Here is a 57,671-nt window from a genome sequence, read left to right as displayed (position 1 = left end):
AGTGCCGCTGTGCATTGTCGATGAAGCGCTGCACCGACATCGCCATCGCACGCGGCGAGTTGCCGCCCACGTGCGGCGTGAGCACGATGTTGTCCAGGCCGATCAGTTCGGCGGGCGCATCGGGTTCGCTTTCGTAGACGTCCAGCCCCGCGCCGGCGATCACGCCTTCGCGCAGCGCCGCGGCCAATGCCTGGGTATCGACCACGCTGCCGCGCGCCATGTTCACCACGTATCCCTTGCTGCCCAACGCACGCAACATCTGCGCATCGACCATGTGCCGCGTGGCCGCGCCGCCCGGCGTCATCACCACCAGGTAATCGGCCCATTCGGCCAGCGCCAGCGCGCTGTCGAAGTACGCATGCGGCGAGTCTTCCAGCTTGCGGCGGTTGTGATAGCCCACTTCCAGATCGAAACCCCGCGCACGCTGCGCGATCTTGCGGCCGATGGTGCCCAGGCCCAGGATGCCCAGGCGCTGATGCGAGAAGTTCGGCAGCGGCGGCAGGCCATCGCGCCATCCGCCCGCGCGCGTGTGCGCGTCGAGACTGCGCAGGCTGCGCACGGCGGCCAGCAGCAAGGCGAAGGCGTGGTCCGCCACGCAATCGTCATTGGTGCCCGCGCCATTGGCCACCGCGATGCCCTGGCTGCGCGCCGCGTCGACATCGAGGTTCTCGTAGCCCGCCCCCAACGCGCAGGCCAGCTCCAGGTTGGCCAGGCGCGCCATCTCGTCGCCGGTCAGGCCGACCGTGCCGTTGGTCAGCACCACCCGGATGTCGCCGGCGCCGGCATGGCCGATGGCCGCGGCACGCCCGGCGGCGGTGGGTTCGTAGCGAACGTCGTAATGCTCGCGCAGTTGATCGAGGTAGACATCGGCAAGCGCATTCAGGACCAGCAGTACGGGTTTCATCGGGTGCGGCGTGAGAGTGGACGGGGACGCACGTATGCTAACGCCACCCCCCGGGGCCGCGCATAACGGCGTTCCATGCCATGGACGGTCACCGTCGTCCGTGCGCACCGAAAAAAGCCGGATCGCCTTGCGGCGGATCCGGCCAACCTACTGCATGCGATCGTTATGTCCGGGCGCTTATCCCAGTTGGACCTCGACACGGCGCGGCTGCGCGGCTTGCGAGCGCGGGATACGCAGCGTCAGCACGCCGTCCTTCAGCGTGGCCTCGATGGCGGCGGTATCCAGTTCGGCACTCAGGTTGAATGCGCGCCGATAGCGCGGCTGCTCGACCTCGGTATGGAACGCCTGCACGTCGGCCGGCACGTCGATGCGCGCCTCCGCTTCGATGACCAGGCGCTCGGCCTGCACGTGGATCTGCAACTGCTCTTTCGAGACGCCGGGCAGATCGGCGATCAGGGTGATGCCCTTGGCATCCTCGATGATGTCCACGGGCGGCACGAAGGTGGTGACACGCGCTTCGGTACGGTTGCCGCCGCGCACGGCGACGGGGCTTTCGGTAGTCATGATGTGCTCCTTGCGGATTGGCGGTTATTGCACCGGAATGGCGCGGGGTTGGGCAGACGCTTTGCGGCCCACGGTGATGCGCAGGCAGCCATCCACGTAACGGGCCTGCACGCGCTCGGCATCGGCGTCGCGCGGCAATTCGACGGCACGGCGGAAGCTGCCGGACAGGCGTTCGCGCGCATAGACCTTGGCGCCTTCGGGCAGGTCCGCCAGCGCGCTCTTGCGCTCGCCCGAGATGGTCAGCAGGCCGCGGTCGACGGTGACGTCCAGCGTGGCGGGATCGAGTCCCGGCGCGAAGGCCACGATCTCGACGGACTCGCCGGTGGAGCCCACGTTCAGTGCGGGAAAACCGCGGCCGCCAGCGCGTGCATGCGTGGGCGAACCGGCGCCGCGCAAGGCGTCATCCATCTGGTCCCACAGGCGGTCGAAAGCCCGGAAGACCTCCGGACGAAACAGTTGCTGCATAGTCATGATCGATTTCTCCATGCGTGACGAAGCCGGCGGTCTCGCGTGTGCAAGATCGCCGCCGGCCTGTGCCGGCAATATCGGATGAGGTTGGTCGGCGGCGGGGCGCCGCCCATGCACCTAAGTTGGAGATGCGCTGGAGGATTTCAAGAGGGTGGTTTTCACCACGCCGCGCGATGCCCCGCGCCTGCCGACGGCGGGCCATGCACCGCACGCGGGTGAAAGCGCCTTACTGCTGCGGCGGCGAAACCCGGATCAGCAGTTTGCCGAAGTTGCCGCCCTTGAGCATGCTCATGAACGCGCGCGGCGCATTCTCCAGGCCATCGACGATGTCCTGCGCATAACGGATGCTGCCGTCGCGCACGATGGGCGGCAGCTCTTCCAGGAACGCGGTGCGGTGCTGCTCCAGGTCGTAGTTGATGAAGCCGCGCAGGGTCAGCCGCTTGGACAGCACCGCGCGCATCAAGGCGGGCACGGACAGGTCGCCGGGATTGGCCGTGGTGCCGTTGTAGTCGGCGATCACGCCGCATACCGGCACGCGCGCGAAGGTGTTCAGCAGCGGAAACACCGCTTGCCACACCGCGCCGCCCACGTTCTCGAAATACACGTCCACACCTTGCGGGCAAGCCTGTGCAAGTGCCTGCGCCATGTCGGGCGCACGATGGTCGATCACGGCATCGAAGCCCAGTTCGTCGCGCACATAGGCGCATTTCTCGGCGCCGCCCGCGATGCCCACCGCACGCGCGCCGGCGCGTTGCGCCAACTGGCCCACCAGCGAGCCCACCGGACCGCTGGCCGCGGCCACCACCACGGTCTCGCCAGGTTGCGGCTGGCCGATCTCGCGCAGGCCCGCGAAAGCGGTGAAGCCCGGCATGCCCAGCACGCCCAGACGCGTCTCGATGGGGGCCAGTGCAGGATCGACGCGATGCACGCCGTTGCCGTCCGACAGCGCATGCGTGGTCCAGCCGCAATGCGCCAGCACGTAGTCGCCGGGCTTGAAGCCTTCGAGCCTGGACTCGACGACCTGCGCGATGACTTCCCCCACCATGGTGCCGCCCAACGGCACGCTGGGCGCATACGAGCGCGTGGCGTTCATGCGGCCGCGCATGTAGGGATCGAGGGACAGATAGACGGTACGCAGCAGCATCTGTCCTGGCCCGGGCTCGGCCAGCTCGCAGGTTTCAAGGCGGAAATCGGTATCCTCCGGTTCCCCGGCGGGATGCGCGGCCAGCACGATGCGGTGCGCGGCGGTCTGCTTGGGCATGATGTCCTCGCGAAGAATAATGGCCGCGCGCGCGGACGCGCGATACGGCACGGACGAGAACCATTATGCGTGCGCGGCGGCGCCTGCCACAAGCAGGCCGCCAGCCGGGATCGCATCCCCTTACTTGACGTGGACCGCGTCGGCGTCCGTCAGCGGCGCCTGCAGATCGCGCTCGTTGATCTCCCACACGATCAGCTTGGGCGGCGTCTGCGTGTAGGCGGTGCTGGGGAAGTACGCCTGCGCGGCGCCGCCGAACAGCCCGCCATCGCGCGCGAAGTTGCCCACCGCGCCGCCCAATGCCTGAGACAGTTGCGGGATGAAGTTGGATGTGCGCGAATACGAGGTGCCCAGCACCGCGATGGTGGGCAGGCCCGCATCGCCGAACAGGTCGTCGGCCGACGAGGCCGACTGCGCCTGGGCGGTATAGACGTGCTCCTGCACGGTCTCGCCCTTGGGCTGCCAACGGACGGGCAGCCAGTCCAGGCCGGCCAGGCGCACCAGGTCGCCGGGGCGCGGCCCCTCGGGCTTGGCCTCGACCTTGTAGGCAGCAGGCTGCAGGGGCGTGCCCAATGCGCGGATACGGTCGGCCACGGCGCGCGCCGCCGCACCCGCGCCAGCCTCGTTCCAGTGGGTGTCGGTGCGCAGATAGGCATCGCCGGACACGTTCTTCATCACCGGCGCCAGATCCACCACCGGCACGCCCTGCGCGGTCAGGCGCGCGATCCAGTCGGCAGCCCGGTTCTCGAACTCGGCGGGCCGGTGCAGACCGCACAAGTGCTCGGATTCGATACGCGTCTTGTCCGGCACCACGGCCACCAGCAGACCGATGTTGCGCCTGGCCAGCGCCTGCCGGACCTGCACGACGGTATCGGCGCGGGCCTGCGCGTGACGCTGCGCATCGCGGTGCACCAGCAGTTCGTCGCGCAGGAACAGCCATCCTTCGCAGCCCTGGCGCACGCGCGGGCCCAGGTCGTGCAGCGTCACCCAGCCCAGCCCGCGTTGCAGGCGCGCGGCCTCGGCGGTCAGCGGCGCATCGGACATGTGGTTGGCGATATCGCGCATGACGGCGCCGTCCAGCACGCGGTCCAGCGACGGGTTGTCGCGCATCAGCTGCATGTTCTGCATCAGCACGCCCCAGCCATTGGAGACGAAGCCGGCGGCCAGGAACGCGATCAGCCCGACCGCGGCCAGCTTGCTGGTGCGCGTGGCGGGCGCGTAGGGCGGCTTGGTGTTGGTATTGGCGTTCATCGGGACCGGGCGCTCAGAACTGGAAGTAGAGGAAGGGCACCGCACCGCGCGCGGAGATCAGGCCGAACGACAACAGGAAGCCCGCCAGCGGCCACGCGGACCGCCACAACTGGCGCAGATGCGTATCGGGCCGGCCGGCCCACCAGGGGTGCATGGCCGGCAGGATCACGCAGACGATGCCCAACGCCGCGGCCAGGGCGTGCACGGGCCGCACGATCACGGCCAGCGCATCGGACAGGCCGATGCCGTTCAGGCCGAACTGGCCGCGGTACATGTTCATCGCCGATTCGAAACCCACGGCGCGGAACAGCGTCCAGGCCAGCATCACGAACAGCAGCGTCAGCACGTGAGACAGCCAGCGCGGCACGGCGGGCATGTGGCCTTCGTTCCAGGCACGCGCCGCGGCCAGCGCCAGTCCGTGCGCGATGCCCCACAGCAGGAAGTTCCAGCTGTCGCCGCCATGCCAGAGCCCGGCGATGGCCATGGTGAGCAGCAGGTTGCGATAGGTGGCCCAGCGGCCGCCCCGGTTGCCGCCCAGGGGAATGTAGAGATAGTCGCGGATCCAGGTGGACAGCGACAGGTGCCAGCGGCGCCAGAAGTCCTGGATGCTGCGGGCCAGATAGGGATTGTCGAAGTTCTCGGGAAAATGGAAGCCCAGCATCTGTCCCAGGCCGATGGCCATGGCGCTGTAGCCCGCGAAGTCGAAGAACAGCTGCAGCGTATACGCGCCGCATCCCAGCCACGCATCGGCCAGCGTGGGATCGGGCAAGGCGAAGGCCGCGTCCACCAGCGGCGACAGCGTATCGGCCACCAGCACCTTCATGCTGACGCCGATCATGAAGCGGCGCGCCCCCGAGGCGAAACCGGCCCAGTCGACCAGGCGCGATTCCAGTTCGCGCTTGACCCATTGGTACCGGATGATGGGACCGGCGATCAGGTGCACGAACATCGCCTGGTAAGCGCCGTAGCTGATGAAACTGCGGTCGGCCGGCACCGTGCGGCGCTGCACGTCGATCAGGTACGACACCGATTGCAGCACGATGAAGGACAGGCCGATCGGCAGCACCACGCGCTGCCATTCGATCGGCATCGCGCCCATCATCCGGCCCACGTGGCTGGCGCTTTCGACGACGATGTTGGCGTACTTGAACCAGCACAGCGTCGCGACGTTGATGCAGATGAACAGCACCAGCCGCCGCATGCGTCCACGGTCGGTCCGCGCGCCTTCGATGACCATCCCGCCGATCCAGCCCAGCGCCGTCAACGCGATGAACAGCAGCAGGTAGATGGGACTCCACCAGCCATAGAAGATCCAGCTGGACACCAGCAGGATGGCGTTGCGATGCCGTGGCGCGCCCAGCGCGTACACGAGCAGAAACGCCGGCAGGAACAGCGTCAGGAACTCCAGCGATGCAAAGACCATGCTTGATTATTCTTTTGTGTCAGTGAAGAGGGAGACGCAACCGCGCGATGGCGGGGGAGGGTATGGCAGGATTAGAATCAGCCGCATGCGCAGCCAGCCGAAGCCGAGATTCTTCCCGCGGATTCTTTCCGCAATATGCCGCTTGCTGGCAGTTGCGCTGCTTTGCGCGCCGGCGTGGCAGACGGCGGCGCAAACCGTGGCCATCACCTTCGACGATGGCTTCGACCCGCGCGGCGAGCCCCGCGCCGCGCAATGGAACCAGCACTTGCTGGACACGCTGGCCAGGCACCACATCCGCGCCATGTTCTTTCCTGCGGGTTTCATGGTCGACAGCCCCGAGGGCCTGGCCCTGGTGCGTGCCTGGGGCGCCGCCGGCCATGCCATCGGCAACCACACCTACACGCACAAGGGCTATGTCGACGGAACCTCGCCCGCGGCCTTCCTGCAGGACGTGCTGCAGGAGCAGGACCTGGTCGGCGCCATGCCGGGCTGGTGCCCCCGGCTGCGGCTGCCCTACCTGAACGAAGGCAGCACGCCCGAACGCAGCAACCAGCTGTATGCGCTGCTGGCCAGCCGGGGCTACGCGCTGGCCCCCGTCACCATCACCATCGACGACTGGAACTACAACGAACGCTTCATGGCGTCGGCCAACAAGAATCCGGCGCTGGACGTCGAAGCGTTCCGCAAACCCTATCTCGACCGGCTGTGGCAGGAAGTGCAGCGCCAGGAAGCGGAATGGAAGCAGCGGCTGGGACGCAGCCCGGTACACGTGCTGCTGCTGCATGCCAACGGCCTGAACACGATCGTGCTGCCGGACATCCTGGCGAAATTCGAAGCCAACGGCTGGTCGTTCGCCGACCCGGCCATCGCATTCACTGATCCGATCTACCAGCGCGGCTACACCGACGCCGCCGGCGCGCGGCACGCGCTGCCGGTGCCCGCCTGCCGCTGAGAAGGCGCCCGCAGGGTGCGCCGCGCCAGGCCGGGCCGTCATCTCAACGCGCCACCGAGTCGGTCGCGCCAAAGATGCGCGAACGTTGTCCCGCAGGCACCAGGAACACCGTGTAGCGCTGGCCGGCCTCGAGCGTGCCCAGGTTCAAGGCCTCGCCCACGGGCTGTCCCCCGCACGACAGTTGCAGCGCCAGCGCGACAGGATTGACCTGCCGGCGCTTGACCTGGCCGTGCGGCACGCCGTCCAGCAGGGTGATGTCGCGGCCCGCCACGCGCAGCGCGGCCGAGGCGCAACGCGCATCCAGGTTGTAGAACGCCACCGAGGCCTTCAGCGCATTGAAATCATCGGGCTGCTCGCGCACGATGGTGGTCGTGAACGCGCCCGCGGCATCCTCCACGCCCACCACGCTGGCGAATTCGCCCGGCTGCACGGTGACCGACACGTTCTGCTTCGTGCCGCCGTCGCGCACCAGCGCGCCCTCGATGGCGCGGCCAGCGCGAATCGGCAGAAAGTCGGAAGCCGGCTTGGCCGCGTCCAGTTTCAGGCGGGCATTCGAGCCGGAGGCGATGACCTCCACCGGCTTGCCGCCGCCATTGACGAAGCGCACGAAGGACGAATCCTCGGCCGGACCGGTCTCGTAGAGCGGAACCTCCGCGGCGCCCGCCGTCATGCAGGACAGCGCCCCCAACAGGCTCGACAGAATCAGCGATGTCTTCATTTCTTCAGCTTCATGATGGCGGGAGAGGTGGCCAGCGCGTCGACGATGGCCTTGCTCCAGGAGGCATAGCCCGTCTGCGTGAAATGCTGCCCGTCCAGCGTCTGCCACTGGCCGGGCTTGGAGAACTTCAGGGAATCGACGTAGGTGCACGGCGCCACGTTGGATGCCAGGAACTTGGACAGCTCCATCGTGCGCGGCGTGTTCTTCGAGAAAGGCCCGCCCTCGGTGCCCCAGGCCGGACCGACCCAGATGCAGGTGGTCTTGGTGGCGGCGATGGCCTTGGTCAGGCTGGTGACCTCCTGCCAGGCCCAGGTCTTGGGAAACGCGGGCTTGTCGTACGAGCCCATGGTGTCGCCCATGATGACGACCACGACGTCCGGCTTGCCTTTCTGGATGAGATCGGTGATGGGCGTGGTGCGCGCTTCCTTGCCCTGCAACACGGCAGGGCTGGTGCCGACCTGGTCGGCGCCGCAATCCACGGGCACGGACGTCAGCCAGCGCGATGGGCTGGCGCCGCACGCCCCCACGGAATGCACTTGCGCCCCCTGCGCCAGCAGCGCCTTGTGCAGCGGCTCGCGCAGATAGTTGGACAGGGTCATGTGGCTTTCGCCGATGACAAGCAGGGACAGTCCCGCCAGGGCGGACAGGGGCATTGCGTATCCTTCGTCTCGATGCCGCGCGAACGCGCGTGGTGGCTTACGGTTTCAGTTTCGTCACGCCGGGCAACTGGACGATCGCATCGGCAATGTCCTTGCCCCAGTACTTGTAGGCGGTGGTGGTCAGGTGCTGGCCGTCGGTGCTGCCCCATTCGCCAGGTTTGGACATCTTGGTCGAGTCGATGTACGCGCACGGCGAGACATTGGTCGCCAGGAAGGACGACACCTGCTGCACGCGCGAGAACGTCTTGTTGTACTTGCCGCCTTCGCTGCCCCAGGGCGGACCGACCCAGACGCAAGTGGTCTTGGTGCTGGCCAGCGCCTTGGTCAGCGCGGTGGTCTGCTGCCAGGCCCAGGTCTTGGGGAACACGTCCTTGCCATAGCCGCCGATGGTGTCGCCCATGACGATGACGACCAGGTCGGGCTTGTCGGCGGCCACCAATTGCGTGATGGGCGTGGTGCTGGCGCTTTGCTTGCGCACCAGCGGCGCCTTGTTGAGACGCTCGGCGCCGCCGCAATTGCCCTGCGTGGCGGCGACCCAGTCGCCGGGGTTCGAGCCGCACACGCTTACCGTGTGCACCTGCTTGGCGCCGTTGGCCAGCAGGTTGTCGTGCAACGTGTCGATCAGATAGCCGGGATAACCCAGATGGCTGTCGCCGACGACCAGGATGGTGAGGCCGGCAAGAGCGGATGCGAGCATGATGAAGGGTTCCTGAAAATTCGGAGTGTGGATTACCGGCTGTACGGCGAGCGGTACGGCACCACCGGCAGCTCCATGGACTGCTTCTGCGGATAGAACGAGTACCGCAGATACAAACCGCCGGCCACCTGCCGGTAGTCGCTGGCGTTATCCATCGACACGGTTGCGCCCAGGTGCAGATTCTTGGACAACTGGTATTCGCCCGTGGCGGCCAGGTTGTAGCCCACGCCCGTCTTGGACTGGCCGGGGTACACGGCGCCGTCGTTCAGGCCGGCGGCCCCGGCCGACAGGGCCGCCACGCGCTGGCGCTCGCTGCTGGTCGGGAAGTACTTGGCGTTGCTCTCGCGGAAATGCTGGACGCCGACGGAGCCTTGCACCTTGTAGCTGAAGCGGTCCGAACGCTGCGCCCACGTGACGGGCAGGCTGAGCGAATAGAACTCCTGCGGGCTGAAGTAGCCGCCATTGCCGTAGGTGGAGAAGCGCTGGTTGTTGTTGTAGAACGTGCCGCCCACGTTCACGCCGGCCGTCAGCAGGCTGTCCTTGCCGCGATGCAGATACACGTAGGAACCGCCGCCGATCTCGCTGCGCGTGTTCGACGCCACGTTGCGGCCGTTCAGGGACTGCCACGAGCCGTAGCCATACACGCCATGGGTGGGCCGATCGATGCCGATCTGGCCCTGCACGCCGGTGGCCGTCACGCCGCCCCACGTGTCGCCCGTACGGGCATCGCGCGCGCCGGCGAACGACGCCAGGCTGTCGGTGACCGCGCGGCGGGACGCGCCAACCGAATACCAGGTGCCGGCCTTGGGATCGATGGATCCCTTGAGCTCGACGCCCCCGACCACATTGCTCTTCAGGAACCCCAGCGGCGTCGTGCCGATGTCGGCCTTCAGGTTCCTGGTTTCGTAGCCGACCGACAAGCCAACGCCACTGTCCTTCTGCGAGCCCGGTCCGCCGGTGGCGCCCGACTGCTGCGCCAGCGCGGCCACTGGACCGCCGCCGAACTGGCTGCGGCTGACCATGTCGTCGCGGACCGAGCGGGCATTCAATTGCACGGGGGTGGCGCGCAGCGACAGCTTGCCTTCGCCCAGAGGCAGACGCGCCTCGACGGGCTGTTGCGTCATCGTGAGCTTGCTGGTGCCGGGCTGGCCGTTGTTGGACTGCGCGAAGGCGCCGGCAAGGATCTGTGGCGAGCGCTCCGCGCGCAGGTCCTGCAGTTCGTTCTGCATGGCGCGCAGATCGGAAGGCGACTCGGCCGACTGCGTGGACCGCGCGGGTGCGGTGGCCACGGTGCGCGGCACGGTGATGCTCTGCGACGCGCTTCCTGGCCTGCCCACCAGCAGATCCTGCGACCCCGGACCCGCGGTGCCCGCGGCCACGGCGCGCTTGGCCGATGGCCCAGACGGCTCACGGGTCGCGACGACCGGCTGCACGATCGCGGACGGCGTGTTGCGTTGCGGAGCCAGGGGCGCGGACGGCGCGACATCGCCGTACGGCTTCGACGAGGGAACCGCCAGCAATTCGACCGTCGGTTGCGACCGGCCCGACGCCGGGACCGGGTAGGCGTCCTGCATTCCCTCGTACGGCACCGAATACTGCGAACTGCGTCCGGCGAAAGGATTGTCATACGCGGCGGGCTGAGTGTCCGCCATGGCCAGTTGCGTCTGCCCGCGCGCCTCCTTGACCTTGATGGCCTGGGCCAGCAGATCGACCGCCTTGCCGCCTTTGCCGCGCATGCGATAGACACGCGCCGCGCCGGCCAGGATGTCGGGATCGTCGGGCGCCGCCGCGACGGCGCGTTCGAGCGTCTCATCGGCATAGCGGCTGTCCTGCCCCTGCGCGGCGACCTGCGCAGCCCCCAGCAGCAGATTGGCGTTGTTCGGCTCGCGCTCCACCAACTGCTTGTACAGGTTCAGCGCCTTGGCGTTGTCGCCGCTGTCGGCGTACATGCGCGCCAGCGTGCCCACCGCCAGGGGATCGTCGGGACGCTTGTTCAGCACCGGGGACAGCGTGTCATAGGCGTTGGCCAACTGGCCGCGCTGGCGCAGCAACTCGGCCTGGCGCACGGTGTAGAGCATCACCAGGTCTTCCTGCTGGCGGGCCTGGTCCGGCGTCAGCGGCTGCGCCTGGATCTGGCGCAACACACTGGCTGCCTCGACATCCTGTTCGGCCTTCAGCAGCAGGCCCGCATAGGGCAGCAGGGTATCGGGGCGGGAACCGCCCGGGCCGTTCTGCAATTGCCGCATCAGGCTCATGCCGCGCGCCGTGTCGCCGGCATCGACGTAAGCCTGCGCGATGGTGCCGATCAGCGCAGGATTGCGTCCCGCGGAGGATTCGAGCCGGGCCAGCATGGCGCGCGCCTCGTCCGTGTGGCCGGCGCGGCCGACCTCGGCGGCGCGCAGCGCCTGCATCTGAACGCCGACCTGCATCTCGGTGGCCGTCATGGCCGGCGTGCGCCGGGATTCGGGAATGCGTGCCAGCGTTTCCTGGGCTTTGGCCGATTCGCCCATCTGCATCGACAGCAGGGCGCTGGCGTACAGCGCGTCCGGCATGTCCGGGTTGGACGCCAGCAGGCCGTCCACGATACCGCGGGCCTCGGTGCGCTGGCCCTTTTCCAGGTACTGGCGCGCCAGGTCCAGGCGAATCCAGGGATTGTTCGGGTCGTCGCGCAAGGCGTCTTCCAGCGCAAGCCGCGCGCCCTCGCTGTCGCCGCGCTGCTCGGCCGCCTTGGCGCGCCCCGCGGCAACGGAGGCGCGCAACTGGGGCAGGTCGCCCAGATCCGCTCTCTGCGAGGCGCTCATGCCGTTGACCAGTTGCATGGCCTGTTCGGAACGGCCCGTCTGCCCCAGCACCCCCACCAGGCCGCCCAGCGCCTCGCTGTTGCGCTTGTCGGACGTCAGCACGGCGCGGTACGTCTTTTCCGCCGAGGCCAGATCGCCCTGCGCGGCATACGCACGGGCCAGCCCGTTGCGACCGGCCGGCTCACGCGGATCCAGCCGCGTGGCCTGTGCGAACAGGCCACGCGCCGAAGCCGCATCGTTGGCGGCCAGCGCGGCCGTGCCCTGGTTGTAGAGGTTCCAGTAGCGCGCCGAATTCAGCGACTTGCCCCAGCTTGCGCCGCCCGGCCGCGACACGGCGCGCGTCAGCAGGCGTTCGGCCTCGAGCAGGTTGTTCTGGCGCATGCGCACCACGCCCAGGCCGCCCAGGGCATCGGCATTGTTGGGGCTGGTCTGCAGCTTGGCGGTGAATTCGCGTTCGGCATCGACCATGTCGCCGCGCCGCAGCGCGGCATAGCCACGCGCCAGGACCGGATCCAGGGCCATCGCGACAGGCACCGAATCGCTGGCGCCGCGGGCCAACTGGGCCGGCGCGGCGGGACGCGCCTGCTGCATCTGCGCGCGGATGTCGGCATCGTCGGGATGCGTCGCCAGATACGCCTCGAACAGTGGCTTGTCCTCGGGACGCGGCGCCCCCAGCCAACTCAGCGAGGCGCGCCAGAACTCGGCGGCGGCGCCGCCGATGTCGCTGCGGGTCGACAACTGCTGCAGACGGCGGATGCCTTCGGCGCGCGTGCGCTCGTTGCGCGCCATGTGCTGCGCCAGCTGCAACTGGATGGCGGGATTGCCCGGCTGCTGGCTATCCAGGCGCCGCAGGCCCTGGATGGCGCGTTCGAGGCCGCCGTCGGTGTAACCCAGGTAGTTGTAGTACTCACGCCCGACGTCGCCTTGCGGCATCTTGCCGCCCAGCGCCTGGTCGTACTGCGCGATGGCGGCGCCCATACCGGGAATGTCGTTCTTGTTGGCCGCGTCCTGCGCCATCAGGCGGGCCTTCTCGAGCGCGCCGCGGCCGGGATCCGAGGCCAGGTTCAGATCTTGTTCGAGCTGGGGCACGAAACGGCTGGCGGGCGCCGCGGCGCGCAAGCGCGTCAGGTAGTCGCGCGCCTGCGTCAGCTGCTTGCGATCGATCGCGATGGCGGCCATGCCGTACAGCGCCTCGGGCTGGCGAGGATCGATGAGCAGCAGTTTCTGCCAGGCCTGCACGGCCTGGTCAGGCTTGCCCTGGGCACGCCAATAGCGGCCCTGTTCGACCAACGTACGGGAAGCGTCATCCTGGGCCCAAGCTGTCGCCGGGTTCGCCAAGGCTGCTGCCAGCAGCCCTAAAACTACCGTGTAACGACGTGCGGACATGGTTTTTCCCACTGTAATTGGATATGCCCCGTGCCGAGGAAACGGTAGCGCCCGTCCATCCAGGCTGTGCTGAACATGCTGAGGACGTAATCGTAATACGGGGGTTGTTGCTGCTCCACGCGTTCCGGCGTCAGGCTGGCGTCCCAGTTGCTCAGCGCGCGCTCGGTCTGGCTGCGCAGCAGTGCTTCCTGGCCCGATGCCCTCAGATATGGCAACAACGCGGCCGAGAATCCGAACGGCCCCGCACCGGATACCTCTCCGGTATACACATCGACCTTCTCGGGCGGCACACCCGTCTTCCCGGTGGCCTGGGCCAGGCCCCTGAGTGCCTGCAGCATGGGCTTGGCCAGCGGATCGTCGGAGGCAATCATGCCGGCCCACATATAGGTGCGAATGGCGTCGTAGCTGCCGACCGACCCCTTGGCGGGATCCGGTCCGAACTTGCCCTTGCCATCTTCGGCCACGTCGTAGGCAACCCAGTCGGCCACATAACCCAGCGGGCTGCTCTGCTGCACCAGGCGCAGCGTGTTGTCGGCGATGCGGCCCCATGAGCCCTCGGGCGACTCGGCCTGCAGGCGACGCAGCAACGAGACTGGCAGATAGCTGGGGTTGGCGCGCCACTGCCGGGGCTGGACGAAGCCCTCGGCGCCAGGCAGCAGCATGGTGCCGAACCCCTGGAACTCAGCGACCTCGCGTTCCTCGATCAGCGCCATCAGCGCGCGCGCCTGGCGCGCGTACTCGGGGTGGTTCCAGACGCGCGCGGCTTCCAGCAACGCATACGCGAACCACAGATCGGCATCCGATGCGGAATTGGTGTCGAGCACGCCCCATGAGCCATCATCGCGCAGGCCCCAGTACCAGGCTGGCAGGCGCTGGGTCATGTCGCCGGCCGCCAGATTGTCCACGCTCCAGCGCCACAGGCGATCGAAGGTTTCGCGATCGCCCGCCACCAGCGCGAAGAACATGCCGTACGACTGCCCTTCCGACGAGCTGTGCTGCTTCGGCGTGCTGGCGTCAAGCACACGGCCATCCTTCTGCACGTAGTGCTGCTTGAAACCGTCCCACTTCGGCCACGCCGGCATCTCGCAGGTAGACGAGGCCAACGCAGCGGCCGGGGCCGTCACGGCCAGCAGCAGACCGGCGGCCATGCGGAGCAGGGCGCGGAGCGGTCGTGCGCGTGGACGGGCGGCGGGCATCATGGCATCAGGCCTTCGGCGACGGTCTGGACTTGCGGCGGGACAACAGACCGATCAGCAACGCCAGCGCGGCGATCAGCAGCACCAGCATGGTCGCCACGCCCGCCAGCGACAGGGCGGGATGGATGGCCGACAGCGCCCAATCGATGCGCTTGACCAGGCTCAGGCTGCCCACGTAATACTGCTGTTCGCCGACCAGCGAGTCGATCTGTTTGCCGCGGATGACGACCAGGCTGCCCTGGATGGGATTCTTGTAGTCCTCGCCTCCCAGCAGCGCCGACGTGGCGTCCTGCAGGCCCTCGGGCCGGTTGCTGGCGATCAGCACCACGCTGCGCTGGGCTTCGCGCGGCGACTCGAAGCCCGCCACCACCGCGCTGACGCCGGTGCCGGTATAGGCCAGCGCCGTACGGCGCGGCTCGTTGTCCAGGCGCGGGTCGGCATGGAACCAGCCCAGTACGCGATACACCAGATCGGACACGCCAAAGTTCGCGGAGCCCGAATAAGCAGGCACGGAGGACGCCCACTCCTTCAGCCACGACTGATCGGCGCCCGACGCGATCACCAGCAAGTCCTTGCCCGCGGGGGCGGAGGACGCCTGCTGCGCGCGCGACACCGAGACGCCCGTGGCGGGATAGCCGGTGGACTCGCCCATACGGCCCATCACCGTCAGATAGGCGCTGTATTCCGGGTTGGCGGCATTGGCGCCGAGCACGACCAGGGTGTCGGACAGATCGGCCATGCGTGTGAACGGGAAACCGGCCTGCGTGAAGGCGGCCAGGTCAGGCATGGCGATGAAGTGCGGATAACCGCTGACGTCGATGGTGGATTCCGGATCGATGGCGCCGCGCACGTTGTCGATGATGATGTCGCGGCACTCGCCCTGCTTGATGTAGTCGTACATGTAGCGGAATTGCAGCTGCGACCGCGACTTCAACGATTCCAGCGGCACGTCCAGCTGTGCCCGCATCGGCAGGCTTTCATCGGGCAGCACCTGCGCGCGCAATGTCTCGCCATCCGAGATGCGCTCCAGTGCGAACAATGGAATCGACTTGATGAACTGGTCGTCGACGCTGAACAGCAGCGACGAGTTCACGGAGGTCGGCTGCGGCGTATAGCGATAGCGCAGGTCGATCGGCACCTTTTTCTCGTGCCAGCCGAACAGGTCCGGCGCCACACGCACGTCCATGCGGATCGTCTCGGGGCTGTAGCCCGACACGCTCATCCGGCTGGCGTCCATCAGCTCACCGAACGACACCGCACGATCGGAGCGCAGCCACCTGGGCGCGTCGTAGGGCTTGCGCGGCTGCAGTCCCGCGAACTGCGTGATGGTGATGGCGGGGCCCGACAACGTCTGGCTGCCGGTGACCAGCGCCGCCGCGGCCTGCTTCAGTTCCTTCGCGTCGCGGCCCATCACCAGCAGCACCTTGCCGTTGGGATCGTTGGGATTGGACGTGATGGCCAGCGTGGGGCCTTGCAGCGGGTCGACCGTCACGCCCGGAATCTTGTTGCCCACGGCCAGCATGACCGCGTTGCCGCGCGCGGGAAGCTGGCCCACCGATGCACTGAATCGAGCGCCGCGATAGCTGGCCAGCGCACCGAACCACGACGACACCGCGCCCGCCGCTTCCAGCGCCGCGGCGTCGGGCTGCGCGGCGAACACGAACGGCAGTTGCAGTTGGCGGCGATCGCGGCGATCGAAGAACGGCTCGGGCAGATTGGCCAGGTCGTCGGGCAATTGCACGGCCGACGTCATCAGCTCGAGTTGGCTCTGGTTGCTGATGTTGGTCCACAGGCTGGAGTGCAGCGGATCCTCGCAGTCCATGGTGTAGTGGCCGATCAGCTGCAGGCGCAGCGCGCTGTCGGCAGTGACCAGGTAGGGCGGGATGTCGATCGTTCGCCGCTGGTTGATGCCGCCCTGTTCCTTCGGCACGGGAATCGTCGCCGCGACTTCGTCGTTGACCAGCACATTGATGTGCGAGATGTCCGGCAGCAACGAAGGCGAATAGGTGTAGCGCATGTCCAACCGCGCGGCGGTGACGACCTGGTCGTTGCGCACGCCGAACTGGAAGGTATTGCTGCCATCCACTCCGCGCAGGTTCACGGGATACTGCGCGCCCAGTTGCTCGAGCGTGTAGGACACCGAGGGCACGAAGGGCGGCGCCACCGGCGCCTGGGCGTTGGTGCGGGGCGCGGCGTTGGTAAAGGACGGCGGCGCCTCGGCCGGCAACCCTTGGAACGGGGCCATCTGGGACTGGGCGGCGGCTTGCGTGCCCAGCACGCAGCTCATCAGCAGGGCCCCCTTCACAAACGCGGGGCGCAGCGCGAAGGCACGCGGTGCACGGTTATCGGGCTTGCGCATGGCGTTGGCCTTTTCTTGGCGTTTTACGGAAGGCATGTTCAGGATCCGAGGCGGCGTTGCGCACGAGCGCGCAGGGACAGATAGACCAGCACGGCCAGCACCACGGCGCTGAATACCAGCGCCAGCACCAGCAGCAAGGGGTGGTTGGCGAAGAACCACTGCACAGCCAGCCAGGGCGGCAACGTACCGATGTAATAGCTCTGTTCGTTGGACAGCGTCGCGACCTCGGTGCCGTTCACGACGGCGAGATCGCCCTGGATCTTCTGGTCGTTGTTGCGGTTGACCAGCACGGCGCGCACCGCGGCCGCCAGGCCGTCGGCATTCGTGCCCGACACGACCACCACGCTGCGTCCGGACGACAGCGGCGACTCGATACCCTCCAGCATGCCGGAGGGGCCGCTACCGGTGGCGACGACCTTGCCGCTGGCGGGCGCGCCGCGCGTACGCGGGTCCGAGCCACGCCAGTCGAGCGTGCGCGACAGCCAATCGGAAATGCCGAAGCGGTTGCCCCCTCCCTCGGAACCGCCGGGCAGATAGCCGCTCCAGCGCTTGAGCAGCGGCTGGTTGCCGCCGGACGACAGCACCAGCAGATCCTTGTTGCTCAGCTGGTCGGCTTGCGCGGCGCGGCCCACCGTCACGCCCACCGCGGGATAGCCGGTGGATTCGCCCATCGCGCCCATCAGCATGAGGTAGGCGGAATAATCATTGGCGCCCGCCTGGTCGGGCAGCACGACAGCGGTTTCGGACAGGTCCGCCATGCGCGTGAACGGAAAACCCGCATCGCTGAAGGCGCCCAGGTCGGGCATCGCGGCATATCGCGGCAACCGCGAGATGTCGATCGTCGAGGCCGGATCGATGGCGCTCATGACGTTGTCGACGATGCTGTTCTGGCATTCGCCCAGCTTGGCGTATTCGTAGGTGTAGCGGAACTGCAGGCCCGCCATCGGCGGCAGCATGTAGGGCGGCACCATCACGGTGGCGCGCGCCTCCGACGGCGGCATGCCCGAGACGCGGCTGAAGAGATCCGAGCGGACATCGGGATGCAGCGACAGGGTCTGCACCAGCTGATTGCCCGCGGTCACTTCCAGCACGGACTGGCGCGCCGGACGCGGCGAATAGCGATAGTGCAACTCCATCGGCACGCCGTCGCTGCGCCAACCGAACAGGCCCGGCGGCAATCGCAGGTTCAGGTCGATGGGCGCGGGGCGATGGCCATAGACGTTCATGCGGCTGACGGGCATCAGCTCGCCGAACTGCACGGGACGGTCGTGAGGCAGCCAGTTGGGGGCGTCGTAGGGCTGGCGGGGCTCAGGCGCATCCAGCCTGGTGATCTGGGTGGAAGGGCCGGACAGGGTCTGGTAGCCCAGCGCCAGCGCGATGGCCGCCTGCTTGATCTCGCCATCGTTGCGCCCCATCACCAGCAACAGCTTGCCGTATGCATCGTTGGGATTGGGCACCATGGCCAGCGTCGGGCCCGACACCGACGGCATCTGCAGGCCGGGCAGGGTGTCGCCCGGGCGGGCGAGCACCACGGCGTGGCCCTGCGTGGGCAGCGTGTCCAGGCTGACGGGGAAGCTGGCGCCGCGATAGCTGGCCAGCGCCCCCATCCACGACGAGACGATGCCCGCGGCTTCCAGCCGGCCCGCATCGGGCGCGCCCGGCAGCATGATGGGCAACACCAACGGACGGCCGTCGTGCTTGTCGAAGAAAGGCGCCGGCAGCAATGCCAGGTCGTTCGGCAGATCCGTGGGCACCACGGTCAACTCCAGCGCGCTGTCGGGATTGATGTTGGCCCACAGGCTGGAATGCACGGGATCTTCGCAGCTCAGCGTGTAATGGCCGATCAACTGCAGGTTCAGGCGGTTGAATTCGCGCAGGGCCGGCACCGGCAACGGGATGACGCGCTGTTGCGGCTTGCCGCTCTCTTCCTTGGGCAGCGCCACGCTGTCGGCCACGTCGCCGTTCAATTGCACCTTGATGTGCGACAGGTCGGGCAACAACGCCGGCGAGTAGGTGTAATCCAGATCCAGGCGCATGTCCACGATGCGCTCGTCCAGCCTTGCGCCGAAATCCACGCCGTTGGAACCATCGATCCCGCGCAGGGGCAGGCCGTCACGGGCGCCCAGTTGCGACAGTGGGATGCGGTACGTGCGGGAACCGTCGGGCAGGGCAGCGGCCTGGGCAGGCGCCGTCGGCGCCGAGGCAGCGGGAGCCGCCGGCGTGACGGGCATGGGCGCCGTGGCGGGCGTCCGGGCAGCCGTGGGCACCGGGTCCACGATGGGCAGCGGATCGACGGCGGGGGCCGGTTCCGTGGGCAGGGGCACATCGGCCTGCGCGGCGAACGCCGAAGCAGAACTCGCCGCCCACAGCAACGCGCCAACCAACAGGGTCGGCATGCGCGGTCGCGCGGGCACGGTCATGCTCGGATCGGGCCTGAAGGTCATCACGCTCTCGTTGTTCAATTCTTGGGAGATGCCGGAACCGTACGGCGCAAGCGAACCATGCTGCGATCGCGCATGTAGCGCAACAGCAGCGTGAAACCGCGCAGGCCGATGGAAGAAATATGACGCATGGCGACCAGCGGCGACGCGGGTTTGCTTTGCCCCCACATCGACGCCCAGGTGTCCGCCCGCGCGAACGTGACCTGCGCCAACTCGCTTTCCTGATCCATGTTCAGGTTCTGGAAGCTCAGGCCCAGGCGATTGTCGCGGCTGAACGACACGGTCGCGGGAAACACGCCTTCGAAATCACCACGGAATATCGAGATGTGCACCGTCGATCCCTGCGGCACCTGCGCCCCCTTGGGCAGCACCACGCCGACGCCCCCTTGCGAGAAGTCGCTGATGCGGCAGGTAATGCTGCGGCCGTCGGGCAGCCCCACCGCCGCGGGCAGATCCACCGTCACGCGGTGCGTGCTGCGCAACTGGCGCACTTCACCGGCAACGGCAACGGCAGCACTGGTGATGACAATGTTGTAGAACGTCCAGACCACGTTGATCAGGATGGTCAGGACGGTGTCCAGATCCGACGCGGCAATCATGCTGACCACGCCGATCACCAACCCCAGCAGGTTCAGCCCCAGCAGCACGACGTAGGGACGCGCCAGCTCCCAGTCGAAGTACGACTTGCTGATCACGCCTCCTTTGGCGGTCACGTTGAAAATGGCCCGGTTGGGGCTGACCAACGTCTGCAGGGCGGGACGCATGATGTACCAGGCCAGCACAGCCTCGTAGACCTCGTTCCAGAACGAATGGCGGAAACGCCCCTGCACGCGCGCGCCGCTGATGCTCGACAGGAAGATGTGGGGCAGAGCATAGGCGGCCACCATCAGCGCCGATGCCTGGAACACGTGCGCCCCGAAGAACAGGAATGCCAGCGGAGTGGTCAGGAACACCACGCGCGGCAGGCCGAAGAAGAAGTGCAGCATGGCGTTCAGGTAGCACAGCCGCTGCCCAAGCTTCAGCCCACGTCCCAACAGGGGATTGTTGATACGGATGATCTGCGCCATGCCCCGCGCCCAACGCGTGCGCTGGCCGATGTGGCGCGACAGGTTTTCCGTGGCCAGGCCCGCCGCCTGGGGAATGGCGAGGTACGCGGTGTTGAAACCCGCGCGATTCATCTTCAGCGCGGTCAGCGCATCCTCGGTGACGCTTTCCGTTGCCACGCCGCCGACCTCGGCCAGATGGCTGCGCCGTATCACTGCGCAAGAGCCGCAGAAGAACGTGGCGTTCCAGAGGTCGTTGCCGTCCTGGATGATGCCGTAGAACAGTTCCCCCTCGTTGGGCACGTTGCGGAACGTCTCGAGATTGCGCTCGAAAGGATCGGGCGAGAAGAACACGTGCGGCGTCTGCAGCATCGCCAGCTTCTGGTCTTTCACGAACCAGCCCATGCAGATCTGCAGGAACGAGCGCGTCGGGATGTGGTCGCAGTCGAAGATCGCGACGAACTCGCCATCGGTCTTGGCCAATGCGGCGTTGATGTTGCCCGCCTTGGCGTGACGATTGTCCTCGCGGGTGAGATAGCCTGCTCCTGCCTGGGCGCAGAAGTCGCGGAACTCGGCGCGACGCCCGTCATCCAGCACGTAGACCCGCAGCTTGTCGGCTGGCCAGTCCAGCGCCATGGAGGCCAGCACCGACTGCCGAACCACGCTCAACGGTTCGTTATAGGTCGGAATGAAGACGTCGATGGTGGGCCACGTGGCGCAGTCGCCTGGCATCGGCATGGGCTTGCGCTGCAATGGCCAGGCACTCTGGAAGTAGCTCAGCAGCATCACCGTCAGGGCATACAACTCGGCCAGCAGCAGGCCGTACCCGAATGCCATGTCGATCGGATCCAGGAAGCCCAAGGTCTGGGTGACCCGCCAGTACATGTAGCGCAGCGACACGATGATCGACAGCGTCACCATCACCAGCGTGATCAGGCGTCCACCCATGCGGTTCAGCACCAGCGCCAGCGCCACGCAGATCCCGGTGAACATCAGTTGCTCGGCCAGGCCGAATTCGACCGTGACGGCCAGCACGAACAGCACTCCGGCCACCAGGCCCGCAAGCACACGCACCCAGGCCTTGGACCACAGCGGCAACGCCAGCAGTGTTTCGTCCCAGGCCGGTGCGCCGTCGCGGCGGCTGGCGCGCGGAGGAGGCGGGTTCGTCATGCCGGTTGGCCTCCGGCATTGCGCAGCTGCTGCAACACCCAGCCCGCGCAGGAAAGCAGGTCGGCGCGGCCCAGGCTGTGCGGGTCGTGTTCGATGACCGTGCGGCCATACGCCAGCGCTTCACTGACGGACTGGTCTTGATGGATCACGCCGATCACGCGCTCGCGCAGCGACTCGCGGATCAGGCGCACCGCGTCTTTCGACAATTGGCGGGAACCGTCGGCCTGGTTGATGACGTAGCCATGCCCCAGGTAGTCGCTACGGTTGGCGCAGTAGCTTTGGATCAGGCCCTCGATCATGGGGATCGTGGCATACGATGCCGCGTCGGCCAGCGTCACGGCCATGACCAGATGGGCGATGCCCAGCGATTGGCGCAGATATTCGGATGGGCCCGGCGGCGTGTCGATCACCACCACGCTGTCCTCGGTGATGTTCAGGGCTTCCAGGTGGCGCTTGAGCCACAGCGGATCCGCCACCAGTTGGCGCTCGAGCGTCTGGCGGTCGGCCTCGTTGACCAGGCCGAACGGCATCATGTAGATGCCGGACTGTCCCTGCACGCAGGCATCGCGCCACGAAGTACCGCCCACGCTGGCACGCGAGATGCCGCCAATGTTGGTCAGGTCGCCGCCCAGGTGAAAGCGCAACGCGTTCTGCGGATCCAGGTCGATGGCCAGCACCGAACGGCCCGCTTGGCGCAAGGCGACGCACAGATTGGCTGCGACGGTGCTCTTGCCCACCCCGCCCTTGGCGGAAACGATAGCGATGATCTTCACGGTTACTTGTTGGTGGAGAAGGAACCGGACGCCAGGCGGGCGAACACGTTCTTGAGGGACTCGCCCGCGGCCCCGGGCGCGGACTCGGCGGATGACTGGACGACGGGTTCCGGTTGCGCGGCGACCGGAGCGGGCTCGGGAGTGAAGGTGAAGACGGCCGGTTGCGGCATGGGATCGGCCGACGGCGCTGCGACCGGCATCATGAACGCCGCCCCGAAGTCCGGCTGGGGCGCTGCGGGCGGCGACGCGGCAAAGACGTTGTCGGGCTCGGGCGGCGGCACCGGCGCATACATCGGAGCCGCCTGGACGGGCGTCTCGGCCGGCGCGGCGAAAGCGGGCGGCGCATCCCAGGACGCGGGGGCGGGCGCCATGGCCGGCGGGTTTTCCCACGACACCGGCTCGGCGACGGCTGGCTCGGCGTTCCACGACGAAGGCGCGGGGGCCGTGACCGGGGCACCGACCGGCTGCTGGGCGTCCCAGGGCGTGGGCGCAGGCGCCACGGCCGGCGCGACGACGACCGGCGGCACCTCCACGTAAACCGGCGGCGGCTCGACCTGCACGGAACCTGGCGCGATGGCCTGGGCAACCGGCGGGATGGACACGTCAGGCGACGCCGATGCCGGCGTGCTGGACGGCCAAGGCGAACCCGCGGCGGGCAGATCCGTGCGCGCCCCCACGGACGGCGGCAGCATGGCCAGCTCGGGCCGGATGGCCGACAACAATGGCCAACGGTCGCGTGAAGCCTGGGCCTGATTGGTCTGGCCTACTTCAAGGTATTGCTCGGGGTCTCCGCCGAACCGCCGGTAGAGACTCGAAATATCGGTAGCATCGCTCATGGTTCGACCTGTTCTGTGGGACTCCGCCTTCAGGCGGGGACTGGCATCAAGGGAGGCTTACTTGCCGAAACGGAACATGACGGTTCCCATGGGGTCGGGTTCGCCGACCTGCGACACGTGCAATTGCGCATCGGCCCCCAGCTCACGCATCCAGGACTCGTAGGCGCCTTCCAGGAAACCGATCGTCCATGCCTGGTGTCCTGCGCCGAACGCGGCCTGCAGGGGAGCGCAGTAATGCGCCAGCATCAAATGATCATTCGCCTCGGAAATGTCCACCCAGCCCCAATCCTGCCCTCGCCAGATGAGGTTCATGGCCTTCTGCAGGTCGCCCACCGTGCCCGATCCCCCCAGCGCATGCTGCTGAGCAAAGCGCTCGCCGGTGCGGCGCATCATGCTGCGCAGGTTCTTCGGCGTCAGATCATGGGTCAGCTCCTCGGCCAGGGCATTGAGGAAGTCGCGCCACTGATGAGAGCAAAGACGTTGGGTGAGATGGGTGTAAACGGCGCTTTCCACGACTGTCCTATGGATGAGCGGCATCAGAACGCGATGCCGGAACGCAACGGGCAGGCCCCCGCGGCGCGCGATGCAGGCGCATCGCAAAGGATTGAAATTATGCGCAAAAAAGAGACAGCCAAGTCGTTGGCTGCCCGCCGCGAGCGGGAATATGCAAGCGCCCAGGAGGGCGACGGCAGTCGGCCTGGGAGGCTCCGCCTCGCGGGGACGCGGACAGGAAGGATGGGATTCTTTCTGCTGGCGAACTTCGGCTTAACTGAAACCAACATGGCACTTCTGCCAATTGGCAAGGCGGAGCTGCGGGGTTCTGGCCGCGCATTCTTGAAGCATGACCTTGCGTCTCAGGTGTTCTGGAGCGCCAAGCGCGGGACTGACGAACGCCGCCCTGAACTGGACCGATTCTAATATGGAGATGTTTAAATCTGCATTCAATTGCTACCTCCAGCTGCAATTTTCGGGCCAACCTGACGTTTTTTGACGTTTTATGCCGACAAGGCAGCATACGTGAGGCGAGGTGTTGCTCGAATAGCGACACTCGCCGTCGCTCACGCGAATGAGGTAGCCAAGCGAGGCACTGCCGTTTTAAGATGCACCGTACGAATCCTTGTCCATTTGATACTCAAAGATTCGTAATTACGGTCAAGCTACCGAATTTTTACGATTTCGTTACTGTGGGCAGTGGCGAGTCTGGAATCCGGCCACAGGCAGAAGGAAGCTCGCGATGTCCACCGCACCCGTTGAATTGCAGCCCGTGCTACTGGCGGGCGGCTCGGGGACCCGGCTCTGGCCGCTATCGCGGGAAAGCTACCCCAAGCAGTTCCTCAACCTGCTCGACGATGCCTCCGCACTGCAGGCAACCTGGCAGCGCGTAAGTGAACTGGCCGACCACGAGCCGCTGTTGATCACGAACGAGGCGCATCGCTTCATTGTTGCCGAACAACTGCGTCAACTGGATCTGCAACACCCCGAGATCCTGCTCGAGCCCGTGGGCCGCAACACCGCGCCGGCCATCGCGTTGGCCGCGCTGCACGCGCTGGCCCGCGGGGGCGATACCCTGCTGCTGGTGCTCCCATCCGACCATGCGGTCATGCAACCGGCTGCGTTCCGGCAGGCGGTCGAAGCCGCCCGCGCGCCCGCGCTGGCGGGCAAGCTGGTCACCTTCGGCGTGGTGCCCGCATACGCCGAGACCGGCTACGGCTACATACGCGCCCGCGTCGGCGCCGATGCTCAGGCACCCGCAGACGTCGAGGCCTTCGTGGAAAAGCCCGATGCCGACACCGCGGCCCGGTATGTCGCGGAAGGAAACTATTACTGGAACAGCGGCATGTTCCTGTTCCTGGCGTCGCGTTACCTGCAAGCCCTGCAACAGTTTCGCCCGGACATCCTGCAGGCCTGCCAGGCCGCGATGGCCGGCAAGCGCGACGACGGCGACTTCATCCGCTTCGATGAATCGGCGTTCGCCGCGTGCCCATCGGATTCCATCGACTACGCCGTCATGGAACGCGACCCCGACGTGGCGATGGTGCCACTGGACGCGGGCTGGAGCGACATCGGCTCGTGGGCATCGCTGTGGCAGTTGGCGAAACAAGATCAGGACGGCAACGCCTTGCGCGGCGATGTGGTGGCCGACTCGTGCCACGACACCTATGCCTATTCCAGCAGCCGCCTGGTGGCGGTGCTGGGCATGAAGGACACCGTGGTCGTCGAGACGCCGGATGCCGTGCTGGTGGCCGCGCGCGACCAGGTCCAGCATGTGCGCAAGATCGTGACCAGGCTGCAAGCCGCCAAGCGCAGCGAGGCGGTGGAACACCGCCTGGTCTATCGTCCCTGGGGTTCTTACGACTCGGTCGACGAAGGCGCCCGCTTCAAGGTCAAGCGCATCACCGTGGCGCCGGGCTGCCGCCTGTCGCTGCAAATGCACCATCACCGTGCCGAGCACTGGATCGTCGTCACGGGCACCGCGCGGATCACGCGAGGCGAAGAAGTTTTCCTGCTCACCGAGAACCAATCCACGTATATTCCGCTGGGCGTGCGCCATCGCCTTGAAAATCCGGGATCGATTCCTCTGGAACTGATCGAGGTACAGTCCGGGCCGTATCTTGCCGAGGACGACATCGTGCGCTTCGAGGACTCCTACGGCCGTTGAGGCTTCTTACCGACTCATCGCCGTCCCAGAGACATGTTCCTGCAAGACAAACTCAGCCACCACCAGAATGCTTTCATGGCGCTCGTGGGCGTGGTCAGCGCGCTGCTCAATGCCATGCCGTTCCTGGCGCTGGCGCACTTGAGCGGGACCGACGATTCCGCCGCCGCGCAGAATGTCTCGGCGCTGATCGCCGTCAGCGCCTTCTTCACCTATGCCCGCTTCCGGTTGCTGGTCAGCGCCCGCACCGGGCTCTGGATGCTGGGCCAGGGCGTCAGACGCTGGTTCAATGTGCTGTTCGTCGCACTGGCCGGCCTGCTGTTCCTGTCGCACGGCAACATCGATTTTCAGCAGTGGCGCGCCGTCCTCGTCGAGTGGATCGGCGTCTCGCTGGTGCTGCAGGTGAGCGGATTGGCCGTGCTGCGCCGGATTGCCTACAACATCAACAATTCCCCATCGAACAAGCGCCGCGCCGTCTTCTTCAGCCTGGGGCCAAAGGCCAACGAACTGGCCATGCGGCTTCAGCGCTCGCCAATCCTGGGCATACACGTCGACGGCTATTACGCGCCACAGCCTCTGCCCGACCAGGAAGGCCCGGGCAATACGCCTCGCTACCTCGGTGACTTTGCCAGCGCAATCAGGCAGATCGACTCCGGCCAGATCGACATTGCCTTCATTCCCCTCGACAAGCATAGCTACGAGGACGAGGCATTGCAGTTGATGAACCGGCTGTACGACTCCACGACCACCATCTATCTCATTCCCGAGTCACCCATCCCGGGCGAATCGGTGATCGACAACGCCGTCATCGCCGGCGTGCCGCTGCTGGCCCTGCACGAAACACAGATGGTCGGCTTGTCGCGCTCGTTCAAGCGCGCGACGGATCTCGTGCTGGGCAGCATGGTGCTGGTTCTCGTCATGCCCGTCATGCTGCTGGTGGCCCTGGCCATCCGACTGGATTCGCCTGGCCCCATCATCTTCCGCCAGCACCGCTACGGCGAACGCGGCTCGTCCATTACCGTCTTCAAGTTCCGCTCGATGCGTGTGGGCAGCGATCGCCTGCAGGATGGCAAGTTGCGCCAGGCCAGCGCCAATGACGACCGCATCACCCGTGTGGGCCGCATCCTGCGCCGCACGTCGCTGGACGAACTGCCGCAGTTGTTCAATGTGCTGGGCGGCTCGATGAGCCTGGTGGGCCCACGCCCCCACGCCGCCGAACACAATGAAATGTACCGTCGCATGATCCACGGCTACATGCTGCGCCACAGCGTCAAGCCGGGCATCACGGGCTGGGCGCAGATCCACGGCCTGCGCGGCGAAACCGACACGCCGGACAAGATGCAGCGGCGCGTACAGTACGACCGCTACTACATCACCAACTGGTCGCTACGGCTGGACCTGAAGATCCTGGTCCGCACCACGGTGATGATCCTCTGGGATAGAAACGCCTACTGACGCGGCGGCTAGTGCGGCGGCCAGTGCGGCGGCTAGCGACGCAATGCGCGCCATTGCTTCCAGCACAGCATCGCGAACCAGGGGTCGTTGACCAGATAGCGGCGCCACAACCGCCTGGGGTTCGTCAGCAAGCGCCACACCCATTCCATACCGGTACGCTGGAAAACCGCGGGCGCGCGGCGCTGCAGCCCGATGGCGAACTCCATGGCGGCCCCCACGCACAGCACGATGCCGCCCGGCAGAGACGATGCATAGTGCAGCGCCCAGTTCTCCTGCTTGGGCAATCCCACGCAGGCGAACACGACGTCGGGGGCGGATTCCCGCACCCGCTGCGCAAAGGCCTCGCCTTCCGGTCCCAGCGGCTCGAACTGCATCGACGGACACACGATGTCCACGTGCAACGCGGGGAAGTATTCGGAGAATCGTGCGGTCAGATCCGCCTCGGACCCCGGCATGCCGCCCAGCAGCATGACGCGCCAGTTGCGCCGCTCGGCCTCTTTGCACAACGCCACGAACAGGTCGGCACCGGTCACGCGCTGCGGCAAGGGACGCCCGAACAGTCGGCTGGCCCACACCACCGGCATGCCATCGGCGAAGATGAAATCGGCCATCGCGTAGCGCGCGCGGAGCTCGGGCGCGGCATCCAGACGCACGATGTGGTCGACGTTGGGTGTGACCACCACGCGCGCACGGCCATCACGCCGCTCGGCCGCCTGGACCAACGCCTGCACGGCGGCATCGAACGTTACGGCCGACATGTCCAGATCGAACAAGCGGACCTTGGGCAGAGCAGGGAGTTCGGCGGGAGGTGCACCGGCGCTGTCCGGGCCGGAAGTGTGCGGCAAGGTTTGCAAAAAAGCCCCTTCAGAGGAAATGCCAAACGAATATTGCGCCACACCGGACCACGAGCAGTCAGGCGGCAATATTGTATTTATAAAATTTTGAACGTGACAAAATGAGCACGTTATTATCCGTGGCGATACCGATGTTGCGTGCGATGGGCAATCGGGAGTGCCGTGTTCCCAAAACGATAGAGAAGCCGGAAAAGCAGTCCGCCATGCGTTGCCTTTCCCCTTGACGCCATGATCGACGACGCGACAAACGTACCCGCAGGCGCTGTGCTGAAGACAGATGTGTGCATCGTTGGCGCGGGTCCAGCAGGCATTTCCCTGGCCCTGGCGCTCATGGACAGCGGCCTCGATGTGTTGCTGCTCGAAAGCGGGGCAGACCGGCCCGACGAGCGCACCGAGCGGTTGTACGAAGGCACGGTATCCGACGCGCGCATGCACAGCCCACCTGACCGTTACCGCGTGCGGCGCTTCGGCGGGTCCAGCACGTTGTGGGGGGGGCGCTGCATGCCGTTCGATCCCATCGACTTCGAGGAACGCGGCTACATCCCGCACAGCGGCTGGCCCATCGGCCCGCAGGACCTGCAGCCGTACTACCCGCGCGCAAACCGCCTGTGCGAAGCCGGCGAATTCGCCTACACGGCAGAAGCCGCATTCGAGCGGCCGATTCGTCCGATGATCGCAGGCCTGGACAGCGACACGTTCACGTCCAACACGCTGGAACGGTTCAGTTGCCCGACCGACTTCGGCCAGCGCTATCGGCACCGCCTGCAGGACGGTCCCGTGCGCGTACTGCAGAACGCCAACCTGTGCGGCCTGTCCCATCATCCCGATGGACGTATCGAGAGTGCGACCGTGCGCACGCTGCCCGGCAAGCAGTTCTCCGTGCAGGCGCGGGTCTTCGTCCTGGCAGCCGGCGGCCTGGAAAACGCGCGCCTGCTGCTGGCCAACCCTGGCCTCAGCGGCGCAGGCATCGGCAACGCGCACGACATCGTCGGCCGCTTCTACATGTGCCACATCGCCGGTACGATCGGCACCATGGACCTGTCCGGCGCGGCGTCGGTATGGCACGGCTACGAGGTCTCGGACGAAGGTATCTATTGCCGCCGCCGGCTCGCCCTGCGACCGCAAGCGCAACGCCACCTGCAGGCCGGCAATTTCATCGCCCGGCTGCATCATCCGCACATCCCCGACCCAGGCCATGGCGTGGGCGTCCTGTCGCTGCTGTACCTGGCCCGGCCTCTCATTCCCTACGAGTACGGCAAGCGCCTGTACGGCGACGACGAGATCCCGGCATCCCGCATGGCCCACCTGGCCAACGTGCTGCGAGACTCGCCCGCGACGGCCCGCTTCCTGTGGCATTGGTTGACCCAACGTACGCTGGCGACGCGCAAATTTCCGTCGATCATCGTGCATCCGCGCAATCGCCGCTACAGTCTGGACTTCCACGCCGAGCAAGTGCCCAACCCCGACAGCCGCGTCACCCTGGGCACGGGCGTCGACGCGCTGGGAATGCGGCGGCTGAACGTGGACTGGCGCTACACCGCGCGCGACGTCGACACGGTACGCATCGCGCTGGCGGCATTGGCCGACACGGTACACGCCGGCGGCCTGGGCCGCTTCGAATACGAACCCGACAACATCGAGGAAGAGATGACGCGCTACGGTGCATATGGCGGCCATCACATCGGCACCGCGCGCATGGGCGCCGATCCGCGCAGCAGCGTGGTGAACGCGGACTGTCGCGTGCACGAGGCGGCCAATCTGTATGTGACGGGCTCCGCCGTCTTCCCCACATCCAGTCAGGCAAACCCCACCCTGACCATCGTCGCGCTGTCATTGCGCCTGGCGGATCACTTGCAAAAACGCCTGTCCCTCGAAGGCTGATGCAGGTCTGGAAACGATATGCCGACGCTACATTCGACGAAACGGGTTTTGGTGCTGGGTGCGCAAGGCTACATTGGACGCACGGTGTCGCGCGCGCTGGCTGCACACGGCGCGTTTACCCCACGCATGGCGGGCCGCCGAGCCGATGCCGAGATCGTGCTCGATGCCACCGACACGAACGCGCTGGGGCGCGCCGTGGCGAGCGTGGACGCCGTGGTCAATTGCGTGGCAGGTTCCCCGGACACCATGGTGCGCAATGCACAGGCGTTGAAGCACGCCTTGCAGCAGCATCCGCGGCCGCTGGTGCACTTCAGCTCGATGGCCGCCTACGGCGCCGTGCGTGGCCGGATCGATGAACAACACCCATTGAAGGGAGACCTGGGTCCGTATTCAGCCGCCAAGGCGCAGGCCGAAAGCATTCTTGCGGAAGTTCCCGGCCGCGTGGTGCTGCGGCCCGGATGCGTCTATGGACTGGGCAGTCCGCAATGGAGCCAGCGCATCGCACGCCTGCTGCGCGCCCGCCGCATCGGCGATCTCGGCAGTGCTGGCGACGCCTGCAGCAACCTGGTCTACGTGGACGACGTGACGCAGGCTGTCATCACCTGCCTGCTGCGCCCCGAGGTCGCCAACGGCGCCTATAACCTGGCCATGCGCGATGCTCCCGACTGGAACACGTATTTCTTCACCTATGCGAAAGCGTTGGGCGCCGTGCCGATAACGCGCGTCGGCGCACGCAGGCTGGCGTTGGAAACGAAGCTGGTGGCGCCCGCGCTGAAGATCCTCGACATCGCGGCGCACAAGGCACGCCTGCACGGCCTGGCGCTGCCTCCGCCCATTCCCCCCTCCTTGGCCCGCCTGTGGCGGCAAGACATCCGCCTCGATAGCAGCGCGGCGGAGGCGCGGCTCGGATTGACCTGGACCCCCCTTGCCGAGGGTTTGCGGCGCAGCACGGACGTGAGCGCGACCGGGACACGGACGTCGTAGAACGCGCGCTCGGCATCCGTGGCCGGGCGCGGGGATTCGCTGCCGCGTCAGCGCGGTGTCGAGGAGTAATCCTCTGGCGAGAGCTCCACCTCGGGCGCGGGCGGGATGCGGCGCTTCTGTGCCTCGATGCAGCTCTGCATGGCCACGTAGTTCAGCGGATCCCGGCGACGAGTGAACTCATCGCAACCCGTCTGGATTTCCTCAGGCAGTTCAAGCCACTCCATGCGGATGCGATCCAGCGCGTGGCGCTGGCTGGCCAGGCATTGAGCCATCGCGATATCCGAGAACCCATCGGGCGTGTTGGCACGCAACCGGCAGAACAGGTTCGAATCGTAGCGCGGCGGGTCGATGTCGGCCCACGCGGGCAGGATTGCGCAGGCCTGCGCGATGCCCAGCAACAAGATTGCCAGCCCGGTTCGGTAAAGGCTCATTGAACTTCTCCATCCGTGCGACGCCGCAGATGGCTGGCCACGAGGTGTCGCAGCCGGCTCAGCGGCGACACCGCCAGCAGGCGATGCGCCAACCACGCCGCAGCAACGCCATTCACCACGGTAGCGAGCGCCGTCGCCAGGGCAGCGCCAGCACTGCCGGCCAGGGGCACGAGTGTCATCAGGCCGGCGAACAGCACGACCAATGTGCAGGCATTGATTCTGTACAACGCCCGCAGGTGCGAGGTCATGCCGAGCATTTCAGGCATCGCGGTAAAGCAGGCCGCCGCAAGCTGGCCCACCGCCAGGATGCGCAGTGTCGTGGCGCCTTCGCCGAATCCCGGCCCGAACAGACTCAGCAGATGTCCGGGGAAGAGCAGCATGACGGCGGTGGCCGGCAGCGCCAGGCACAGCACGATGCCGATGGCCTGAGCCGCCGCCTTTTCCATTCCGGGTATGTCGCCGCGCGCGTGCAGCGCCGCGAATCGCGGCACGGCCATGCCGGCCACGCCGCTGATCAGGATGTTGATCACCAGCGCCATGCGCCAGGTCAGGGCGAACAGGCCGGTCTCGTAGGCCGTCGCCACGATGCCCAGTGCAATGGCGGGCGCAGAGGTAATCAGCAGCTTGGTGACTTCCAGCGTGAACAGCGATAGGCCAGGACGCAACAGCCCCTGGACCCGCGGAGCCAGGGTGCCGGCGTGGGACACCCGGACCAGGCCACTGCGCAACAGAACGGCGCCGACCAGCGCGGTCAGGGCGAAGCTTGCCGCGATCAGGAACAGCGTGGAGGTCACGGTCAGCATGCCGGCCAGCATGAGCGGTATGGCGACGACGCAGAAGACGGCCGGCCAGAGCCAGGAATAGATCATCTGGCTGTATCCGATGCGCTGCAACCCGGCCAGCGCACCGGCCAGGCCCGCTCCGAGGTTCTGCGGAATGATGGTCAACGCACCCAACGCCAGCGGCACGGCCAGTTCCTCCTTGCGCAACACATGGTGCGCAAGGGGCCAGGCAAGCGCCGCCAGCAACAAGGCGACGGCCGAGGACGCCAGCAGGATCAGGCCCAGTGCGCGCCGGATCGCGGGGCGTACCGCCTCGGGCTGGTCCGAGGCCACCGAGACGGCCAGTTGCCGTGTCAGTGCCTGGTCTATCCCCAGCCTGCCAAAGCCCGCCAGGCCGACCATGATGCTGAACACGATATAGAACCGGCCTGTGTCCGCCACGCCCAGCGCCGCGGCGACCAGCAGGTGGAACCCATAGCGGCATGGCAGATCGAGCAGGCGCACGCCCAGGCTGACGGCGGCGCCGCGGACGACGGAACTGCCCTGGTCGGGTGTGGCGTGCGGGCTTGCTTGCCTGTCCGTCATTTGGACGAAACGCCGCGCAGGACGAAAAGGGTGACGCTCTGCGGCGGCAGGACAGCTTCGACCTGGCCACCGGAATACCTCGTGTCAGGCAGCCGGGACAGGGTATTTTTCGCCAGTTGCCAGCTTTCAGCCTGGCCGTCGGCAGCGAAGTTGCCGATTTTCAGCGTGGCCGCCGCCGGGCGCTCGAGCTGCTTGTTGATGACGACCACGGTCAGGGCGCCATCCCCATCGCGCAGGGCGGCGAAGGACGACACCTGGTCTGGATCCGGCGTTGCAGCCTCGACGCTGGTCGAACCGAAACCCGAACCCTGATCGTCGTAGTTGCGATAAAGCTTGAACGCCTTGTAGACGGGCGTCGCGGGATCAGGCGCTCCCCAGCGTGTTGCGATGTCCAGTCCTTCACGGCCGAAGATGCCCAGCAGGTCTGCCTGTGCCGTGGCGCCGTTCATGATGGCGTCACCACCCCAGTTGTATTCCGTCAGCGCGATCGGCGTGCCGGGATGGTAGTAGCTGTCCACCCATTGCCGCATGCGCGGAATCAGCGATACCACGCTGTTGATCCAGCTCGGATCCTTGTAGTTCGGATCCCAGAGATTGCGCGTGGAACGGTTGCGTGCCAACGCGATCTCGGGCGTATCCGGCGCCCCCGCTTCACTGTACTCGCCACTTTGCGGGTAGAAGTGCAGGCTGAACACGTCGACGGGCCGTCCGGCCGCCTTCCATTGCGACAGCAGCCAGGGCACATAATCCATACCACCGGTTTCATCCTTCTTGTCGGGCGCATCATCCAGGCCGTTCTTGGCCGAATACTGCTGGTCGAACCCACTGTAGTGGTAGCCGAACCATCCCCACTCCTCGGGCGCCACCACCAGTCCGCCCGGATCGGCGCTCTTCACCGCGCGCGAATAGGCAAGCACTTTCTCCGCGATTTCGGAAGCGTGGGCGCCGACAGGATGGATGTCGCGATGGATGAGATGCCACAGGCTGGGCTCGTTATCCATCACGTAATAGCGTGGCGTTCCGGGGCTCGACGGACCGAAACGCTGGACCAGTTGCTCGACACGCGCCTGCTCGTTCTGTGGATCGTTCGGCACCGTGGCGTCGTTCGGATCGTTGTCGACGATAAGTGATCCATCGGGCAAGACCCCGTTGCCAGCGTCACGCAGGCCATCGACGTCGTAGGCCAGTTGCCGCCCATACTTCGCGACCGAGAAGCTGGCCAGCGTCTGGCGGTCCTTGCCCAAGGTCGCCACCCGGCCGATCATCGAGATGGTCAGCATCGGGATGGCGTCTGCATCCAGGGTAAGCGCCACGAAACGCTCGCCGAACTGATCGTTGATCGCAGCGGGGTCCGCCCCCAGGCTTTCGAAGAACCAGTCCCTTCCCGCATTCCGGGCATCGAGACGCCAGTTGTAGGCCGAAGCGCTGTTGCCTCCCGAACGGTTGATGGGAATGCGCAGGTCGCGCAGCATCTGCGTCGTCGCGAAGTTCATGCCGTAGATCAGCGGGCTGATGGGGCGCCGGTTGGCCGACGCGTCGATCGACACGGCCGCGGGCAGCGGCGAACTGTCCGGCACCGCGCCGCGAACGACGATGATGCCCACCAGCAGGAGCACCGCTGCCAGTGAAGACCAGAGGCTGAAACGTCTGAGGCTAGGCATGCGCGGGCGATGAAACTGAGTTGGGGGAATTCTCCAGACCGCTGGCGCGCCATACATAGACGAAGATGGCGAGAATGATCGCGCTTTCGCCAGGCGTCAGTGTCAGCGGATAGAGAAAGGAAATCAGCAGGACGTAGATCAGGTAGTCGGACAGGGCGCCGAGCAGATCGTCTTCGATGTGGCGGCGCAACTGTTTGTAGAAGCGCAGGCCGCGCAACTCGATGAGCACGAACAGCATCGCCCCGAACAAGCCGTATTCGAAGATGATGCCCAGCCACGTGATGTCCGCCAGGAAGAAGAAATGGTGGAAATAGGACATCAGGCTTTGGCTGCTGGTCGGACTGATCGTACCGACGCCGAACAGCCATCCCAGCGGGTTGTCGCCCAGGAAGCGGATGGCCAGTTCGATGGTGGTCCTGCGTACGTCGAAACCGCTTTTTGCACTGGTGTCGAAGACCGTGGCCAGGTAATCGACGGAGAACATGGAGGCCAGCAGGAATGGAACGGCGAACGCCAACCCCAGCCTGGCTCGGGGCGAGGCCCACAACAGGGTATTGATGGCCAGCACGCCAGCGATACCCAGGATCATGGCACGCGTCTTGATGATCAGCAGCGTGACGGCAAACAGGACGATGACCCAAAGCAGGTAGCGTGCGCTGCGCTCGAAGAACGCCCTGCGGTAGCAGAAGAACAGGAGGATGATGGGGAAGTACATCGACATGCGGATGCGGTGGCCACGGTTGTCCTCGCTGAACAACGGCGCCGTGCCCACGACATAAGACCCCTTGTACCAACTGCTGGGCACCACGATCCAGAGCACGATCAAGACGACGACCACGGTGACGCCCAGCGCGACGAAGCTGCGCTCCAGCTCGTAGAGGGTCGGCCGCAGCATCTGCAGCAGGGCCAGGAAGGAAAAGAAGTAAAGAAAGGGCAGCAGCTTCACCTGGGCAGTGAGGCTGGTGAAGAAGCTCTCGTTGAAATAGACCATCGAGGACAGGCTGGGCACCAGCAGCAGCCAGGCGAAGCTGAGCACCAACTGCCGGGTCATGGGAAAGCGCGCCTGCTCCATCAGCCGCAGCGCCAGCGGCAATGACAGCAAGGGAAAGGCCTTGGACAGGGCCCAGAGTGGCCGGATGTCCGTCATGTAGTGGAACGTCTGCCCGAACAGGGGCAGCAGGATGACCAGCCACCAGCGCACGCGCGACCGGACGGGTTCGGTCGAGAAAATCGCGGGTAGCCGACCGTCGGACTTGGCCTCTTCCATTGCGTGCCGCCCGCTACGCCGGGTTCGCGACGGCAGCCCTGGAATATCCCGGGAAGGCCATCAGTCGTTGCCGTTGATCGTGTAGGTCACGCCCTTGTTGAAGGGCAGAACCTGATTGAGATGCTGGTCCACCCACTGATTGACTTCGGCGATGGACGACTTCGGCACGAAGATCGTATCGGACGCCTGCAAGACCACCGCCTGCGCGGGGTCTCCCCGACGCGTCAGCGCTTTGGTGTCGACAGTACGCAACATCGGCCGGCCGTCCGGCGAACGGCGGATCAACACGACTTCGTCGGTGCGCGCGGTATCGCGCATCCCCTGGGCGGCGGCGATCGCCTGCAGGACGGTCATGTTGGGACGCAGGATGATTTCACCCGGCTTGCCGACCTGGCCATCCACGTAGACAAAGCCGCCGTACTGCACGACGCTGACCGAGGCACGCGCATCGGCAACCACGCCATTGGCCAGCAGGGCCTTGTTCACGGTGCTGGAGAACTGGGCGGCGGATTGCCCGGCGGCGGGCAGCGCGCCCGCCAGGGGCATGGTGAACGTTCCGTCGGGCGCGACCAGGGCTTTCTGGTTGAGCTCGGCATTGAACGGCAGCGTGACAGCGATCTCGTCACCCGGCTGAAGCACGTAGGCGGCGGGGGCGGCATCGACCCAAGTGGCGAAACGCTCGGGCTGGCGGTATTCGGAGTGAACCCAGGTAGGCGTACACGCGGTCAAGTTGACCAGTGCCAGCGCGAAGACCAGGCGCAACATCAGTGTGGCGCGTAACGACAACATGCGCGGCCAACCTCTTGGGAAGAAAAGCGAAGCGTGCCGGGCGGCAACACACCCGTACGCGCCCAATTATATACTTGCAAACAGTAATTCAACGTATAAAATCAACAATCTGCCGCCCATCAGGTTGGGCGGCCAGCGGCGGGTGGTGGCTAGGCATGGATCCGATCCGACAGCATTGCGGCGCATCCCGAACCTGAAGGTTGTATGGTTATTTCCACTAGAACTAGGCCTGACCGCAGCAATGCGGTCGCCAGTTTGACCATCCGAGATCATCTCAACACCTTTTTCTACTACCACAAGGTCGCTGCCACGGCATTCCTGGTCGTGGCCGTGCTGGGCGTGATCCTGGCCATGACCGTGCCCATTCCCTATCGGGCACAGTCGACGCTTCTGGTGCTCTTCGCCGGTTACTACGACCAATCCGCCGGCGGGCGGGGGGGCATTCCCGTGGCGCCAGCCATCGGCGAACTGGTCAGTGTCGAAGCGCAGATCCTGGACAGCCCCGAACTGCACCGCGAAGTGGTCATGGCCAGGCTGGGGCCCAACAACTCCGATCCGCTCGAGTTCGACAAGCAGGTGCGCGAGTTCGAGTCCCGGTTCCATCTCGAACAGAACGATCTCGCCAACACCCTCAACCTGTCCTACTACGACGTGGATCCGAAGCGGGCGGCAGCCACGCTGGAAGACCTGCTGGCGCGCTATTTCAAGCAGCGCGCGACGATATTCACCTCGGGCCGGACCGCGATGCTGGCGGGACAGCGCGACCAGGCCAGAAGCCAGCTCGACCGCGCCAACGCCGAACTGCTCGCCTTCCAGCAGGAGCACGGTGTCGTCAATATCACCGATCAGATCTCGCGAGCCGTGGCGCTGGAGAACCTGCTCGTCCAGCGCAAGATGGAGAACGACGCCGCGCTGGCCCAGGACCGCGCCGGGCTGCAGGCGCTGCAGGCCAGCACCGCCAATGTCAAGTCGGACATCCTGCTGTTCAACGACAACGCCGAGATCGCCCGCGCGCTGGCCACCATGCAGATTTCACTGCTGGATCTGCAGACACGCCGCGCCGAGGTCGCCTCGCGCTACATGGACGACTCGCCCTTCGTAAAGCAGCTCGACAAGCAGATCGCCGACCTGCGGGCGAACATCGCCAAGAACAAGCAGCAGATGATTTCCGCCAGCCGTGTCGGCCACAACAGCTATTACGACACGGTGCAGGATCGGCTCGCGGGCCTGCAGACCACCATCGCGGGGCAGGCCGCCCGCCAGAAGGAACTCGAGGCGCAGGTCGCCGAAGCGCGCGGCCGTTCGGAAAGTCTGATCGCCGTGGCAGGCAAATTGCGTCAGATGCAGGCCGACCGCGACCTGCTGGCGGAAAACTTCAACACGGCCGCCCGCCTGTATGAACAGGTCAATATCCAGCAGGAACAGGCCAGCAAGGTCAACAGCACCAACGTCCGCGTCATTCAGCCGCCGGTGACCCCTTCGCAGCGCAACATCTCGCGGGGGTTGCTGGTCGCCGCGGCCCTGGTCGCGGCCATCGTCATTTCCGGTCTGATCGTGCTGCTGCGGGCCACGATGCGCGAGACGTTCCTCAGCCCGGAACAGATCGAACGTTCGCTGCTGCTGAGCGTGCTTTGCGCACCGATCACCGGGCGCCGTACCGCACCCTCGGGGTCGGCAGCACCCTCGCCCCGCAAGTTGACGACCTCGTCCGCGCATGCGGACTACGGACGTCTCGCTTCCGCCATCCATTTCAGCTCCAATGCCGCGTCCAAGACAGTCGTCATGCTTGCCGCGAACGACGGCGAAGGCATGAGCCGGCTCATGCAGGGCCTGGCCCTCGAACTGAGCGGCCGTTCGGCCCGGCCAGTACTGATCCTGGACATGACCTCGGCCAAGAAGCGGCCTTATGGCGAACCCAATGCCCAGGGCCAGATCGACTGGCCCGACGTCGAAGGGGCCGATCAAGAATTGATCGTCTACGTGGCCAAGCCGGTACTGGATCTCGAATTCAGCCAGGTCTCACGGCAGAACATCGTGGTCGCGTGGGCCCCGGACTCCACGCAACAGGCCTCTTGGCAGTACGCCTCGGGCCTGTTCCAAAGCCTGAAGCAGGACTACGCCTACGTGCTGGTCCACGCGCCGTCTTCCACTCGCTCCTTCCATGGCGTCGAAAATGCCGCACGGGCAGATGCCGTGGTCCTGGTGATCCAGGCCGAAGCCACGCGCAAACCCGTGGCGCAAACCCTGAAAGATCAGGTGCTCGACTCGGGCGGCAACATCATCGGCGTCGCCATGACGAACCGCCGCGCCTACATTCCCGGCTTCTTCTACCGGCTTTTCCTGAATAATTGAGTTCGGAGCATGTAATGACGCAAATCAGCGCCATTCTTCCTATCAAGACCCGGGGCAGACACTATGCCGACAACATCGGCCGCTGTGACATCCTGTTCGCCTCGCTGCGCCATTTCGCGGCGCCTGGGCTGTTCGCCCGGTTCGTCCTCGTCGTGCCTCACGAAGAAGTCGAGGAAATCCAGGGATACGCGAAGGCCTGGTCCGATTTTCCGGTCGTGGTCGTCGACGAGTCCCAGCACCTGGGCGTGTTCTCCGAGTTCTCGCAACGCCACCAGATCCGCAACTGGCACCGTCAGCAGATCATCAAGCTGTATGCGCCGGCCTTGATCGACACCGAGTACTTCCTGGTGTTCGACCCGGACTGCTTCGCCACGCACCCTTTCTCTGCCGATACCTTGATTCCGGGTGGCCGCGCGCTCACGCACTACATGCCGCGCACGACCGAACCGTATTACTGGGAAGCCTCGAGCAAGGTGCTCAACGTCGACCCGCATCTGGATCGCGACGGCATCTGGTGGACCCCGGCCATCCTGTCGCGCACGCTGTGCCTGAGCCTGCACAGCAAGCTGGAAGCGCTGTACGGCGAAGATTGGCGCCGGGTGCTGCTCAGCAAATACACGATCGACTGGACCGAGTACACGCTTTACTGGCTGAATGCCGAGAACGAAGGGCTGGTGGACCGCTATCACACAGTGCGCCAGCCTGGGCAGCCGACGCTGCACACCGACCAGAGCGTCTGGCATGCCGAGCAGATGAAGGAATGGAACCCGGAGCACTATTTCGGCGCGGGTAGCGACGGTCTGTTCGCGGTCGTGCAAAGCAACACCCACATCTCCCCGCAAAGCGTGGCGAAGATGCTGTCGCCGTATTTCCCCATCACCATCCAGCCTTACCAGCGCAACATCGACTGGAAACTGAAGGCTGCCGAGCTCTATTCGGCGGTGGTACGCCGCGGGCTCAAGACCTTGCGGCGCGCCTTCGGCCGCTGATCCCGCGACTGCCCCGTGCCGCCACGGTACGGGGGCAGTTGCTCATCTCCTTCCCCCCGCCAAGTCCTTTCTTTCCCGACCCGCACGCGCGAGCGCGCCATGCGGGCGAGGGCGCCTCTTCGCTCATCGGACCGGGCATTTCCTGGCGGTTACGGCGCCGTCCGACGCCATCCGGCAACGTTGGGCGGCCATTGCGGGACGGGCTCGGCATCAGGAGCCGCTGCACTATTTTGCATCCGTCACGGCAAATTCCCCTGTGGATAACTACTATGAAGCGAAGTTGTGCACAGCGTGTGGACGTGGATTGAACAAACCGGCTTTTTCTTCGCCTGTGGAAAAGTTGTTCAACTTCGACTTATCCCCAGAACAGAGTTCATGCACAAGCAAAAACTTTGGCAAGCCGATGAAATAGAATCGCTTTTTCGGGTTGATGCAGTTATCCACAGCCCTTATCCATTACCAATCTTTGTATAAAGAACAAGATAAGAGAAAACCTGAACCCATGTCAGCCAGCCGCCACCCCCTCCCGGGCGAACCTTCATGCGTATCCTCCTGATAGAAGACGAAGCCGAGCTTGCGCATTGGCTGGCTCGCAGCCTCGCCCGCCATGCGGGCTTCGTCGTGGAATGGGCCAATGACGGCGTCGTGGCCGAACGCCGGCTGACGCTGGAAGAATTCGATGCCGTCGTGCTCGACCTGGGTCTGCCTGGCATGGACGGGCACAGTCTCCTGTCGCGCATGCGCGCCAGGGACGACCGCACGCCCGTACTGGTGCTGACCGCCCGCGACTCGCTTGCCGAGCGCATCGGCACCTTGCACGAGGGCGCCGACGATTTCCTGCCCAAGCCTTTCGTGCTGGAAGAAGTCGAGGCGCGGCTGATGGCGCTCATCCGCCGAAGCCGGGGGCGTGAACATCCTCGAATGGCCCTGGGCAACCTGGTACTGGATACCGCTTCGCAGCGTTTTTCCGTGTCCGGCCAGGTGCTGGCCCTGTCGCCACGGGAACATGCCGTCCTGCGCGTGCTGATCCAGCGCAGCGGGGAGCCGGTCGCCAAACAGCAGATCCTGGATCGCATCCAGCCCGACGACAGCGAGGTCAACCTGGAAGCCGTGGAAGTACTTGTGCACAGGCTGCGGAAAAAACTGGCCGGCACGGGAGTGCAAATCGTGACCTTGCGAGGCATGGGCTACAGCCTGGAGACCGTCGTTGAAAACCCCGCAGACGGCACGTCCCCGTAACCGCACGCTGAAGGCGGTTCTCCTGGGAAGATTGATCCCCGCGCTGGTGTGCGTGATGCTGGTCGCCCTGTACCTGTCGAACCACCAATTGCGGGACCAGGTCGACCATGCTTACGACCGGTCGCTCGCTGGCGCCTTGCGATCGATCGACCACAACATATCCACAGCGAGCGGCGGCCTGGCCATGGAGCAGCCCTATCTGCTGCTCGAGTTTTTCCAACTGACGGCCAGTGGCCACGTCTATTACCGGGTCGCCACGGAAGACGGACTGGCCGAAATCGGCAACCCCGGGCTGCCATTGCCGGATGAACCTCTGATATCCGGACAACCCCGCTTCTTCTATGCCCACTACGGGGATGAAACTGTCAGGGTCGCCGCGCTGGCCCGTCCGATGGACCCGCCGCTGTACAACGACCAGGGAGGCAGGGTGATCGTCCAGGTGGCCGAAAGCCTGGAAAGCCGCACAGAGGTCCTGCAAAGCGCGCTGGTGACGTCCGTAGGCCGGGACCTTGCCGTCGTCCTGATCAGCGTTCTGGTGGTCATCTGGAGCGTTTTCAACGCCCTGGAGCCCCTGGAGCGCCTCAAGGAAGATCTGGATACCCGCCCTGCGGACGATTTGAGCCCCGTCAGCGCGTCCGGCGTGCCTGGTGAGGTCAGACCCCTGGTCGACGCCGTAAATCTCCATATGGCCCGTTTTACGGACCAGGCGAGGGTGCAAAGGCAGTTCCTGGATGACGCCTCGCACCAGTTACGCACACCCTTGTCGGTTCTGCGCACCCAGACGGCCTATGCGCTGCGCGAGGAAGACCCCGCCGAGATCCGTGCGGCCCTGTTGGGTATGCAGGAAGGGCTCGATCACGCGGTTCGCACCACCAACCAGATGCTGTCCCTGGCCAGAGCCAAGGACGCCACGTTGGCGGAAGGGAGCGCAGCTTTCGAGCCCGTCAACCTGGTCGAACTGGCCGATACCGTGGTCCGGGCACTGTTGCCGGCTGCCCGGGCGCGCCGGCTGGACCTGGGCCTGGATCTGCCCCAGTCGCCCGTCGAGGTGAAAGGCCTGGAGTGGCTGCTGCGCGAGGCCCTGAGCAACTTGCTGGACAATGCCATCCGCTATACCCCCGACAGCGGCGAGATCACCGTCCGGGTGGCGCGCGAAGCGCACGCGGCCTGCGTGGTGGTGGAAGACAGCGGTCCCGGCATGTCGCAGCTGGACATCGAACGCGCCGGCGTGCGCTTTCGCCGGGGGGCGGCAGGCAAGAAGAAGGGCGGGGCGGGCTTGGGCCTGGCCATCGTCGGCACCATCACGGAAATCCACGGCGCGAAATTGCTGATCGAGAACCGTCCGGGCCGTCAGGGACTGCGTGTGGCACTAGTATTTACCCTCGATTTGCCCAGGTTTGGTGCAATGCACCAGAAAAATGCATGGAGTTGAAAGGGTCCGGAAAGGCGGCGTTTTGTACGGTTGCCCTCCAGCGGGTGGGGCGAAGGTCCTTCCGCGCAGACCTACACCTACAAACCTGACGGAGACCGCAAGATGCAGATCCCGCTGAAAACGCGCCTCGGCGCGGCATTGGGCGCAGTCGCGCTGACCCTTCTTTCGCTGGCCCAGGCGGCCCAGGCCGCCGACGAACCCCGCCGCCCCGAGTGCATCGCCCCGGCCCAGCCTGGGGGCGGCTTCGACCTGACCTGCCGCCTGGCCACCGAAGGCCTCAAGCACAGCGGCGCGCTCAAATCCCCCATGCGCGTGGTCTACATGCCCGGCGGCATCGGCGCCGTGGCCTACAACAACATCGTCGCCCAGCACCCGAACGAGCCCGGCACCATCGTGGCGTATTCGGGCGGCTCGCTGCTGAACCTCGCCCAAGGCAAGTTCGGCAAGTATTCCGTCAACGACGTGCGCTGGGTCTCGGGCATCGGTACCGATTACGGCGTGGCCGTGGTGCGCGCCGATTCCCCGTACAAGGATCTGAAGAGCCTGATGGACGCCTTCAAGACCGATCCGACCAAGATCGTGCTGGGCGCCGGCGGTACCGTGGGCAGCCAGGACTGGATGAAGGCAGCGCTGACGGCCAAGGCGGCCGGCGTCGACTTCAAGCGCATGCGCTTCGTGGCGTTCGAAGGCGGCGGCGAAGCCGTCACCGCGCTGCGCGGCGGCCACATCCAGGCCTACATGGGCGATGCGGCCGAAGCCTTCACGATGCTGGAAGGCGGTGCGCCGATCCGCATCCTGGCCGTGTTCAACAGCGACCGCCTGCCGGGCAAGCTGGCCGACGTGCCGACCGCCAAGGAACAGGGCTACGACATCGTCTGGCCGATCATCCGCGGCTTCTACGTCGGTCCCAAGGTGTCGGACGCCGACTACCAGTTCTGGGTCGATGCCTTCAACAAGATGATGGCCGATCCCGAATACACCAAGCTGCGCGACCAGCAGGGCCTGTTCCCGTTCAACAAGACGGGCAAGGACCTGGACGACTACGTGAAGCAGCAGGTCAAGCAGTACACCGAACTGGCCGACAGCTTTGGCCTGATCAAGAAGTAAGACGCGGATCGGCGGCGGACGCACGGCAGCGGGCCGCATGTCCGTCGCGCGTACCGCACATTGCCCGACGGCGTCTCACGATGGCGCCGCGGGCGGCGCTTTCGCGCCAACTCCAGGAACCATTGATCATGAATGATCGGATTTTGGGCGTCTTCGCCCTGCTCCTGGCCGCCTTCATTACCTGGGGCGGCTGGGACATCGAGGCGCCGTTCTCATACGAACCCGTCGGTCCGCGCGCCTTCCCCATGCTGCTGGCCGTCATCATCGCCCTCTGTGGGCTGTGGCTGGTCTTCAAGGGAGGCCAGCGGATGGAAGCGAATCCTCCCGGCGCCAACGGCCGCATCTTCATGATGGTGGTGTACGCCGCGATCTACGCGCTGTTGTTCCAGTGGCTGGGCTTCGTGCTGGCCACCGTGCTGATGACGATCTTCGTCGGCCGCCTGTTCGGCGGCGCCTGGGGCAAGTGCGCCCTGGGCGGCGTGGTCATGGGCGTGCTGTTCTTCCTGTTGTTCGACAAAGTGCTCGACGTCGTGCTGCCTACGGGCGTCCTTGGGGGATTGCTATGAGTGGGATTTTCGATCACCTGGCGATCGGCTTCGGGGTCGCGTTCTCGCTGACCAACCTGCTCGTCGCCGCCATCGGTTCCTTCTTCGGCACCATGGTGGGCGTGCTGCCCGGCCTGGGGCCCATCAACGGCGTGGCCATGCTGATTCCCATCGCGTTCGCGATGAATCTGCCGCCCGAGACTGCGCTGATCCTGCTGGCCGCGGTGTACGTGGGCGCCGAGTACGGCGGCCGCATCACCTCGATCCTGCTGAACGTGCCGGGCGAAGCCAGCGCGATCATGACGACGCTGGACGGCTATCCGCTGGCCCGTCAGGGGCTGGCCAGCGTGGCGCTGTCGCTGTCGGCCTGGTCGGCGTTCTTCGGCGCCATCGTGTCGGTCACCGGCATCATCATCCTGGCCCCGTTGCTGGCCAAGTGGGCATTGGCATTCGGTCCCGCCGAGTACTTCGTGCTGATGGTGTTCGCGTTCTGCTGCCTGACCAGCCTGCTGGGCAAGGAGCCCGTGAAAGGCGTGCTGGCGGCGATGATCGGCCTGTTCATTTCGGTGATCGGCGTGGACGCGAACTCCGGCGTGTATCGCTACACCTTCGACATGGTGCATCTGTCCGACGGTATCGACTTCGTGGTTGTCGTGATCGCGCTGTTCGCCGTGGCCGAGATGCTGGAAATGCTCGAGAAGGTCGTGGCCGGACAGAGCGTCGAGGTCAAGCCCAGCGGCCGCAAGCTGTTCAACCTGGCCGAGATGGTCTTCACGTGGTGGAGCGTGGTGCGCAGCGCACTGGTCGGTTTCGTGGTCGGCGTGCTGCCGGGCGCGGGTGCCAGCGTGGCGGCTGCCGTGGCCTATTCGCAAGAGAAGCGCATCAACGAAGCGAAAGATCCCAATGCGAAATTCGGCAAAGGGGACATGCGCGGCCTGGTGGCCCCCGAAGCGGCGGCGACGGCTTCCGCCATTGGCTCCTTCGTGCCGATGCTGACGCTGGGCGTGCCGGGTTCGGGCACCACCGCTGTGATGATGGGCGCGCTGACGCTCTACAACATCACGCCGGGTCCTGTGCTGTTCGACACCAAGCCCGAACTGGTGTGGGGCCTGATTGCTTCGCTGTTCATCGCCAACGTGCTGCTGTTCGTGATGAACGTGCCGATGGTGCGTATCTTCGCCAAGGTGTTGTCCGTGCCGGGCTGGTTGATGGTCCCGGGCATCCTGTGCATCAGCTACATCGGTGTGTACGCCATCAACGCCGGTTCGTTCGATCTGCTGATGGTGGTCGCGCTCGGTACGCTGGGCTACTTCCTGCGCAAGTTCAATGTGCCGATGGCGCCGATGGTGCTGGGCGTGGTGCTGGGCGACATGATGGAGCAGAACCTGCGCCGCGCGTTGTCGATCACCGATGGTGAACTCTCCGTGCTGTTCGCAAGCGGCGTGTCGAAAGGTCTGTGGGTTGCCGCCGTAGCCGTGGTGGGTGTGCCGTTGCTGATGCGTATGCTGCGCCGCAAGCGCAAGCAGGACGCCGCTGGCTGATTCGCCTGGCTGACGTTTGCAGGGGCCGCTGCCGCGGCCCCTTTTTTATGGGTCGAACGTTGATGTGCGGGCAGGCCTGGCGCGTTCGCGCGATGCATCGTGATGCCGAGCTTGCCCGATTGGTTGAGGCCTAAAACGAATTGGTTCAGGCCTTAACTTTCTTCAGGCGTTCTATTGCGCTGTCCAGCGTGGCATCGCGTTTCGCGAAGCAGAAACGCACGATCTGGTGGTTCGATTCGGCCGCGTCGGGATCGCGATAGAAGGCCGATACGGGGATCACGGTGACGCCGTGTTCGACCGTCAACTGTTGTGCGAAATCGCCTTCTTTCTGCTGCGACAGCGCGCTGTAGTCGGCCAGCATGAAGAACGTGCCGGGACTGGGCAGGGGGCGGAATTGCGTATCCGCCAGGCCCGCGGCCAGGCGGTCGCGCTTGGCCTGGTAGAAAGCCGGCAGATTCAGATAAGGCTGCGGTTCCTTCATGTACTCGGCCAGTGCGAACTGCATCGGCGAGGGCACCGTGAACACCATGAACTGGTGCACCTTGCGCAGCTCGGCGCTCAGTTCGCGCGGCGCGCAGCAATAGCCGATCTTCCAGCCCGTCGTGTGATAGGTCTTGCCGAACGACGAGATGATGAAGGCATGCTGCGCCAGCAGTGGCCGGCGCGCCAGGCTGTTGTGCGGCACGCCGTCGAACACGATGTGCTCGTACACCTCGTCGGACACCAACAGGATGCCGGTGTCGCGCACGATGGCTTCCAGCGCGTCCAGATCGCTTTCCTGCAGCACCGCGCCGGTGGGATTGTGCGGGAAGTTCAGCATCAGCAGCCGCGTGCGCGGCGTGATGGCGTCGCGCACGCGTTGCCAGTCGATCCGGTAGTACGGATCCGCTTCCGTGGGAGGACGCAGCGGCACCGGCACCGCCGTGCCGCCCGCCAGGCGGATGGCGGGCAAGTAGGAGTCGTAGCAGGGCTCGATCACCACCACTTCGTCGCCCGTATTCACCGCGGCCAGCACCGTGGCCATCAACGCTTCCGTCGCGCCGCTGGTCACGGTGATTTCTGTTTCCGGATCGTAGGCATGGCCGTACAGGGTCTTCACCTTGTCGGCGATGGCCGCGCGCAGCGGCGCCACGCCAGGCATGTAGGGATACTGGTTGTGCCCCTCGGCCATGGCCTTGGACACCAGTTCGCACAGCTTCGGATCCGGATCGAAGTCGGGGAACCCCTGGCCCAGGTTGATGGCCTTGTGCTCGATGGCCAGGCGGCTCATGACGGTGAAGATGGTGGTGCCTACGTCGGGGAGTTTTGAACGGATCATGGGGGGAGTGTGTCAGCGTGATGCGGTCGGCCGGGCAGGGCGTTCGCGGCCCTGCCTGATGGATTATTGGGAGGGATGATACGTCTTCCCCAGAGGGGCGGCGCAGAGCCGGGAGCGCCTTATAGGGAACTGAAAGAAATTCGACATTGGGGTAAACAGCTAGTTGTATCCCGCCAGGGGCCTGAGTATGCTGCCCCTGCAGTTGACTCAAGCAGTGCGCAAGCTTGGTTGCAGTATCCAGATTGGCCTCACGCCACTTCCATGGGCGTCCCGCCCGCCAGGTTGTAGGTCTCAGCGTCCTTGATTCACTTGCATTTCGTTTTTCATCATCTGGACGCTATACAAATGGCTCAAAAAGGCAAGGTCAAGTGGTTCAACGCTGACAAAGGCTATGGTTTCATCACGCCGGACGAGGGTGGCACGGAAGTGTTCGCTCATTTCTCGGCGATTCAGGGCCGCGGCTACCGCAGCCTGAACGAAGGCCAGGAAGTCGAATATGAAGTGAAAGACGGCCCCAAGGGTCCGCAGGCCGCGGAAATCCGCCCGCTGTAATCCCTGCCGGCTTTCCTGATAAGGCGCCCCGGCGCCGATCTTTGACGCCCCACCCGTTGCTGACGAGTGGGGCGTTCATGTTTGTACCTGTACAAATTGAGGCTCCCTATCACCCGTTTGGATTACGCGTAGTCCCTCGGCCCGTTCTGTGGATAACTTGAGGTAGGCGGTGTGCTTGACCTGATTTCACAGCAGCCACGTCAGTGAGTTCCGGACAACGGCGTAATACAGTTTTACACATGCTGGATTGTCTTTCTGCCCAAGCGTAAGAGATTCCTGATGAAGTCTGTGAGTATCAAGAAATGGGATATTGACAGTCCGATCTGCCGCTTTTTAGCCTGAAATACCGCACCTCGTGCGCTTATATGCCTATGTGGTGGGATTTTCTCTAACTGAGCAGATGTCACGTCCCGCACAGCGACCCCCTTCGCCAAACCTTGTTCCTCGTGTTGCTCACATAGATATCCACAAACTTTCGAGCTTTTGTAGCGTCGGATTCGGCGCCCCAAGTTGGGTCCAGGCTTGTGGATATTGTTGGGGATTAACTGGCTTTGGCTGTTCATCGTGGAACAAGTCTGTGGTGCGCGCTGATGCGTGTCAGGGATATTTTGTCCACAGCCGCCCATCGGATGGCATGCCCATCTCTTTGCCGACGTCCAAGGTTCGGTTTCTCCACAGCGTGAGTATTTTCGAACGGATTCCGCGAGCAATGTGTGTCTCGGCTCGAGCCTGCCTATCGAAGCGATAGCGCATGCCTTGGGGTATGGACGGTTTCACGTGGAACGATACAATTGGCTTTATTTGTGTATCTATTTGTTATTGATACTTTATATCGATAATCGTCAAGACCGAGATTGAGTGCATAGCCGTTTTAGTTGCCGGCTGCGCGTGTGCTCGGTCGTTGGCTGTGGATATCGGGCAAGTCATTCTCGGCGCAGGATGTTGGCAACTCGATTTGAGGTTATCAACAGCCGTGCCGTTGGACGGCATGGGCGAATATCTGCCATTGTCCCCAGGAGGGGAAGAGGATTGCGGTAAGTACTCCACAGCAATGATTCGGGCCTGTGGACATCTGATTGATGCTACAGGTCGCTGCCCTTGCTGGCGAATGGGGCAATCCATTGGCTCCATCCAGGCTGGGGATAAGTATGAACCTGCACTCCTGTTGCCCGGCCGGATATTGAAGGAATGAGATGTCCACAGGTGATGCGTTACTGACGGAGAAGGACGGTGGTTCTCGGTTGTTCACAGCCGACGATTCGATGACGATTCGATCGTTCAAGTCGATAAGCCTGGCCATCGCCAGACCAACGAGCCGCCCGGACCAGCAGGTTTGCCGTCTTTCGGCAGCCCGGTCCGCTGGCAGTCCGGGCGATGCGAGACATACGGTATTCGTGCGCTGCACCGGTTTCATCCAGGTCGGCAGGCTTTACTGCTGAAGGACCCGCTGCCCAGGGAAATGGTGGAGATCGGCCAGAGGGCTGGACTTGAATAGATCGGCGATTCGTCGAGACATGGCTGGGGCAGGGATCGGAATCGTTTCTGTGCCATGCGTATCCGGTTGTCGGTGGCGGAGCAAGTCCGCTCCCGTTCTGTCGAGCGCCCTTTGGACAGCCGGAAAAAGGGATGCCCGCAGGCCAGTTCGTCTTCACGTGAAATGGTCATGGTGATGCCGTTGTTGTCGTCTCCGATGCAGATTGTTCGTGAGTCCGACGGGCATATGGCAAAGCTGGCGGAGAGAATCTCAGAGCCCCCATGCCGGATAGCCGAAGGCTGTTGCTGCGGAGTGCGTAGTGGCAGGCATGGTCCTGTGCTTGATCGGAGCGAGTGTGCTGTCCCATAGGTACGTCGGCATGGGTCAGGGCTAGGCGCGCGAACCCCAGTGATACCCGTTGGTCTCGCGGGGATTCGCAACGACGCCATGACACAACCAGCGCGTTTCGTATCGGCGTAACTATGGGACCGCACATTGGACCTGGCGTGCTGGTTTTTTCCGGTTGAAGTAGGGAATGGACGTACACGTTCATGCTGGCTCGGGGGGATAGGCCGTCTCGCTTGCCCGCTTGTGGCCCGCAGCGTGCTGGGAGCTTCGGATTTCGGATGCCTGGTTAGGTGGGGTCACACCTCGGTTATGTCGTCGAAGCAAAGGGCGTCGAGCCCGGTCTGTGCGGGGGCCGCCTCATGGTTGGATTCGCCTGACGTTTCCGGTCTTCTTGCCGAACCGTATTCGATATAGGTCGAGGTCGATTCAGGCGGCGGGGCGGCCCAGGTGATGCGCATCTGCGCTGGGGCTAACCTAGCTCTCCGGGTTGAGGGATGCTGGGAGTAAGCGAGACGACTCGGGGAGTGGGCTTTGAGTATCTCTGTCCTGGGATAGGATTGCCTGACCTATCGAACCGGCCTGGTATCGGGGGCAGGGTTCGTCCACCCAGGAAGTTGGTGCAAATCCAAGAGGTTCGGCTGTTCAGTTGTTTGCTCTGCTGCGTAGCCGTCTTGTCCATATTTGCCCATCAGCCTCTTGGCTTTCTCCCTCGAATTGTGCTCCTCGCGTGCTTTGATAAATCCGGTATCTGGAGATGGATATCCTCATCATCCACTGGTCCCATAGAGGTCCTCATTGAAGTGCTGCACCCTGATCGGGTCGATGGATATGCCTGGGCTTAGGTAGTCCGATGTCAGCTGATTGGATTAGCCATGAGTGACATGGGGAGGCGCTGCAGGTCCTTTCAACGGGTTGGTGTGACTTGGCGTTCCCAGATTTTCCGGTGCCGCATAGGAGCACTGGAAGATGATCGAATTGCGGCTTCTGGCCGTGTCATGCGGGCGGCTAGTCGATGTTTCACGTGAAACATACAGCCGGTTTCGGCGGAATGGGTTGAGGGAAAACCTAGCGGGCGATTTGCCACGCATCAAAAGATGGAATCAACAAGTAGGGCATCGGGGGCCAAGCGTCACAGCGCCATGCGCGATAGGGGGCGACCTAGGTCATTAGACGATGGCCATACCTGTCCAGATGTCATTACAGGTATTCGCCCAAGAGGGAGGTTCACCTTCAGCCTTCCTGTCAGAGTCGATGCCCTATCAGCAAGGCTAGCTGCTCGGGCCTATTGTTCCTGCAGAATCAAGACAAGGTTGAGGCAGGATAGGAAGACCTGACCAGGGGATCGAAGCCACCGGCATCAATCCCTCGCTCTTCCATCATGCTCCTTCGGCTCTATCGAAGAGAGCACATAGATCTGCCAACCCGTACTCCCATCCCGAAATAGGCATCCTCAGAAGCAGGCATCCTCAGGGACGGACCCTCCAGGCGTCTGGCGCTTCCCAGACGGACCTGCTTCCAATGTTCCACGTGAAACATCACCCCGATAGTGGCCAAACCGCCGCACCAATCCAACTAGCCACCGGCTACTCCCATGTTTCACGTGAAACATCAATCCGCTGCGCCTATAATGAACACCAAGCTCTTTATCTCTGCCCATCATGGATTTCCCCCGCGAATTTGATGTGATCGTCGTTGGTGGCGGTCACGCTGGTACGGAAGCCGCTCTGGCTTCTGCTCGTACCGGCGCAACCACTTTGCTTCTCACCCATAACATCGAGACGCTGGGACAGATGTCCTGCAACCCCTCGATCGGCGGGATAGGGAAGGGCCATCTCGTCAAAGAAGTGGACGCGCTGGGCGGAGCCATGGCTATCGCCACGGACGAAGCGGGTATCCAGTTTCGTATTCTCAATGGCTCGAAGGGACCTGCCGTCCGAGCCACGCGTGCGCAAGCCGACCGAGTGCTGTATCGCAAGGCCATTCGTACCCGCTTGGAAAACCAGCCCAATCTGTGGCTGTTCCAGCAGGCCGTCGATGACCTGATGGTAGAGGGCAACAAGGTGGTCGGTGCGGTGACGCAGATCGGCCTGAAGTTCCGGGCCCGCTCGGTAGTGCTGACTGCCGGCACGTTCCTCAATGGTCTCATCCACGTCGGTCTACAGAACTACTCCGGTGGCCGCGCCGGCGATCCGCCAGCCACCTCGCTGGGAGCGCGGCTAAAGGAATTGCAGCTGCCGCAAGGCCGCCTGAAGACCGGTACGCCGCCGCGTATCGATGGTCGCACCATCAACTACAGCATCCTCGAAGAGCAGCCCGGCGATCTCGATCCGATCCCCGTGTTCTCGTACCTGGGCAATGCCGCGATGCATCCGCGCCAATTGCCGTGCTGGATCACGCACACCAACGCGCGCACCCACGACATCATTCGTGGTGGACTGGATCGGTCGCCGATGTACAGCGGCGTGATCGAAGGAGTGGGCCCGCGGTATTGCCCCTCCATCGAAGACAAGATTCATCGCTTCGCAGACAAGTCTTCGCACCAGGTCTTTCTGGAGCCTGAGGGTCTGGATACCCACGAGGTCTATCCGAACGGCGTGTCGACCAGCTTGCCCTTCGATGTCCAGCTCGACCTGATCCGCTCATTGCCGGGCTTGGAACAGGCGCACATCCTGCGGCCTGGCTATGCCATCGAATACGATTATTTCGATCCACGTGGGTTGAAGTCCACGCTTGAAACCAAGGCTATCTCGAATCTGTTTTTCGCTGGCCAGATCAACGGCACCACGGGCTACGAAGAGGCCGCCGCGCAAGGCTTGCTGGCCGGCGTCAACGCGGCACTGCTTGCGCAAGGCAAGGAACCCTGGACGCCGCGCCGCGATGAGGCCTACCTTGGCGTGTTGGTCGATGATCTGGTTACCCGCGGCGTCACCGAGCCCTATCGCATGTTCACGTCGCGTGCCGAATATCGGCTCAGCTTGCGTGAAGACAATGCAGATCTGCGATTGACGGAAATCGGCCGAAAATTGGGCCTGGTCGATGACGTGCGTTGGGATGCCTTCAGCCGCAAACGCGATGCGATCGAGAATGAATTGCAGCGTTTGAAATCGACGTGGGTCAATCCTCGTCTGTTGCCCGCCGAACAAGCCGAAGCATTATTGGGCAAGGCGATTGAACGTGAGTACTCACTGTCAGACCTGCTTCGCCGCCCGAACGTCAGCTACACCCGCCTGATGCAGGCGCGCCGGGACGACGGCGAGCTGCTGGCCGGCCCCGGCCTGGGCGATGACGAGATCCTGTCGGAACAGGTCGAGATCCAGACCAAATACGCCGGCTACATCGCCCGCCAGCAGGACGAGGTGCAGAAGCACGCCGCACACGAGCAGCAGGTGCTGCCCGCCGACCTCGATTACGACGCCGTGACCAGCCTGTCGTTCGAAGTTCGCCAGAAGCTCAAGACGCATCGCCCCGAAACCATCGGCCAGGCGGCGCGCATTTCGGGCGTCACGCCTGCTGCGATCTCGTTGCTGTTGATCCATCTCAAGCGCTTGCACTACAGCGCGCGCAAGCAGGCCGCATGAGTCCAGCAGAAACCCTCACCGCCGACGCCCTGGATCGGCTGACCGCGGCTTGCCAGCAGATGGCGCTGGATGTCCTGCCGCAGCAGCTCGACACGCTGCTGCGCTACGTCGCGCAGTTGCAGCGCTGGAACCGCACCTACAACCTCACCGCGATCCGCGATGGCGAGCAGATGCTGGTCCATCACGTGTTCGACAGCCTGGCTGTCGTGCGTCCGCTGGCCGGCGTGCTGGGCGAGCAAGCGACCATCATGGACGTGGGATCGGGCGGAGGATTACCGGGCGTTGTGCTGGCCACGCTGCAGCCTGGCTGGCAGGTGACGTGCGTGGATGCCGTGGACAAGAAGATGGCTTTCGTGCGTCAGATGAGTGGCTCGCTCGGCCTGCCGAATCTGCAGGCCAGGCATGCCCGCATCGAAGCGCTGGAGCCCGCCGGCTGCGACATGGTCGTGTCGCGGGCGTTCGCCTCGCTCGAGGATTTCGCGGCATGGTCCGGCCGTCACGTGCGAGAGGATGGCGATCTGGTCGCCATGAAAGGCAAGACCCCTGATGCTGAAATCGACGCCTTGCATGCGCAGGGCGTGTGGCAAGTGCAGCGCATCGAACCGCTGACCGTGCCCGAGCTGGATGCCCAGCGCTGCTTGATCTGGATGCGCCGTCGCTAAGAATCGCCAAGAAGGAACCCAATGACCACCAATCCGCCCAGCCAGTCCGCCCGCATCTTCTGCATCGCCAATCAAAAGGGCGGCGTGGGCAAGACCACCACCGCCATCAATCTCGCGGCGGGTCTTGCCACGCAAGGGCAGCGAGTGCTGCTGGTCGACCTCGACCCGCAGGGCAACGCCACCATGGGCAGCGGCATCGACAAGGGCACGCTGCACGCGACCTTGTACCAGGTGCTGATTGGCGACTCGTCCATCGAGAATGCGCGCGTGCGTTCCGAACCGGGTGGTTACGACGTGCTGCCCGCCAACCGCGAACTGGCTGGCGCCGAGATCGACCTGGTCGAGATGGAAGCGCGCGAGCGTCAGTTGAAGGAAGCCATTCTCACCGTGGCCGAGCAGTACGACTTCGTGCTGATCGATTGCCCGCCCACGTTGTCGCTGTTGACGTTGAACGGCCTGGCCGCCGCGCACGGCGTCATCATTCCGATGCAGTGCGAATACTTCGCACTGGAAGGCCTGTCCGACCTGGTCAACACCATCAAGCGCGTCCATCGCAACATCAACAGCGACCTGCGCGTGATCGGTCTGTTGCGCGTGATGTTCGACCCGCGCATGACGTTGCAGCAGCAGGTCTCGGCGCAGCTCGAGGCGCACTTCGGCGACAAGGTGTTCAAGACCGTGGTGCCGCGCAACGTGCGCCTGGCCGAGGCGCCCAGCTACGGCATGCCCGGCGTGATCTACGATCGCGCCTCGCGCGGCGCCCAGGCTTACATCTCGTTCGGCGCCGAGATGATCGAACGCGTCAAGACGATGGACGCATCGATCTGACCATCATGGAAAGCAGCTCTCCTGTCATGCCGGTGCAAGACGCGCCGCGTCCCGCATTCGTGCGGGACGCGGCGCGAGGCGAGCTGCTGCGTCTCGAGGAAGCCGCGCTCAACGCCACCGCGGTTCGCCAGCAGATGCTGTATGAAGGCTGGCTGGTGCGCTGGTCGCCCTCGCGGGTGAAGCGTGTGCGCAGCATCAGCGTGTTGGGCTTGTCCACAACAGGGCTCGACGAGCGCCTGGCCCATTGCGCCGATTGGTATGCGCGCCATCGCCTGCCGCTGCTGTTCCGCCTGACGTCGCTGTGCGCCGATCCCTCGCTGGACGGTGCATTGCAGGCGCGCGGTTTCATGGCATACGAGCACACGCGCGTGATGGCAGGTCCCATTCCTGCCGGCACATCGCCCTTGTCTACAGCCCTGCGCGTGGAACCGGTGGACGCGCAAACGTTTTGCACGGCAGTCGGCCGGTTGCGCGGTTCAAGCGATGTGGATATCTCCGAACACGCCGCGCGCGTCGACGCGCTGGCCGTGGACAAGCTGTGCGTGCTGGCGCGCGATGCGCAGGGCGACTGCATCGCCGCGGCGCTCGCCGTGTTCGATGGCGGCCTGATGGGCATCTTCGACGTGGTCACGTCGGCCCAGCGGCGAGGGCAGGGCATCGCCACGCAACTCATGCACTACCTGATGGCCAGCGCATCGCGGCGCGGCGCGCGCCAGGCGTATCTGCAGGTCGAGCCACAGAACGTGGCGGCGCGTGCGCTGTATGCGCGGTTGGGCATGTCCGACCGCTACGAATATTGGTATCGATCTTTGCCTGATGGCGGCCGCCTGAGCCCGCCGAGCACCCGTTGAAAGAAAGAGGAACTGCACTTTATGGCGACCAAAAAACCCAAGGGACTCGGCCGTGGCCTGGATGCATTGCTGGGTGCGGATTCGCCCGTGATCGACAACATCGGCAAGGCGCCCACGCCGCAACAGCAGCCCGAAGGCCCGCCCACGGTGCTGCCGGTCACGCGCATGCGCGCCGGCAAGTACCAGCCGCGCACGCGCATGGACGAAGGCGCGCTGGCCGAATTGGCCGAGTCGATCCGCACCCAGGGCATCATGCAGCCCATCCTGGTGCGCGCGCTCAAGGCTGAGGGCGAGGGCGAATACGAAATCATCGCGGGCGAACGGCGTTTTCGCGCGGCGCAGCTGGCCGGCCTGAAGGAAGTGCCGGTGCTGGTGCGCGAAGTGGCCGACGAGAACGCGGCCGTGATGGCGCTGATCGAGAACATCCAGCGCGAAGACCTCAACCCGCTGGAAGAAGCCCACGGCGTGCGCCGTCTGCTGGACGAGTTCGGCCTGACCCATGAGCAGGCCGCGCAAGCCATCGGGCGCTCGCGGTCGGCCACCAGCAACCTGCTGCGTCTGTTGAACCTGGCTTCGCCCGTGCAGACGATGCTGCTGGCCGGAGATGTCGACATGGGCCATGCGCGTGCGCTGCTGGCCGTCGATGCCGCCACGCAGATCCAGTTGGCCAACCAGATCGTCGCCAAGCGCCTGTCGGTGCGCGAAGCCGAGAAGCTCGTCGCCCGCACGCAGAAGGATGCCGAGGAGTCGCCGCGCAAGAAGAGCATGGGCGCGTCGCGCGATGTGGTGCGTCTGGAAGAGGCTCTGTCCGATCACCTCGGCACGCGGGTCTCGCTGAAGATCGGCGCGCGCGAGAAGGGCCAGATCGTGATCGACTTCCATGGCTGGGAACACCTGAATTCGTTGCTCGAGCGCCAGGGCCTGTCCGGAGTGATCGATGCCTGACGCCGCGTTGCCCTCGATCGCGCTGCTGGCGACCGGCGGCACCATTGCCGGCGCGCAGACCGGCCAATCGTCCGGCGCCTATCGCGCGGGTTCATTGCCCGTCGAACAGCTGCTGTCGGCCGTGCCCGGACTGGATCGCCTGGCGCGCCTGCAGGCCGAGCAGGTGGCCAGCGTGGGCAGCCAGAACATCGGGCTTGACACCTGGGCCGTGCTGGCCGAACGCGTTGCCGCCCTGTGTGCCGACGAGGCCGTGGATGGCATCGTCATCACGCATGGCACCGATACGCTGGAAGAGACCGCGTACCTGCTCAGCCTGGTGCTGCCGTGGACCAAGCCCGTGGTGCTGGTGGGCGCCATGCGTCCGGCCACCGCGTTGGGTGCGGATGGTCCGGCAAACCTGTACAACGCCGTCGCGCTGGCCGCGCATCCGCATGCCGCCGGGCGTGGGCCGCTGGTGCTGATGAACGACGAGATCCACGAAGCCTCGCTGGTGCAGAAGATGTCCGCGAACGGTGTGGATGCATTCGAATCGCCGAATGGCGGGCGCGCCGGCGCGATGCATGCGGGACAGCCGCATTTCGTGCGCGCCGCGGCTGCGTGGGCGCACGCGCAATATGCCTTGCCTGAAGGCGAATGGCCGCGTGTGGACATCGTGTATGCCTATGCAGGCATGGACGGCGCGTTGATCGATTCCGTGGCCTCCTGGGCGCGTGGCATCGTGCTGGCTGGCGTCGGGGACGGCAACGCGTCGGATGCCGCGCTGCAAGCCCTGGAACGCGCGGCGGGGCAGGGCGTGGCGGTCGTGCGCGCCACCCGCACGGGCTCGGGCCGTGTGGGCCGCAACGTCGAAGTGGATGACGATGCGCGAGGCTTCATCGCCGCGGGGGAACTGAACCCCCAGAAAGCCCGCATCCTGCTGATGCTGGCGTTGGCAGCGGGCGTGGAACAGGCCGCATTGCAGCCGATATTTGGCTAGCGAAGAAAATTTTTGCATCAAGACGCTGAAAACCCCTGACCTGGTTTGACACAGCGTATCGAACCATGCATAATCTCAAATCTTCGCTGGAGGGGTGCCCGAGTGGTTAAAGGGGGCAGACTGTAAATCTGTTGGCCTTGCGCCTACGTTGGTTCGAATCCAACCTCCTCCACCAAAGAATCTTGTAGTCAGCCAGGCTGTTCGCCAAAAGCAACTTGCTTGTGGCAGCGGCAAGGTAAACAGGCCCAGGTGCAGTCTGCCTGGCTTTTGTTTGCCAGGCGGCTGGCGGCAAGTGCGTAGATTTAAAAGCAGGTGAACGGGTAATGCCGCGGGTGTAGCTCAATGGTAGAGCAGAAGCCTTCCAAGCTTACGACGAGGGTTCGATTCCCTTCACCCGCTCCAGGTTTTACATGCCCATGTGGCTCAGTGGTAGAGCACTCCCTTGGTAAGGGAGAGGTCACGCGTTCGATCCGCGTCATGGGCACCAAGAATTCCCGCTAGTCCTTCTCTTCAAGTCAGAAGCTTCAATCCCCAAGTCAGGAGTCAGCCATGGCAAAAGGCAAGTTTGAACGTACCAAGCCGCACGTGAACGTGGGTACGATTGGTCACGTTGACCACGGCAAAACGACGCTGACGGCAGCGATCACGACGGTTCTGTCGACGAAGTTCGGCGGCGAAGCCAAGGGCTAC

The 57,671-nt window shown here is 64.9% G+C and carries 46 protein-coding genes and 3 tRNA genes (1 of these 49 running past the window's edge); 24 read left to right on the top strand and 25 right to left on the bottom strand.

The window, feature by feature from the left end; all coding sequences use genetic code 11:
- From A7W11_RS01380 to A7W11_RS01355, 6 genes are all read right to left on the bottom strand, one after another.
- Nucleotides 1-904, bottom strand: partial view of a 2-hydroxyacid dehydrogenase gene (locus A7W11_RS01380; protein ID WP_066406746.1) — the 5' portion only. The gene continues 32 nt to the left of window position 1, outside the view; the window shows 904 of its 936 coding nt (coding positions 1-904); the start codon lies at nucleotides 902-904; its stop codon lies beyond the left edge, outside the window.
- Between the two features lie 177 nt (nucleotides 905-1,081).
- On the bottom strand, nucleotides 1,082-1,468 hold the full coding sequence (locus tag A7W11_RS01375; protein WP_066406743.1) for an Hsp20/alpha crystallin family protein: 387 nt from the start codon (nucleotides 1,466-1,468) through the stop codon (nucleotides 1,082-1,084).
- Nucleotides 1,469-1,492: 24 nt separating this feature from the next.
- Nucleotides 1,493-1,939, bottom strand: coding sequence for an Hsp20/alpha crystallin family protein (locus tag A7W11_RS01370; RefSeq protein WP_412778692.1), 447 nt, complete (start codon nucleotides 1,937-1,939; stop codon nucleotides 1,493-1,495).
- A 223-nt stretch (nucleotides 1,940-2,162) separates the two neighbouring features.
- Entirely contained in the window at nucleotides 2,163-3,197 is a 1,035-nt protein-coding gene (locus A7W11_RS01365; RefSeq protein WP_066406737.1) for an NADP-dependent oxidoreductase, read from the bottom strand.
- Between the two features lie 120 nt (nucleotides 3,198-3,317).
- Complete coding sequence (locus tag A7W11_RS01360; RefSeq protein ID WP_066406735.1) at nucleotides 3,318-4,445, bottom strand: alginate O-acetyltransferase AlgX-related protein; 1,128 nt, start codon at nucleotides 4,443-4,445, stop codon at nucleotides 3,318-3,320.
- 13 nt (nucleotides 4,446-4,458) lie between these two features.
- Nucleotides 4,459-5,868 (bottom strand): MBOAT family O-acyltransferase, encoded by a 1,410-nt coding sequence (locus tag A7W11_RS01355; RefSeq protein ID WP_066406732.1) that lies wholly within the window; start codon nucleotides 5,866-5,868, stop codon nucleotides 4,459-4,461.
- Nucleotides 5,869-6,010: 142 nt separating this feature from the next.
- Between A7W11_RS01355 and A7W11_RS01350 the strand changes: the two genes are divergently transcribed.
- Nucleotides 6,011-6,820 (top strand): polysaccharide deacetylase family protein, encoded by an 810-nt coding sequence (locus A7W11_RS01350; RefSeq protein WP_066406729.1) that lies wholly within the window; start codon nucleotides 6,011-6,013, stop codon nucleotides 6,818-6,820.
- 43 nt (nucleotides 6,821-6,863) lie between these two features.
- Here the strand turns inward: A7W11_RS01350 and A7W11_RS01345 are convergent, their stop codons facing one another.
- From A7W11_RS01345 to bcsD, 11 genes are read right to left on the bottom strand one after another with little or no spacing between them, the layout of a single operon-like run.
- Nucleotides 6,864-7,538 carry an alginate O-acetyltransferase AlgF gene (locus tag A7W11_RS01345; protein ID WP_066406727.1) on the bottom strand — a complete coding sequence of 225 codons (675 nt, stop codon included), beginning with the start codon at nucleotides 7,536-7,538 and terminating at the stop codon, nucleotides 6,864-6,866.
- Nucleotides 7,535-8,191: an SGNH/GDSL hydrolase family protein gene (locus A7W11_RS01340; RefSeq protein ID WP_066406725.1), complete on the bottom strand. Its 657-nt coding sequence runs from the start codon at nucleotides 8,189-8,191 to the stop codon at nucleotides 7,535-7,537. Before A7W11_RS01340 ends, A7W11_RS01345 begins: the two co-directional genes overlap by 4 nt.
- Nucleotides 8,192-8,234: 43 nt before the next feature.
- Entirely contained in the window at nucleotides 8,235-8,894 is a 660-nt protein-coding gene (locus A7W11_RS01335; protein ID WP_066406722.1) for an SGNH/GDSL hydrolase family protein, read from the bottom strand.
- A gap of 32 nt (nucleotides 8,895-8,926) precedes the next feature.
- Nucleotides 8,927-13,081 (bottom strand): cellulose biosynthesis protein BcsC, encoded by a 4,155-nt coding sequence (locus A7W11_RS01330; RefSeq protein ID WP_066406720.1) that lies wholly within the window; start codon nucleotides 13,079-13,081, stop codon nucleotides 8,927-8,929.
- Nucleotides 13,057-14,229 carry a cellulose synthase complex periplasmic endoglucanase BcsZ gene (gene bcsZ / locus A7W11_RS01325; protein WP_235816777.1) on the bottom strand — a complete coding sequence of 391 codons (1,173 nt, stop codon included), beginning with the start codon at nucleotides 14,227-14,229 and terminating at the stop codon, nucleotides 13,057-13,059. The genes A7W11_RS01330 and bcsZ overlap by 25 nt, the downstream gene beginning before the upstream one ends.
- A 55-nt stretch (nucleotides 14,230-14,284) precedes the next feature.
- Nucleotides 14,285-16,672 (bottom strand): cellulose biosynthesis cyclic di-GMP-binding regulatory protein BcsB, encoded by a 2,388-nt coding sequence (gene bcsB / locus A7W11_RS01320; protein ID WP_066406717.1) that lies wholly within the window; start codon nucleotides 16,670-16,672, stop codon nucleotides 14,285-14,287.
- Between the two features lie 2 nt (nucleotides 16,673-16,674).
- Entirely contained in the window at nucleotides 16,675-19,080 is a 2,406-nt protein-coding gene (gene bcsB / locus A7W11_RS01315; protein ID WP_235816776.1) for a cellulose biosynthesis cyclic di-GMP-binding regulatory protein BcsB, read from the bottom strand.
- Between the two features lie 14 nt (nucleotides 19,081-19,094).
- Nucleotides 19,095-21,290 carry a UDP-forming cellulose synthase catalytic subunit gene (gene bcsA / locus A7W11_RS01310; RefSeq protein ID WP_066406715.1) on the bottom strand — a complete coding sequence of 732 codons (2,196 nt, stop codon included), beginning with the start codon at nucleotides 21,288-21,290 and terminating at the stop codon, nucleotides 19,095-19,097.
- A complete protein-coding gene (gene bcsQ, locus A7W11_RS01305; RefSeq protein WP_066406709.1) occupies nucleotides 21,287-22,063 on the bottom strand; it encodes a cellulose biosynthesis protein BcsQ in 777 nt (258 codons plus the stop codon). Before bcsQ ends, bcsA begins: the two co-directional genes overlap by 4 nt.
- 2 nt (nucleotides 22,064-22,065) lie before the next feature.
- Complete coding sequence (bcsP, locus tag A7W11_RS01300; protein ID WP_156522960.1) at nucleotides 22,066-22,899, bottom strand: cellulose biosynthesis protein BcsP; 834 nt, start codon at nucleotides 22,897-22,899, stop codon at nucleotides 22,066-22,068.
- A 57-nt stretch (nucleotides 22,900-22,956) separates the two neighbouring features.
- Nucleotides 22,957-23,412, bottom strand: a complete 456-nt coding sequence (bcsD, locus tag A7W11_RS01295; RefSeq protein WP_235816775.1) for a cellulose biosynthesis protein BcsD — start codon at nucleotides 23,410-23,412, stop codon at nucleotides 22,957-22,959.
- Between the two features lie 9 nt (nucleotides 23,413-23,421).
- On the opposite strand from bcsD, the gene A7W11_RS27195 reads away from it, so the two are divergent.
- From A7W11_RS27195 to A7W11_RS01280, 3 genes are all read left to right on the top strand, one after another.
- Nucleotides 23,422-23,817 carry a hypothetical protein gene (locus A7W11_RS27195; RefSeq protein ID WP_156522959.1) on the top strand — a complete coding sequence of 132 codons (396 nt, stop codon included), beginning with the start codon at nucleotides 23,422-23,424 and terminating at the stop codon, nucleotides 23,815-23,817.
- Nucleotides 23,818-24,133: 316 nt separating this feature from the next.
- A complete protein-coding gene (locus A7W11_RS01285) occupies nucleotides 24,134-25,558 on the top strand; it encodes a mannose-1-phosphate guanylyltransferase/mannose-6-phosphate isomerase (protein WP_066406698.1) in 1,425 nt (474 codons plus the stop codon).
- A 33-nt stretch (nucleotides 25,559-25,591) separates the two neighbouring features.
- The gene (locus A7W11_RS01280) at nucleotides 25,592-27,010 is read left to right on the top strand and encodes an undecaprenyl-phosphate glucose phosphotransferase (RefSeq protein ID WP_066406696.1); all 1,419 of its coding nucleotides are present in this window, start codon (nucleotides 25,592-25,594) and stop codon (nucleotides 27,008-27,010) included.
- Between the two features lie 32 nt (nucleotides 27,011-27,042).
- On the opposite strand, the gene A7W11_RS01275 is transcribed toward A7W11_RS01280, so the two are convergent.
- The gene (locus A7W11_RS01275) at nucleotides 27,043-27,768 is read right to left on the bottom strand and encodes a WecB/TagA/CpsF family glycosyltransferase (RefSeq protein WP_066407339.1); all 726 of its coding nucleotides are present in this window, start codon (nucleotides 27,766-27,768) and stop codon (nucleotides 27,043-27,045) included.
- A gap of 360 nt (nucleotides 27,769-28,128) precedes the next feature.
- On the opposite strand from A7W11_RS01275, the gene A7W11_RS01270 reads away from it, so the two are divergent.
- On the top strand, nucleotides 28,129-29,745 hold the full coding sequence (locus tag A7W11_RS01270; protein WP_235816774.1) for an FAD-dependent oxidoreductase: 1,617 nt from the start codon (nucleotides 28,129-28,131) through the stop codon (nucleotides 29,743-29,745).
- Between the two features lie 18 nt (nucleotides 29,746-29,763).
- On the top strand, nucleotides 29,764-30,729 hold the full coding sequence (locus tag A7W11_RS01265; RefSeq protein WP_066406694.1) for an NAD-dependent epimerase/dehydratase family protein: 966 nt from the start codon (nucleotides 29,764-29,766) through the stop codon (nucleotides 30,727-30,729).
- Between the two features lie 47 nt (nucleotides 30,730-30,776).
- Here A7W11_RS01265 and A7W11_RS01260 read toward each other — a convergent pair whose 3' ends face one another.
- Genes A7W11_RS01260 through A7W11_RS01240 form a run of 5 tightly spaced genes read right to left on the bottom strand, consistent with a single transcriptional unit; the run spans nucleotide 30,777 to nucleotide 36,244 of the window.
- On the bottom strand, nucleotides 30,777-31,160 hold the full coding sequence (locus tag A7W11_RS01260) for a hypothetical protein (protein ID WP_066406693.1): 384 nt from the start codon (nucleotides 31,158-31,160) through the stop codon (nucleotides 30,777-30,779).
- Nucleotides 31,157-32,527, bottom strand: a complete 1,371-nt coding sequence (locus tag A7W11_RS01255; RefSeq protein WP_066406692.1) for a lipopolysaccharide biosynthesis protein — start codon at nucleotides 32,525-32,527, stop codon at nucleotides 31,157-31,159. The genes A7W11_RS01260 and A7W11_RS01255 overlap by 4 nt, the downstream gene beginning before the upstream one ends.
- The gene (locus tag A7W11_RS01250) at nucleotides 32,524-34,245 is read right to left on the bottom strand and encodes a glycoside hydrolase family 44 protein (protein ID WP_235816773.1); all 1,722 of its coding nucleotides are present in this window, start codon (nucleotides 34,243-34,245) and stop codon (nucleotides 32,524-32,526) included. The genes A7W11_RS01255 and A7W11_RS01250 overlap by 4 nt, the downstream gene beginning before the upstream one ends.
- Nucleotides 34,181-35,455: a hypothetical protein gene (locus A7W11_RS01245; RefSeq protein ID WP_066406687.1), complete on the bottom strand. Its 1,275-nt coding sequence runs from the start codon at nucleotides 35,453-35,455 to the stop codon at nucleotides 34,181-34,183. Before A7W11_RS01245 ends, A7W11_RS01250 begins: the two co-directional genes overlap by 65 nt.
- Before the next feature lie 60 nt (nucleotides 35,456-35,515).
- Nucleotides 35,516-36,244, bottom strand: a complete 729-nt coding sequence (locus A7W11_RS01240; RefSeq protein WP_066406685.1) for a polysaccharide biosynthesis/export family protein — start codon at nucleotides 36,242-36,244, stop codon at nucleotides 35,516-35,518.
- A gap of 255 nt (nucleotides 36,245-36,499) precedes the next feature.
- Here A7W11_RS01240 and A7W11_RS01235 point away from each other — a divergent pair, with 255 nt between their 5' ends.
- The 7 genes from A7W11_RS01235 to A7W11_RS01205 all read left to right on the top strand — a co-directional run bounded on the left by A7W11_RS01235 (nucleotide 36,500) and on the right by A7W11_RS01205 (nucleotide 45,449).
- Entirely contained in the window at nucleotides 36,500-38,596 is a 2,097-nt protein-coding gene (locus A7W11_RS01235) for a GumC family protein (protein WP_066406683.1), read from the top strand.
- Between the two features lie 14 nt (nucleotides 38,597-38,610).
- A complete protein-coding gene (locus tag A7W11_RS01230) occupies nucleotides 38,611-39,585 on the top strand; it encodes a DUF6492 family protein (RefSeq protein ID WP_066406681.1) in 975 nt (324 codons plus the stop codon).
- A 540-nt stretch (nucleotides 39,586-40,125) separates the two neighbouring features.
- Nucleotides 40,126-40,824: a response regulator gene (locus tag A7W11_RS01225; protein WP_066406679.1), complete on the top strand. Its 699-nt coding sequence runs from the start codon at nucleotides 40,126-40,128 to the stop codon at nucleotides 40,822-40,824.
- A gap of 55 nt (nucleotides 40,825-40,879) precedes the next feature.
- Nucleotides 40,880-42,256 carry a sensor histidine kinase gene (locus A7W11_RS01220; RefSeq protein ID WP_066407336.1) on the top strand — a complete coding sequence of 459 codons (1,377 nt, stop codon included), beginning with the start codon at nucleotides 40,880-40,882 and terminating at the stop codon, nucleotides 42,254-42,256.
- 102 nt (nucleotides 42,257-42,358) lie between these two features.
- A complete protein-coding gene (locus tag A7W11_RS01215; protein ID WP_066406677.1) occupies nucleotides 42,359-43,363 on the top strand; it encodes a Bug family tripartite tricarboxylate transporter substrate binding protein in 1,005 nt (334 codons plus the stop codon).
- Between the two features lie 128 nt (nucleotides 43,364-43,491).
- Nucleotides 43,492-43,929 carry a tripartite tricarboxylate transporter TctB family protein gene (locus A7W11_RS01210; protein WP_066406675.1) on the top strand — a complete coding sequence of 146 codons (438 nt, stop codon included), beginning with the start codon at nucleotides 43,492-43,494 and terminating at the stop codon, nucleotides 43,927-43,929.
- Nucleotides 43,926-45,449 (top strand): tripartite tricarboxylate transporter permease, encoded by a 1,524-nt coding sequence (locus tag A7W11_RS01205; protein WP_066406674.1) that lies wholly within the window; start codon nucleotides 43,926-43,928, stop codon nucleotides 45,447-45,449. Before A7W11_RS01210 ends, A7W11_RS01205 begins: the two co-directional genes overlap by 4 nt.
- 145 nt (nucleotides 45,450-45,594) lie before the next feature.
- Here A7W11_RS01205 and A7W11_RS01200 read toward each other — a convergent pair whose 3' ends face one another.
- Entirely contained in the window at nucleotides 45,595-46,767 is a 1,173-nt protein-coding gene (locus A7W11_RS01200) for a pyridoxal phosphate-dependent aminotransferase (protein WP_066406673.1), read from the bottom strand.
- A 345-nt stretch (nucleotides 46,768-47,112) separates the two neighbouring features.
- Between A7W11_RS01200 and A7W11_RS01195 the strand changes: the two genes are divergently transcribed.
- Nucleotides 47,113-47,319 (top strand): cold-shock protein, encoded by a 207-nt coding sequence (locus A7W11_RS01195; protein WP_066124644.1) that lies wholly within the window; start codon nucleotides 47,113-47,115, stop codon nucleotides 47,317-47,319.
- A gap of 2,118 nt (nucleotides 47,320-49,437) precedes the next feature.
- Here the strand turns inward: A7W11_RS01195 and A7W11_RS27835 are convergent.
- Nucleotides 49,438-49,599, bottom strand: coding sequence for a hypothetical protein (locus A7W11_RS27835; RefSeq protein ID WP_156522958.1), 162 nt, complete (start codon nucleotides 49,597-49,599; stop codon nucleotides 49,438-49,440).
- A gap of 1,200 nt (nucleotides 49,600-50,799) precedes the next feature.
- On the opposite strand from A7W11_RS27835, the gene mnmG reads away from it, so the two are divergent.
- The 10 genes from mnmG to A7W11_RS01145 form a co-directional block, all read left to right on the top strand.
- Nucleotides 50,800-52,719, top strand: a complete 1,920-nt coding sequence (gene mnmG / locus A7W11_RS01190; protein WP_066406672.1) for a tRNA uridine-5-carboxymethylaminomethyl(34) synthesis enzyme MnmG — start codon at nucleotides 50,800-50,802, stop codon at nucleotides 52,717-52,719.
- Entirely contained in the window at nucleotides 52,716-53,381 is a 666-nt protein-coding gene (gene rsmG, locus A7W11_RS01185) for a 16S rRNA (guanine(527)-N(7))-methyltransferase RsmG (RefSeq protein ID WP_066406671.1), read from the top strand. Before mnmG ends, rsmG begins: the two co-directional genes overlap by 4 nt.
- A 21-nt stretch (nucleotides 53,382-53,402) precedes the next feature.
- On the top strand, nucleotides 53,403-54,209 hold the full coding sequence (locus A7W11_RS01180; RefSeq protein ID WP_066406670.1) for a ParA family protein: 807 nt from the start codon (nucleotides 53,403-53,405) through the stop codon (nucleotides 54,207-54,209).
- Nucleotides 54,210-54,235: 26 nt separating this feature from the next.
- A complete protein-coding gene (locus A7W11_RS01175) occupies nucleotides 54,236-55,060 on the top strand; it encodes a GNAT family N-acetyltransferase (protein ID WP_066406669.1) in 825 nt (274 codons plus the stop codon).
- Nucleotides 55,061-55,081: 21 nt separating this feature from the next.
- Complete coding sequence (locus A7W11_RS01170) at nucleotides 55,082-56,005, top strand: ParB/RepB/Spo0J family partition protein (protein ID WP_066406667.1); 924 nt, start codon at nucleotides 55,082-55,084, stop codon at nucleotides 56,003-56,005.
- Nucleotides 55,998-56,981 (top strand): asparaginase, encoded by a 984-nt coding sequence (locus A7W11_RS01165; RefSeq protein ID WP_066406666.1) that lies wholly within the window; start codon nucleotides 55,998-56,000, stop codon nucleotides 56,979-56,981. Before A7W11_RS01170 ends, A7W11_RS01165 begins: the two co-directional genes overlap by 8 nt.
- Before the next feature lie 88 nt (nucleotides 56,982-57,069).
- Nucleotides 57,070-57,156 (top strand) — tRNA-Tyr (locus A7W11_RS01160).
- A 153-nt stretch (nucleotides 57,157-57,309) separates the two neighbouring features.
- A tRNA-Gly gene (locus A7W11_RS01155) sits at nucleotides 57,310-57,383 on the top strand.
- A gap of 10 nt (nucleotides 57,384-57,393) precedes the next feature.
- Nucleotides 57,394-57,468: transfer RNA gene (locus A7W11_RS01150), tRNA-Thr, on the top strand.
- 62 nt (nucleotides 57,469-57,530) lie between these two features.
- Nucleotides 57,531-57,671, top strand: a 141-nt coding sequence (locus tag A7W11_RS01145) for a GTP-binding protein (RefSeq protein WP_230846631.1), incomplete at its 3' end; no start/stop codon positions are given.

This window comes from Bordetella ansorpii, from assembly GCF_900078315.1.
Taxonomy (GTDB): domain Bacteria; phylum Pseudomonadota; class Gammaproteobacteria; order Burkholderiales; family Burkholderiaceae_B; genus Bordetella; species Bordetella ansorpii.
Note: the sequence above shows the minus strand (reverse complement) of the source record. Positions and strands in the feature narration are given on the sequence as shown.

Bases quoted from the DNA above. Each gene is read 5' to 3' on its own strand.
- A7W11_RS01200 (WP_066406673.1), bottom strand. From the start codon at position 46,767: ATGATCCGTTCAAAACTCCCCGACGTAGGCACCACCATCTTCACCGTC.
- A7W11_RS01365 (WP_066406737.1), bottom strand. From the start codon at position 3,197: ATGCCCAAGCAGACCGCCGCGCACCGCATCGTGCTGGCCGCGCATCCC.
- A7W11_RS01195 (WP_066124644.1), top strand. From the start codon at position 47,113: ATGGCTCAAAAAGGCAAGGTCAAGTGGTTCAACGCTGACAAAGGCTAT.
- A7W11_RS01335 (WP_066406722.1), bottom strand. From the start codon at position 8,894: ATGCTCGCATCCGCTCTTGCCGGCCTCACCATCCTGGTCGTCGGCGAC.
- A7W11_RS01205 (WP_066406674.1), top strand. From the start codon at position 43,926: ATGAGTGGGATTTTCGATCACCTGGCGATCGGCTTCGGGGTCGCGTTC.
- A7W11_RS01375 (WP_066406743.1), bottom strand. From the start codon at position 1,468: ATGACTACCGAAAGCCCCGTCGCCGTGCGCGGCGGCAACCGTACCGAA.
- A7W11_RS01170 (WP_066406667.1), top strand. From the start codon at position 55,082: ATGGCGACCAAAAAACCCAAGGGACTCGGCCGTGGCCTGGATGCATTG.
- A7W11_RS27835 (WP_156522958.1), bottom strand. From the start codon at position 49,599: ATGCGCATCACCTGGGCCGCCCCGCCGCCTGAATCGACCTCGACCTAT.
- bcsB (WP_066406717.1), bottom strand. From the start codon at position 16,672: ATGCCTTCCGTAAAACGCCAAGAAAAGGCCAACGCCATGCGCAAGCCC.
- A7W11_RS01180 (WP_066406670.1), top strand. From the start codon at position 53,403: ATGACCACCAATCCGCCCAGCCAGTCCGCCCGCATCTTCTGCATCGCC.
- A7W11_RS01340 (WP_066406725.1), bottom strand. From the start codon at position 8,191: ATGCCCCTGTCCGCCCTGGCGGGACTGTCCCTGCTTGTCATCGGCGAA.
- A7W11_RS01225 (WP_066406679.1), top strand. From the start codon at position 40,126: ATGCGTATCCTCCTGATAGAAGACGAAGCCGAGCTTGCGCATTGGCTG.
- A7W11_RS01355 (WP_066406732.1), bottom strand. From the start codon at position 5,868: ATGGTCTTTGCATCGCTGGAGTTCCTGACGCTGTTCCTGCCGGCGTTT.
- bcsZ (WP_235816777.1), bottom strand. From the start codon at position 14,229: ATGGCCGCCGGTCTGCTGCTGGCCGTGACGGCCCCGGCCGCTGCGTTG.
- A7W11_RS01260 (WP_066406693.1), bottom strand. From the start codon at position 31,160: ATGAGCCTTTACCGAACCGGGCTGGCAATCTTGTTGCTGGGCATCGCG.
- A7W11_RS01250 (WP_235816773.1), bottom strand. From the start codon at position 34,245: ATGTATGGCGCGCCAGCGGTCTGGAGAATTCCCCCAACTCAGTTTCAT.
- bcsA (WP_066406715.1), bottom strand. From the start codon at position 21,290: ATGACGAACCCGCCTCCTCCGCGCGCCAGCCGCCGCGACGGCGCACCG.
- A7W11_RS01275 (WP_066407339.1), bottom strand. From the start codon at position 27,768: ATGTCGGCCGTAACGTTCGATGCCGCCGTGCAGGCGTTGGTCCAGGCG.
- bcsB (WP_235816776.1), bottom strand. From the start codon at position 19,080: ATGACCTTCAGGCCCGATCCGAGCATGACCGTGCCCGCGCGACCGCGC.
- A7W11_RS01280 (WP_066406696.1), top strand. From the start codon at position 25,592: ATGTTCCTGCAAGACAAACTCAGCCACCACCAGAATGCTTTCATGGCG.
- rsmG (WP_066406671.1), top strand. From the start codon at position 52,716: ATGAGTCCAGCAGAAACCCTCACCGCCGACGCCCTGGATCGGCTGACC.
- A7W11_RS01285 (WP_066406698.1), top strand. From the start codon at position 24,134: ATGTCCACCGCACCCGTTGAATTGCAGCCCGTGCTACTGGCGGGCGGC.
- A7W11_RS01210 (WP_066406675.1), top strand. From the start codon at position 43,492: ATGAATGATCGGATTTTGGGCGTCTTCGCCCTGCTCCTGGCCGCCTTC.
- mnmG (WP_066406672.1), top strand. From the start codon at position 50,800: ATGGATTTCCCCCGCGAATTTGATGTGATCGTCGTTGGTGGCGGTCAC.
- A7W11_RS01220 (WP_066407336.1), top strand. From the start codon at position 40,880: ATGCTGGTCGCCCTGTACCTGTCGAACCACCAATTGCGGGACCAGGTC.
- A7W11_RS01330 (WP_066406720.1), bottom strand. From the start codon at position 13,081: ATGTCCGCACGTCGTTACACGGTAGTTTTAGGGCTGCTGGCAGCAGCC.
- A7W11_RS27195 (WP_156522959.1), top strand. From the start codon at position 23,422: ATGGATGAGCGGCATCAGAACGCGATGCCGGAACGCAACGGGCAGGCC.
- A7W11_RS01230 (WP_066406681.1), top strand. From the start codon at position 38,611: ATGACGCAAATCAGCGCCATTCTTCCTATCAAGACCCGGGGCAGACAC.
- A7W11_RS01345 (WP_066406727.1), bottom strand. From the start codon at position 7,538: ATGAAGACATCGCTGATTCTGTCGAGCCTGTTGGGGGCGCTGTCCTGC.
- A7W11_RS01255 (WP_066406692.1), bottom strand. From the start codon at position 32,527: ATGACGGACAGGCAAGCAAGCCCGCACGCCACACCCGACCAGGGCAGT.
- bcsP (WP_156522960.1), bottom strand. From the start codon at position 22,899: ATGAGCGATGCTACCGATATTTCGAGTCTCTACCGGCGGTTCGGCGGA.
- A7W11_RS01165 (WP_066406666.1), top strand. From the start codon at position 55,998: ATGCCTGACGCCGCGTTGCCCTCGATCGCGCTGCTGGCGACCGGCGGC.
- A7W11_RS01215 (WP_066406677.1), top strand. From the start codon at position 42,359: ATGCAGATCCCGCTGAAAACGCGCCTCGGCGCGGCATTGGGCGCAGTC.
- A7W11_RS01240 (WP_066406685.1), bottom strand. From the start codon at position 36,244: ATGTTGTCGTTACGCGCCACACTGATGTTGCGCCTGGTCTTCGCGCTG.
- A7W11_RS01370 (WP_412778692.1), bottom strand. From the start codon at position 1,939: ATGACTATGCAGCAACTGTTTCGTCCGGAGGTCTTCCGGGCTTTCGAC.
- A7W11_RS01265 (WP_066406694.1), top strand. From the start codon at position 29,764: ATGCCGACGCTACATTCGACGAAACGGGTTTTGGTGCTGGGTGCGCAA.
- A7W11_RS01245 (WP_066406687.1), bottom strand. From the start codon at position 35,455: ATGGAAGAGGCCAAGTCCGACGGTCGGCTACCCGCGATTTTCTCGACC.
- A7W11_RS01175 (WP_066406669.1), top strand. From the start codon at position 54,236: ATGCCGGTGCAAGACGCGCCGCGTCCCGCATTCGTGCGGGACGCGGCG.
- A7W11_RS01360 (WP_066406735.1), bottom strand. From the start codon at position 4,445: ATGAACGCCAATACCAACACCAAGCCGCCCTACGCGCCCGCCACGCGC.